Below are 57,671 nucleotides of genomic sequence, written 5' to 3' on the forward strand. Positions count from 1 at the left end.
CCTCCGCTTACTGGATTTTTTTCTATAATGATCATGTTAAGTCCAGCTCTTTTAGCATATACTGCTGCTGAAAGTCCCGCTGGTCCTGAACCTACAATAACTAAATCGTACATAGTAGCCTCCTTGTATCAAAAAACAAATTTAAATTGTGTACAATCGAATTTTAACACTAAATCGTTTTTTGTAAATAGTTTTTTTCTAAAATAAAAATTAAATGATGTTGTATTTCTCTAGAGCCTTGTATATTCCATCGTTTTCAAGGTAGTCTGTCACATCATTCGCATATTTTTTAGCATCTTCAGATGCTCTACCCATAGCAATGCCCACATTAGCTGTAATGAGCATCTCTTTGTCGTTGATACTATCTCCAAAAGCAATAGTATTCTTGATATCTTCGCCAAGAAGCTCGCAAACCTTCTCTATACCTGTCCCTTTGTTAAATCCCTTAGGAACCATCTCACAGATATTCTCAGTGTGAAGCATCACATCGTAGAGATCTTCAAGTTCCTTAAAACAGCTTTCTTTATCAGAGCCATTGGTGTCACAGGAGAGCTTGTTGATCTCCCAATTACCCCAGTTGTCCTTGATTCCCAGGCGCCTGTCACCCATTTCAGTCATGACCTTCATGCCATACATGTCGTCCTTGAAATCTTCATATTCCATATAAAGATACTTTGGTCCCTCGAGAATTGGTTTAAATCCATATCTTCCAATGGTCTCAACTGTTCTGATGCACTCATCCCTAGTAAGAAGCTTATTAAAGATAACTTCGTCTCCATACTCGATCATGCAGCCGCATGCTGACACGATTCCATCAAACCCTATGCCTAAAAGGTCTTTATGCTTGATATGAGCCCTTGCTCGTCCTGAATTGATAAAACACTTATGTCCGTTCTTTCTAGCCTTCCTGATGCCTTCTATAGTGCTCTCAGGTATGTAATTCTTGTAATCCCAAATTGTTCCGTCTACGTCAAAAAATAAAACCATTAGATCCAACCACCATCTATTCTAATAATCTGTCCTGTCATGTATGCAGGGGCATCAGCAAGCATCACAGCAAGTCTGGCAACTTCTGATGTATCCCCCATCCTTCCTGCAGGAATCTCTTCGCAGAGCTCATCCAGATCTTCCTTTGTCAGATGATCTCTGTTCATATCTGTATCTATGACACCGCAGGATATTGCATTAACCTGCACTCCGCTTGGTGCCAGCTCTTTGGCCAGTGCCTTGGTAAAAGAGTTAACGCCGCCCTTAGAGGCTGAATAGGCAACTTCGCATGATGCACCAACTTCGCCCCATACAGAAGTGATGTTGATGATCCTTCCTGAATGCTTTTTAACCATCATAGGAACCGCAAACTTGGAGGTATTAAACAGGCTGTCAAGATTAGTAGACATCATGCTATCCCAATCTTCTTTTTCCATATCTGTCAAAAGACCTATGAAAGCTACGCCTGCGTTGTTGACTACGATATCGATATCTGGAATTTCTAAAAACATCTCTTTTACCGCCGTATAGTCACCAGCATCGCATTTATAACAGTGGCAAGTTACACCGTACTCTGCAGTTAGATCCTTTGATAGTTTCCCTAGTTCTTCAATATTCTTTTTACATGTTAAAAAGAGCTCGTCTTTTTCTTTGGCAAAAGCCTCTGCGATCGCTCTTCCTATTCCTCTGGAAGCTCCAGTAATAAGGACTTTTCTGTTCACTTTTTTACCTTTCTATATGCACAAATGCACAACTATTCCTATTCTAACAAAAAAAGCCTGATATGAAACGTTAAAATTTCATATCAGGCCTAAAATTCATATAAACATATCAGCAACGTTTCATTGCATCTAAAACAGATTCTTCGATGAAAGGCTTTGAAACAAACTCGGCAGCTCCAAGCTTTAATGCCTCCATCATCTTTTCCTTCTGTCCTGCAGCTGTTATCATAACAACCTTCGCATCAGGAAAGCTCTTTTTAATGAGCTTAAGTGACTCAATGCCATCCATCTCAGGCATTGTGATATCCATTGTCACAATGTCTGGCTGGAGCTTAACATAGCTGTCAAAGCCCTCTCTGCCGTTTACAGCTTCGCCTACGATCTTGTAGCCAGCTCTTTCTAATATATCCCTCAAAACCCTTCTGGATGTTCTGGAATCATCAACTATCAGCACGTTTTTCATATTTTGTCCTCCATCAGATGTTAGTATCGCCCTTAACTGAAATAATATATTTTATCTGTGCTCCACTGATATGAACTGGAAGCACCATGATTTCCTCGCTTGTTACTTCCTGATGATTCACATAAAAATCCGGTGGTTCAAGCTCAATCTTTGCTTCCTGCTGGCTTCTGTCTGTGGCATAGAGACCATTGATACAGTTGATAAGCTCGCAGACTGCATCCAGCGCATCCTCTCTAGTATCAATAAATTCTTCCTTGGTATATGCAACTGCCATCTTCTGCACGTCGTCATACTTGCCTGCAATTGCTACAAAGGCTTTTTCATCCTGATGGAACTTCTGATATCCCAGAACTTCCTCATTTACAGCCGTGGTAAAAGAAGCTTCTCCAACATAGACATGATTATCAACCAGTCTGTAAAGGTTTTTGACTCCCATGGAGAACATCCTTATAAGCTGCTCATTTTCAGTCTTTAGGAAAATAGGAACCATCCTATCTACTTCACCAGACTTAAGAGTTGCCATATCGGTTTCCGTGAAGCCATGCTCCATCTGGTATTTGTCTTCTGCTTCATGAAGTTGTTCAACTGAAAGAAAGCCAAGATCAACAATGGCCTGCAGAAATGCAAGATAAGAATTACCCTGAAGCTCTAGCAGTCTTCCCACCTGAGTTTCAGTCAGATATCCCTTGTCAACAGCGATATCACCAAAGCGCATATCCATAGTAGCCTGCAGCATATTAACCTGCTCGGCCTGCGCTATAGACATAAGCTTCTCATTAACAGCAATGACTCCAAGCTTAGCTCTGTGAGAGTCCTGAATCTTGTACGCCTCATTTAGCTGCCCCGATGTCAGGAGCTGTTCCTTAACAAGATAATCACCTAATAGCCTGTCTAACATAATTTCTTCTCCTAGTAAAAAAGCTTGTTGCTCTTTTATGTATAAGACAAAAATACGGACAATAGCCTACTGTAATACCATTGTAGACTATTATCCGTTCATAAACAAGCTATTTGTTGCCATTCACAGTTTGGGGATGGTAACAGCTATTTAGTAAAACACAAGGTGTTGTGTGCTCTCTCGTGAGGTGCGTGAACGCTGCCTTTGTGACTTCTGGCTTCTAGCGTTGATTTTGCCCCTGACGCCTCTATACGCCGAATTTTGTCAATATTGAAACATTTCCCGCAAATCTTTACCCCTAAACTCCTGATTATGGGTAAAGATTTTTCAAAACGCCTTACTCATTGAAAATCAAGCTTGAAAAAAGGGGTTAAAACAGCCCAAAAGGGTAAAGAATAATCAAAAAAGTTCTCATATTGCCTTCATTTTAGAGTACAAAAGCCCTAACACAAAAAATAACAACTCCTGCCAAGATGGATATTCCGACTTGTAACTTCTTTTTATTTTCTTTTGACAATCTCTTTCCTGTAATCAGATCAATTATCAGTGTTATTAATAATCCTATAAATGCTGCCATTGCAGTAATATATGCAAGTGCAACAAGCACAATAGCTAAATGAAACATATATACTTCACCCCAAATCTTCTTTAGAAATTTCAATAGATGGATAATGCTCAAGTAAAGTCAGATCTTCATCCATTGGAACCTCGTATTCCATATAAAAATTATCAGGATTTGCTTCCTGAAGTTCCTCAAGTTTATTCTTCACATTCTGCTCATCTTCAGAAACATAGACGACAGAAACAACTCCTACATTCTCGCTCTGATTCTGGCTACTTGGCTCAACGCTTCCGCACAGAATCATCCTTACTTTTTTCATAATACTCCTCCTATCATTCAACAAGTTCCATCTCATCATTCATCTTCACAAAGCCATATCTCTCATATAGTGGTCTTCCCATGTCAGTAGCCTCTAGTGAAATAGCAGACACACCCTGAGCCTTTGCATCCTTCACTAATAGATCAAGCGTATTATAAGCTATACCACGCCTTCTATGATCTGGAGCAGTGTACATATTCATGATGTAAGCCTTCCTGCCAGAGGGATTATGATACGTCGGCATAACTCTAAAATAGCTCACGCCTCCAGCACCAACAAACTCTCCATCATCAAACACAAGATACGCAGTATGACTTCCATCTAAAAGAGCTTTCTCATAATAATCTCTTGATTCGCGCTCCACTTCGGACATATCAACATTGTCATCAAGCTTGTTTGCAGCGCGAAGGACCGTAATTCTCGTACCAACTAGCACATCAAGATCGTCTATAGTAGCTTTCCTGTACTCCATGCAGCTATCTCCTATTTCGTCACTCTATAAATCCCATACCACGTCTTACTGTATCAGTCTTTTCTTTACCAATAAGTCTTTCAAGTAAAGTATATGCCACATCTGGTGCAGTCTGAGGGCAGTATGAAGTCACAACATTTCCATCTACTACAACAGGCTCATTTACTACGTCAACACCGAATTCAGCAAGCTCTTTTTGTCTATAGCCCTCACTCAAGTGATAAGTGGTTGCTTTCCTTCCAGCTAATACGCCGCTTTTACCAATAGGAAGAGAACCAACGCACACGCTAGCAATATTTTTTTTGCTATCATTAAAGTCTCTAATAAGCTTCAAAAATCTCTCATCATAGGCTTCTTCAAAAAAGCCATAGAGATGATCGCCGCCAGGAATAGCCAGGGCATCATAGTCAGATGCGTTTACCTCTGAAATAAGCTTATTGGCTTTGATCTCAGTGTTCCAGAATGCACTTGGAACCTCACGTGTAAAGCCGCAAGTGTCAACTTCCACATCATAGCCATACTCACTCTTTGCCCATCCAAGAACGTCATAGAATGGAGCAAACTCCATCATTTCAAAGCCCTTACAACAAAACAATAGAACTTTCATAGCTCTCCTCCTGTAGTAAAATTATGAATTTCTGAATGTGCATTTTTATATTTAGCTTATTTTATGCTACTTCCCACAAAAAGAAAAGCCCTAGGCCGCATAGCCTAAGGCTTTTCCACTAATTATTTATAGCAAAACTCCATTTTGAGAATTTCTTACAGTTGGAATCTCAGTTTCGTCCTTATCTTCCAAATGTTCCCCTGAGTACTTCTGAGTCTCTTTTGCTATTACATCAGACAAAAGAAGCACCGCAATAATGTTAGGGATTGCCATGAGCCCATTGAAAAGGTCCGCGATATTCCAAATAAGGTTAAGCTCCACAACAGAGCCAACAAATACTGCAGCCACCCACAGACACTTGTAGATGATGATGACCTTTTCTCCAAAAAGATAAACAGCGCATCGCTCACCATAGTAGTACCAGCCAAGGATCGTAGAAAATGAAAATGTGATAAGACCTATAACAAGGATAGGCACTCCGATCACAGGAATTCTGCCAAATGCAAGAGATGTAAGCTCTGAGCCATTGCCAGAAAGTGCATCAATTCCGGGATTCTTGATGATGCTTGAAACAAGAACAAGTCCTGTCATGAGACATACAACAACCGTATCCCAGAAGGTTCCTGTCATAGAAACAAGAGCCTGTCTCTTAGGGTTTCTAGTCTGTGCTGCAGATGCCACAAGTGGAGCAGATCCCATTCCTGATTCATTAGAGAAAAGACCTCTCGCAAAACCGTATCTGCATGCAAGTGCAACTGTGCTTCCCACAAAGCCGCCGCCTGCAGCCTTGGTAGTAACTGCAGAATTTATAATAGTAAGAACTGTCTCACCAAGAACATCAGCGTTCATCACTAGGATTGCAAGACATCCAACAATGTAAAAAATAGCCATGAAAGGCACAAGTCTTTCAGAAACCTTAGTGATAGACTTGATGCCGCCAAGGATTACAAGTCCAACTACAACGCACAAGAAAATTGCTGTTCCATACATTATCATCTTGTCAGTGTGCTCATCACCAGAAAAGTTCTGTCTGATATTTGTAACTATGGCATTTGCCTGCACCATGCAGCCAATTCCAAAGGCACATACAGCTGCAAGAAAAGCAAAGATAATTCCAAGAATTTTTTGGTTAAGGCCTCTGTCAAGGGCATACATAGCTCCGCCGATCATGGAACCATCCTCACTCTTAACCCTGTATTTAACTGAGATCAAGGTCTCTGCGTACTTGGTAGCTATACCAAAGATACCAGTAAGCCACATCCAAAGCACTGCTCCAGGTCCGCCCAGGGCGATAGCTGTGCCAACACCGATGATATTACCTGTTCCAATAGTAGATGAAAGAGCTGTAGTAAGGGCTCCAAACTGTGATACATCACCTTCCACATCAGGATCTTTTGTTACAGAAAGCTTGATTGCTTTAAAAATATCTTTCTGTATAAATCCTGTTCTAAACGTCATAAAAATATGTGTTCCAAATAAAAGTATGATAAGTGGCCATCCCCATAAAAAGCCGTCTATCTTCTCGATAATTTCCGAAAAACTCAACCTAACTAATTCCTCTCTTATTTTTTTCCGCCCGAATATTCTATCACAATAATAAAAAATGAACCATGAAAAAATGAGCCCTAGGGACGGAGGTTAGGGCTCATTTTGGAAACTGGTTTATTTACTTTTTACTTGTACGAATTATCAGGAAATCCGGCTTGTGATATAGATCTGTGTAATCAGGATACTTAGCTAATATCTCATCATTTGGAAGTGGCTCCACCATCTTATCAATGACAAATCCGTCTTCAACTAATGTATTAACTATCGTCGAGAACATCCTGTGATACTTCTTTATATTATCTACAAACCAGCTACTCTCATTCTCCCTTTCGTAGCCGTAACCTTTAAGGTTGAGGTAGATCTTTTCGCCATTCTCATCTCTTGTCCATCTCTCGCCGCCGCTAAAGCAGGTACTAAATGGATGCTCCTGGGAAAAGATAAACTGGCCGCCATCAGCTAAAAGGCTATTAATAGTCTTCACTGCTCCCGAAAAGTCTTCAACATAATGGAATGCCAGTGAACTGATGACTATGTCAAACTTCTCAGTGATCTTGCCAATATCCTCGATTGGCATAAGTTCATAGGTGATCTTTGGATCGCTATTTTCTTTTCTTGCTACTTCCAGCATCTTTTCAGAAATGTCAATGCCATAAACTCTCTCAGCTCCCATACGAACATATTCCTTGCAATGCTCGCCAAATCCGCAGCCAAGGTCTAAGACTCTTTTCCCCTTCATATCTGGAAGAAGTGAGAAAAGAACTGGAATCTCAAAGAGGTCATTGGCGTTCTTCTCGCCAGCTCTAAGTTTCTTGTAACCGTCAAAAAAAGTTTCGTTGTCAAAAATATTCTGCTGTGCCATCTTTTTTCTCCTCCGTCATTTTTTCAAGCATCTGACTATAGTTACTATGATTGAGATCAAACTAACAACGGTCCCAACTATAAGCGTTAAGCCTGGAATAATGATTGATAATACTGGTATTGGATGTCCATGAGCCTCGGGATTCCAAGGTATCAAATGTAAGTCCGCATACATACCAAAAAAAATGCTACACACAAATAATGCTAACATAATAGGTATCCAGATTAGCGCCCTATATGGGCTTTTCGTTTTCTTTTCTTCTATTTGTTCCATTCCCCAACTCTCTCCTTTACAAATATGCTGTGAGCCAGCGTATGAGCCCACTTAACAACTATAACAAAAAACAGGCTAAGGATTCAAACAAATCTTAGCCCGTTTAGCACTTTTCATTTTCTTTTTTGACAAAAACGCTTCATGCAACCTTCATATCATGAAGTTTCTTCACAACTGCGTTTGCAAGATTACTATGTCCGCCTTCATCCATATGCTCGTCATCTACGCTGCTAGGCATCGCAAAATCAGATGCAGCAAGGAACTGATTACCTCTCTTAGAAGCTATGCGCTGATATTCCTCTTTAAGGCCTTTACTGGTCTCAACAGAAAAAGAGTCAAACTCAGGATCTTTTTCCGGTCTCCAAACCTCAGCACCAAGCTCGATTGGAGATACCACAAGGATATTCTCAGGATCAACATACTTTTCTAATTCGTCAAGGCAGATTTCAAGGCCTTTGCCAATGATATGTGGATTGGCGCCAAATCTCTTTTTACAGTCATTTGTACCAAGCATGATGATTGCAGCGTCCAATGGGTAATTGCTCTCAAGTGATAGTGAAAGAATCTCAGCACCCTTTCTAAAAGGTCTAAGCTGATCCTCAAACACTGTTGTCCTGCCGCAAAGCCCATCCTCGATTATTCTCGCATTATCCTTTAATTCTTCTTGCACAAGACTTGTCCATCTGGTGCCCCAGGCGTATCTCTCTGTGGTGCCAGGGATGAGTCCCCAAGTATTTGAATCTCCGAATGCAAGTATGTTAGACATAATTTTTCCCTCTCTCATAATTAACCGCAAACAATCCACATATCTTATGAATTAATCATAAGAGCTGTCAGCCTATCACACAATTAAGGAAAACTTATCGTCTTCTATTGGTTTTAATTTATGTCCACCAAAAATGAGCCCTAACCTCCGTCCCTAGGGCTCATTTTAGCTTCAGAATCGCACTTAAGATTTTCTGGGCAGCCTCGTCCTTACTCATGAGTTCCAGCTGAGTTTCGTTATCTTTTGTTAAAAGAGTTATGACATTAGTATCTACGCCAAATCCAGCTCCAGGGGTCTTTAAGTTATTTGCACAGATCATATCAAGGTTCTTTTTCTGAAGTTTCTTCCTTGAATTTTCAAGCATATCCCTTGTTTCCATAGAAAATCCGCAGAGAATCTGACCTTCCTTCTTGTGAGCGCCGAGCCAAGCAAGGATATCTTCCGTTCTCTTAAGGCTTATTGCAAGATCTGAGCCATCCTCCGATTTTTTGATCTTGTCGTTTGCACATGTTACAGGAGTATAGTCAGCAACAGCAGCTGCCTTAATTATAATATCCTGTTCTTCTGCTCTTTTTGTAACTTCCTCGAACATATCAGCAGCTGAAGTTATCCTTACAACATTTACATAAGATGGAACGTCGATATCTATTGGTCCTGCAACCAGTGTAACGTTGGCGCCTCTCTTTGCTGCTGCTTTGGCAAGTGCCACGCCCATCTTGCCTGTTGAATGATTGGTAATAAATCTTACAGGATCGATTGCTTCTCTTGTAGGGCCAGCTGTTACGAGAACGTTTAGCCCTTCCATATCTTTGTTAAAAGAAACTTCGCTTACTATAGTCTCTAAAATCTTAGCAGGTTCTTCCATTCTGCCTTTGCCAATAGTTCCGCAGGCTAGATAACCATCTCCAGGCGTTACGATCACATATCCGAGCTCTTTAAGAGTCTTGAGGTTCCTCTGAGTCACAGGATTCTCATACATCTTGGTATTCATTGCAGGCGCAATTATCTTGACGCAGTTACAGGCAAGAGCTGTAGTTGTCAGCATATCATCTGCGATTCCGCAGGCAATCTTAGCAATGCAGTTTGCTGTAGCAGGAGCTATCACAAGAGCGTCAGCTTTGTCAGCTAGAGCTATATGCTCAACTTCCCAAGGATGATTTCTGTCAAAAGTATCAGTAACGCATCTATTGTGTGTCAGTGCCTCGAATGTAAGAGGTGTAATGAACTGTGTTGCATTCTCAGTCATTATGACATCAACATTTGCATGCTGTTTTACCAGCTTAGAAGCAAGGTCCGCCGTCTTGTATGCAGCAATTCCTCCAGTTACTCCAAGTAATATATTTTTTCCTTCTAACATCCTACAATCTCCTTACTTATTTGCCACAAAGATATCTCTAAGTCCTCTTAGCAAAAGATCAGGCTCATAATGGACCTTTGCATCGCACTTTATCCATGGAATTACAAGTTTTCCAAGGCCGCCTGTTACTACTACTTTAAGATCTGGCATTTCACTTGTAAGCCTTTTTGCTAGTTCTGATAACATCAGCCCACATCCGGCTACAGCACCGGACATCATGTTTGATGATGTATCTTTCCCCAGTAGTTCTTTTACCTCAGAAGCTCTAAGTTTAGGAAGCTGAGAAGTATGCTCAGCCTCTGCATTTAGAGACAGCTGAACTCCGGGACAGATCATTCCGCCAATTATCCTGCCCTTATGATGAGCATCGCCCAGATCAGCTACAGTAATAGTGGTGCAGGTACCAAGGTCGCACACAAGAACAGGTGCTCCATACATAGTCGTAGCGGCAGTCACATCCACAATACGGTCCATACCGATGCTTCCCGGTTCATATTTAGAAAGATCAATTCCAGTATCAAGAAGAGGCCCCATTAGAAGCGGCCTCTTTCCTGTAATCTCTTTAAGCGCGTCAAGGCAAACGTCATTTATCTCAGGAACTACAGAAGACAAAATTGCCCCCTCATAGGCACATTCTGTTCCGCAAACACCATTTTCAGTAAAGGCATCAAGCAGCTCTTTTACCAAATAATCTCTTCTAGTCTGTATCCTGCCAGTCCGTTCTAGGGACTCTCCATCCCACACCCCGACAACAATATTCGAATTTCCTATATCAATTGTTAATATCTTTCCCATGAAAAGAATCTCATCCTCTGTGAAGCACCTTGGAAAGCACAACTCCAAGAGTACCAGCAAGGATACATCCAATAACGGCCTCAACTGTAGCCTGAACGCCAACCATAGCAACTACGAATGCAAATGGATTTGTAGCGTTGTATTTGGTCACCATACCCTGAACATACTCAGTATTGTAGAAAAAGAGACATAAAGTTCCCATGAAGAATACCGTGTTGAAGATTGGCATAAGAGCGCCAGTGATGTAATATGAAGCCGGCTTGAGCTTACCTCTGTGCAAAGCCTTATAAATAAAGCTAACAAGTGTAGCATCCAAAACTCTTGCTACTACTGCTGTAAAAAATGCTCCGATTGGATTAATGGAAAAAAGTGTTGAAAGCATTAAGCTAGATCCTGTAAAGGCACCAACAAAGCTGTTAAGACCAAACACTAATCCGCAGATGATACCTGCCTGTGGTCCAATAAGCATTGCTGCTAAAGCAACTGGTACAGTTACGATAGAAGCCTTCAGAATTGGTGTAGGAATTGTACCGAGAACGGTATTACCCATGATCAGAACGATTGCGATCATAAGGGCAGTCTCCACCATGAAACGTGTCTTGCTGCTAAGTCCGACTGACTCCTCTGTAGTCTTGCGGCCAAGCATTGATGTGTTATCCATATTTAATTCTCCTTTAGAAAAAAGCTACCGTTTCGGGCGTCCCGAATACAGTGCAACATAAATATAGCAATGTGTTAAATCTATGTCAATTGATTTCACAAAAAATGAGCCCTAACCTCCGTCCCTGTGGCTCATTTTTTTACAAAGTGAGCCCTAGGGACGGAGATTAGGGCTCATAAAATACATAGATCAGAGCTTACTTTTGTAATGAGCACATTTGTGCCTCCAAATAAGCTATCTTCTCTTCCAATTCCCTAATTAACTCTCGAATATTCTCTATCATAATCATAATATCTGCCAAAAACTGTTCAGTCTCTTCTTGGCTCTCCGCAGTATAACCGCACATATCAGTTCTCATTTTTTCTCCAGTCTTTTCAAGGAATCCTCTCCACTCAGCTCCACTTGTCATATCATAAGCCAAATCCAGCTCATAAACTTCATTCTGTATATTTTGATATTTTCCCTCAATAAAATCATATGCATCCTCAAGCTCAACTATATAACCCTCGTACTTAACAATCATTTGCTTAAGTTCATATATTTCCGCAAGAATATGACTCATTCTTTTCCTCCAAAGCTTATTACTTGTCCTGAAATACTACGTGCAATAATTTTATCCTGCTCTATGAGACCATCCCTTAATGATGTTAAAGCATTTGGCAATGACTCCGATGCTTCTAGTCTATACAATTGTGATAACTCATATACATGTTCTAAGATTTTGTTCATATATCGACCACATTGTAGCCCTTCCCAAGCACTAACATTCCTTAAGGGTTCATCAGATAACTCGCACATACTTGCTGTATTTCTAATTTCTTCTACTATATCGGTGAACACTTCTGTGTCCATATAGACCCCGGTTTCAGCCGCTATTTTGCCACATTTCTCCTATCGATAGTATTTTTTAACCTTAATAGAACTATCCTTCATATTTAACTAAGTCATTACCATCAACGAAATAGATTTCCACATCAGGTTGGTACCTTCTGATTGATTCAGCTACATCTCTTATGGCATAATTAGGTACATGATAATCGATAACTACCTGTTCAAGATTCTTAAATTCAGTTAGTAATTCATATCCCTTATCTCCTGGAAGAGACGAATTCTTGTAATAAAAAATTAAAACCGGAACATTTATTTCTAAATTATCCGTTACTTCCAATTCCATAGCGGCCGCATTTAAATCAATAAACATATATTGTAATTTGGCAGTAGCTTCACGTTTTAATTCCGGTATATATTTATCTATACCATAGGATATATCAGTATTATTGAAGAAAAATGTGGGAACACATTGATTTTTATGCCTATTCACAAAACATATATTCATATTATTAGGAAAATATGTTGGGTTTTCCTCAACAAATCTATTATGTCCGTTAACAATATCACATAATTCTTTATATCCCTCCAAATCATCATGATAATCAATAAACAGACATATTTTTGAGTCATCCTCTACGCCACCGTAAATATCTATGTACTCAGTTGAATTTACTCCAATTTCCTCAACCCATTCTGTATATGATGTATTAACGTTATTCTTCGATTTTGATAAATATCCAAAACAAATCACGCCTATTGCCACAATCCCAATCAGCAAAACAGCAAATATATGTATTTTTTTCATGTCTAATTCCTCACTATTTTTGTATTCGTAATACTTGAAAAAGGGCGATTTCTCAAATCATCATTCACTAAATCCTTATATTGATCATAATCTATATAGTACTTTTCTCCCCATGAAGATACTTCCACCAATCTCCTAGTTACTCCAGTAACATCTGTATCTTCGTAAATTGCTGTAGCAACAACATAATGGCTTGTAATCTCACTCTTTATTGCTGAATATGTTCCAGTTGTAGAATCATAACTATAAACTTTAACTCCTACTATGCTTACCTTGTTACTATCAGCAAATGCATTTTCCATGTCATGCATTGCCCATATAACCGGAATTCCATTGCTCAACTGTTTTTTCATATTTTCATAGTCATTTTCATAATCTTGCAAACAGTCCCAATGTGAGGAAATCTCAACTCCATTATCTGCACACATATTCGTTACATAATCCGTCATTTGCGTTGGTACTGACCCTGTAGGCCCATATAATGCCGCTATTCTTCCCATTGACACTTTTTCACGACTACCTGATAGTTGGTCTTTCGCCTCCAAAAATTCACGTACCAACTTTTTATAATCTGCTTGTGATATCTGAGTTTGTCCTGTTAAATACAAATATTGATTAACAGCTGCAATTACTCCGCATCCATTGGTCGCTATTACATCTCCATGATAAGGTTCACCTTTAAACCACTCTTGCTTTCCACCATAGCTTATAGCTGCTGTTCCGGTCGAATCTATATATTTGACCTCAACAAAAGAGTCGCTAACGGTTCCGATTCTAACCCTATTGGCATCAAGAACCGAAAAAGTGTCTGCATATGTCTTCTCAAATCTCTTACCACTAGGTGATTTAAACAGACTATAGTTATATTTTTCTTTAGCATTCTGAAATAATGTCTCTGTAAATGCCCTCCCAAGACCAACTGTAGTTATCACAAACTTTTTCACATCCATTGGCAGTGTTTCTACGTTTATCACATCTAAAGCTGCTTTTGTTTTCTGAATTCTGGTAAACAAATCAGCTATACAACTATGTATCTCAGATGAATTCAAATTTTCCACAACAAGATCATCATACTTTATAAATTTGCTAATGCATTCATCTAAAAAGCCACCATTACCGCATAATTCTTCATATGTCAATCTAGCTCTTGCATAACTTGGAGGTATTGCTCCTAGATTGAATTCTCCAAATTTAGCAACCACTTCCCGAGCCTTATTTTCTATAGCCAGTGATTCCTGCTCCAAAAGTTCACTTTGCCCTTGAAAATAACATTTTTGCTTGTTAAGTACATCCATATCTAATCTAGCATATGATGCAGAATCCACTTTCTCTCTGAATAGATTTTCAGCATCAAAATACTTCTCCATCATAATTTTATGGACTGCAATGACATCCAACATAAGCTGAGATTGTTTTTCTAACATAAATTGCTTAGAAGCATCTGCTGCTTTACCAATATAAGCACTATTCTCACTATATTTTTCACATCCTCTTACAAATAAAGCCGCAAAAGTTTTATATCTATCAACTACTGATTCTAACTCTTCATTGAATTCAGCTACGCGTTCAGCATCATACTTTAGGGGCATTTCTTCATTTCCTTATTCGAAATATTTGTAATACAATCGTAATATTTTACCATGCATTCCTTTGTCCCATCAAGCATACAACGCCAAAAATGAGCCCTAACCTCCGTCCCTAGGGCTCATTTTGTAAAAAAATGAGCCACAGGGACGGTTGTGGCTCATTTTGTAAATCACTTATTGCTATTAAGTTCTGCCATCGCCTGGTTTAGTGCACTCTTGACGATATCGTCCTCTGGGTTTCCAGAAGTTGCACCTTTAGCTGCGCCCTTGGCGCCTGCTGCCTTGGCTGCGGCCTTCATGGCTTCAACCTGCTGTCCAGCCATCTCGATAGCCATCATCCTATCCTTAGGGATCATGATGCCCTGTCCTGCAGGATTGATGCTGATTCCATCCTTGTCCTGAACAAACTTAAGGATGTCCTGATATTTAAATACTGCTGCGTTCCACTCTGGACCAGCAAGTTTCTTGGTAAATTCAATGGCGTCAGTGTAGATTGGAAGGAACTGCTTGCCATTTGGATCCTTCACGATAAGGAACTTGATCTTGGTGTCCTTACCCATCTTCATTCTGCCATCTTCTGTAGTCTCAACAGGACCTTCGTGCTGCATAGGAACAATGAAGCTTCCTGAACGAATAAGAGAGATCATTCTCATCTCTTTGGCCTTAACGATCTCAGGTCTCTTCTCATAGTTTACAGGCCACTTAACTTCCCCAAGGAAATCAAGCATAGCAAAGTTAAGAGCTGGGTTAACAGGAGAAGCATCCTTCTTGTCATTATTCCAGTCCATAGGAGAAGCTACGATCTCACTTCTCTTAAATCTTGCTCTGTAAGCGCCGTTATCAACCACAAGATTATCAATTCCAATGTAATAAAGGTAATCAAAGAATCCCCTCTTAACATTGGCTGGAAGCTGGTCATTCTCGACCTTACACTTTCTAACGACAAGTCTTCTAAACTGCTTGGCAAAAAGCTCTACTGCCTTATTTGCAATCTCCTCTTCGAGGTAAACATTTCCAAAACCATGATCAATGAAAGGATAACCTGTTGCTGCGTCGTATAGAACGTACAGATACTCTGCATCTCTGACTCTTCCAAGTACTTCATTGTAGATGTTTCTGTGGTTCTTTTCAAAGCCAGGAAGTGGAGATTTCTTGTGATACATCTCAAGCGCTGTTAAAAGAAATAGCAACTCCTGACTTGATAATGACTTAATAGTATCAGCTGAGATCTCCTCCTCGTAGATATAAGGTCCGATCTCGTCCTTGCGCTCATCTGAAACAGTCTCATCCATTAAGACTTCCTCTGTGCCCTTGGCATTTACAGGATTGATCTTCTGGATCACAGGCCATGAAAGGTCTGCATGTGCCTCTTTAATTTCCTCTATAGTTTTTTCCTTTTTTACGGCAAGCTCCTGCTCTACCTTGGCAGCGTCGTCCTCACCCTTTTTTCCACCGAATAAGTTAAAAATACCCATTTATTCCTCTTTCCTAATACTTATATTTCTCTGATCCCCAAATATCACATTCCGTAAAATGTCTGTGCAGCCTTAGCAAGATACTCTGGATCCTTGCTGCCTGCTGACTCATAAGGAGAATGCATAGCAAGCTGTGCAAGTCCGATATCTACAGTGTTTACTGCAACCTGAGTTGTTGAGATATTGCCAAGTGTTGAACCTCCAGGAATATCTGAACGGTTAGTAAATGTCTGGAAAGGCACCTTGGCCTTATTGCAGACATCCTTGAAAAATGCTGCAGATACAGCATCTGTTGTATATCTTTGATTAGCATTGTACTTAATTACAATACCCTTGTTCATTACTGGCTTGTTAACCGGATCAGCCTTCTCAGCATGATTTGGATGTACAGCGTGAGCATTGTCAGCTGAGATCATGAAGCTGTTTGCAATTGCTGTAAAATACTGCTGGTTAGTTCTTCCAAGAGCCTCATTGATCCTTGTAAGTGTATCCTTAAGGAATGTAGAAGCAGCGCCCTGCTTGGTTCCGCTTCCAACCTCTTCATTGTCAAATACGCAGTGAACAGGCACATTATCAGAATCCTTAGAATTCATAAATCCCTCAAATGTAGTGTATACGCACTCCTGATCATCAAGTCTTGAGCTGGCAAGATATTCGTTATTGGCACCCCAATACGTTGGAGCCACCCTATTATAAAGGAACAGGTCATGTCCCAGAATATCAGCTTTCTTGACCCCAGCATTCTCAGCTATCATGTCAAAAAACTTATCTTTTGAAGTTTCATCACCAAATAATGGAAGCATGTCTGTCTGAGCGTTATACTTGTATCCCTCATTAGCCTCGCGATTCATGTGAATAGCTAGTGAAGGAAGCATTACAAGGTCTCTATCCACATTTACAAGCTTAGACACAATGCCATTCTTCTTATCTTTAACAAGCACGCGGCCTGCAACAGATAATGGTCTGTCAAACCAAGGAGCACAAAGCATTCCACCGTATTTCTCAACGTTAAGCTTAACGTAAGCTCCTGAAGCCTCCATCTCAGGATTTTCCTTGATCTTAAAAGAAGGAGAATCACTGTGGCTTGCGATCATATAAAAGCCCTTGAAGTCCTTCTTAGGAATTCTAAAAGAAATAATGGAAGAATCATTTCTTGTAACAAAATACTTACCCTTCTTAAGCTTCCATTCTTTCTTTTCATCGAGCTCTTCATAGCCATTTTTAATAAGCTCTTTTTTAAGATTCTCAACTACATGAAAACATGTAGGAGATACATCTATAAATTCGAGCATTCTATCTGATATTTTTTTCATGATCATTGCCTTTCTTTTTACAACATTCATATTTCAGTAGTATATCACATGCCGTCCCATTTTTCTCGAATATGTAACAAAAAAGCCATCATCCCATTAAAGGATGATGGCTGTAAACTGATCAAAATATTTAAGCATAGAATACCCAAACAAAAAGATATCCCATAATTACTGCTGTCATTGTGAATGGAACTCCGATCTTCATGAAATCTCCAAAGGATACTTCATAACCTTCTTTTCTGAGCATTCCTACTCCGGCGATATTAGCAGATGCACCGATAGGTGTAAGGTTTCCACCAAGTGTTGCTCCAACCAAAAGTCCAAAGTAAAGAAGAAGTGGATTAACTGTCATAACAGCAGCAAGACTTGATAATACAGGGAGCATAGTTGCTACATATGGAATGTTATCAATAAATGCAGAAACCGCTACGGAGCCAAAAACTATGACAGTATAGAGAAGGAATACATTTCCCTTTCCTGCACTAGCCATTAGCTGAGCAATATCATCAATAAGTCCGACATTTGTGATACCTGCAATTACACAGAAAAGTCCTGAAAGAAGAAGCATTGTGTCATAGTCGATTGCCTTAAGGGAATGCCACATACTGTCAGTACTCTTGCTGGCAATGATCTCCCAAACGATATTGATGATACCCCATACCATACAGATAACACCATTTGTGATTTCTGGTTTGTTTGGGAAGAATGATGCCACAATAAGGAATACTACATGTCCAAGCATCGTAATTGTAGGAATATAGTCAGTTACCTCTGTATGCTCATCTGATTTCACAGGCTCTTTGTCCTTGCGGAACATAAACATCATAATAGGAACTGTAGCAAGAGCTCCAAGCTCTACTGCAAAGAACATACCAGGTTTTCCCTGCATCCAGAAGAAGTCATTGAAGTCCATCTTGGCTGCACCCGCAAGCATGATAGAAGTTGTATCACCAACAAGTGTAGCAGCCCCCTGAAGATTTGATGAAACTGCGATACAGATTATCATAGGTACAGGTGATATCTTAAGTTTCTTGCAGATAGCAAGTCCAACAGGAGCAACCATAAGAAGTGTTGCTACATTATCAATGAAAGCTGAAATAATACCTGCGAACAGTGACATAAAAATAGTCACCCACATAACATTTGGTGCTAATTCCAAAATTTTATCTGCAATCAGATTAGGCATCTTGGATTCAATGAAATAATCAACGATTACCATTGTACCAAAGAGCATCATAAGTATGTTCCAGTCAACAGCACTAAAGACCTCTGTTACAGGAAGAATACCTGTGATAACAAAAATAGCTGCTGTACAAAGAGCTACAATTGCACGCCTCTTTGGAAGTGCTATCAAAAAAACGTACATAGTGATGAAAAGAATAATTGCCAGTGTTTTCATAAAATCTCCTCTTGTTTTTTCTTATGGCAAGATCTATTAACGGCATCTGCAACCGTAAAAAAAGACCTTTACCATAGCAAAAGCTATGATAAAAGTCTTGCTGTCAGTTATAAAATACTTTAACCTTAGGCCGGACTCGGATACTGATCAGTATCGTCTTGACGGATCCGGCAGCCAGCTCACAAGCTGACCAGCTACTCCCTTTTATCAGGACACCAGTTAAGTTTACGGAATAATAATCATTTTGTCAATTGATTGCTATTTCGTTTATTGTATCACATTATACACATCATTTTATGAATAAAAACGAACTTTTAAATTACTGTTTTCTAAACAGGCATCACAGCAAAGCCTTTTGAGCGTACCCATATATTTGCCCAAACTATCAGCAGTTCCAGAAACATTATAAAAGATGATATTCCACTCCTGTAGATTTTCAGTCAGAACATCATATAATGCATCAAGATTTTTGCCGTAATAATCAGGAAGAGGCAGCTCTTTTACCAATAAATCCTGCAACTCATCAGAAGTTGTAACACCTGATAGATCAATATAAAAAACCTTCTCCATCATCACCCCACCGGCATATACAGAAGTTCAAAGGTCTCATAATGATCTTCCGTATAATAAATGTATCCATCATCAGAATAGACTATCCTCTTACTTCCACGGCTCTTTTGCCCGCGAGTATCTATGTCGCACTCATGATACGTCTTGTCCTCAGGAAGGCGTCCTTCATAGTTACCAAAGTAATCTCCGCCAATGCTCATACCAGGTGCATATTCCTCCAGAGAACCGCCTGTCCAGCCAAGCTTTTTAGCTTCCTTCTTGGTAATATAATTGGAAGGAAGTTTGCCATAAGTCTGAAGGTAACTGGCCACATCTTCTTTACTGTCATAGATTCCATCTTCAGCTATATTAGAATCCGGCAAGTCTACATCTGACTTCTCGATCCACTCTACAATGATGTCGGCAGCTTTTTGCATCTGCTCTCTGTTTGTAATAGTTGGTCTGCCATCACCTGCCTGCAATCCATAGCTTCCGAAGTACGAATGATTACCACCTTCAATAGCGTACTCCGTAGAATCCTCAGGCCATAACATTTTAGAATTCTCGTATTTATCAAAATTTAAAACTTTATCTTCTGTACCATAAAGTGATAACAGGCTCAAATCCAGGTCAGATAGGTCACTTGCAGGATATGATGCGCATAGGATAAGTCCCTTATATTCTTCTGCATGTTCTGCGATATATGAAGATGCTGCAACTCCGCCCAGTGAATGTCCCGCAAGATACCAGTCACTTTCTTCGCAGATCGCAACTTCGTCGGTATATCCTCTGGTTATTATATCTGCAGCGTCAATTCTTAAAAAAGCCAGGTTTTCTGGCATTCTAGGTAAGATACATACGATTCCGCGGCCTGCAAGTTCATACATAAAACCACTATATGCACTGTATTCAACTTTACCACCCGGATAAAAAACTATAACAGCCTTTATTTCCTGATCTTTCGGAATAAATACTGTTCCATTGTGATCGGAAAAAGAATCAACTTTGCCCTGAAACTCCTCTTCAACAGCATGGATAGTATATTTATCTTCCCTGTAACAGTTACTGCTATATACCTTAAACGCCACTGCGGCGATCAGGATAAGCACAAGAAATCCAATAGCGATCCTTCTTGTATGCTTTCTTACCTTATTCATCAAAAAACTTACCTTTCTCCATGGATCTTAGTATCCATTATATCTATTAACGCCTTGGCACTGCCAAAGTCATACTCTTTGCCATTTTCACTGCAAATGGCACGTCCCTGCCATGTGGCTTTCTGTCTAAAAGCGACCTGAACTACAAAAGTAGCAAGCTCGCCCTTTTTGTTCTGGATATTTCTGGTTCCGCATTTCTTTTGGATCTCGTCGATTGGAAGCTTGTCTGTCCGTTGAAGTTCCTCTGACCTCTTAGTTGAAGTGAACTCTCTCTGTTCAAGCCCCTTCTGTGGAAAATCCCATTGATCATAGAGATTATCCATTTTAATGACCATATCAGCCACATTTCCAAAAGCAATTGCATCATCAGAATACTGATGCCATATCTTACCCTGAAGATCCCCCTCTTCAGCTGAATCTATGCATATGCATACTAAATTTCTTGCAAAAAGAGCTTTCTTTGTCTCTCCCATTTTGTCTCCCCCGTTCAATTGCAAGTATGAATTCTAACATATATTTTATTGTATATCTAATTATTTTTCTATAAAAAGCATATCGCCTGTGGCATGCCCTTTTAACACATAGAACATCCAGCTAAATATCCTTTATGATAAAAACCTCCCGGGTAAAATTCTTACCCGGGAGGCTTAGGATTAGCTTAAACTTCTATTATTCCTGCTCTTCCTTGCGCTTTTTTGTAAATACAAGAGATGCAACTACTGCTGCTGCAATCACAATTGCAAATACTCTTGAAGTATTATCCGTTGTATCCTCTGTTCTAGCGCGTCTTGCACCAAGTACTGCCTGTCCATCTACAGGTTCCTCTCTTCTAGCACCAAGTACTGCCTGTGCAGGTGCTGGTGTAGGTGTAGGTGCTGCAGGTGTAGGATTGTCAGGTATTGGTGTAGGATCACCAGGTTCGTCTCCACCACCGCCACCAGTAATTGTTAATACGCCAGGAATGATTGTAAATGTGTAGTTTGTGTACTCCATTTCAAGTTCTTCCTTGGTCATATTTGGTGTGATTGCATATGTTCCAGGAGCCTCTCCACCTACTCTACCATATCCAAGATCAAGTGTATCATCTCCCTGAAGGCCTGTGATAACTCCTGTAAACTGAGGATCAGCAGTATTCTGTGCCTTTGTAAAGCTATTTACAGTGATAGTAACTTCAGCCTTATCGATCACAAGCTTTCCAAGCTCATACTTAATATCAAAGTTCTCAGTTACTGGTTCTTCACCTAGCATAACTTCTGGTTCGCCGATGAATTCAAATGCATATTCACCAACCTCTGTTCCAAATGCATTTACTTTTGCACCCTTAAGTACATATTCTACACCTTCGCAGGTAAATGTAACATCTCCATCCTCTGCGGATGCTGTAATTCCAAAGAAGCTTGCTATCTTATTAAGAATTGCATTGATAGTAGCCTGTACTGGATTCTCAGAATCTTCTACACCAACTCCTGCAAGGATTGTGTAGCTCTGCCTTGTTCCATTGTATGGTGTGTGTACATCATCTGACTTAAGTACTAATGAGTATGGCTTTTCACGATTTATGATCTCAAGAAGTCCATCCTCTACTTCAAACTCTACTTCGAAGTTATCGTTGCTGTTAGTAAACTGTGTCTTAGCAAGGTTCATTGGATATTCACCCTTAACAGTTCCCTTTGCAATAGCATCGTTCTTAGTATCTGCCACTCCGTCGCCATTGTAATCAAATACTATATATTCTTCTTTGTAGATCTGCTCAATGTCCTCAGCATCGCCTTCAAATGCTACTGTATAACCTGTAACATTCTGTTCACTTCCATTAAACTCCTTAACATCCTTATTACCAGTAATAGAAACTTTGACTTTAAGAGGCTCGATAGTAATCTCACCATCAGTTATTTCAAACTTAACATTATCAAAGTTATCATTTGTATTAGCAAAATGTTCTTCCAGAAGTCCCATTGCTGTTGTACCAACATCGGTTCTCTTAACTTCCTTTGGTCCAGAGAATGTAAAGTCTTCTTCTGTATAAAGATTGCTGCTAATATCTGTTACTTCATATCCTTCTACCTTCTGCTCTTTTCCATTGTATGAAAGAGTATTCTTGTTTCCAGTGATAGTAACAGTTACGCTGATAGGAGTAATCTCCTGATAACCATCTTCTACTTCAAATGTAACCTTTGCAAAGTTTTCATTAGTATTTTTAAACATGTCTGCTGCAAGGCCCATTATAGTCTTACCAGCATCTGTTCTAGCTGCAGATGGTCTGCTATCCTGATCAAGTACTACATTTGATCCTGCAGTGAAGGTGAAATCCTCATCCGTGTAAAGCTCACTACTTGATTCATATGTGTAACCAAATACAGAATGCTCATTTCCATCATATTCAGTAGTATTCTGTGCACCAGTAATCTTTACCTTAACTTCATCTACAGGTACAATTTCCTGATAACCATCTGTAACTGTAAATGTAACTACATCGAAATTGTCTGAAGTATTCTTGAAGTTATCAGCTGTAAGCTTCATATCAGTCTTTCCAGCGATCTTTCTGGTTGCGATAGGTTCGCCGTTTTCGTCAACTTTAACCTCTCCAGCCTTAACAAATTCGATATCATCTTCTGTATAAAGATCTGTGCTGATAGATTCTACTTCATATCCTGTTACTGTATGATCTGTATTATCAAACGTTGCTGTGTTCTGGGCACCTTTGATAACTACGGTTGCATTTATCTTAGTAATTTCCTGATAACCATCTTCGATCACAAATGTTACATTATCAAAGTTCTCATTTGTGTTTTCAAACATCGTGTCAGTAAGACTCATTTCTGTCTTACCGGCATCTGTTCTCTCTGCTGATGGCTCACTAGTTCCTGTAAAGTTGACATCAGTTGCTGGATCATAAAGTGAATTATCTGCTTCTGCTGTATAACCTGTTACAGAGTGTTCTTCGCCATCATATGGAGTTGAATTACGATTACCTTTGACAGTTACTGTTGTGCTGATCTTATTGATCTTAAGTTCACCGTCTTCAATTACAAATGCAATTTCTTCAAAATTATCATCTGTTGCACTGAACATGTCCTCAGTAAGACCCATAGGATATGTTCCGGCGTTAGTCTCTGATACAGATGCTGTTCCATCAAACTCAACCTTGCTAATATCAAAGAGCTCTGAATCAGCTGCCTTTTCATAGCCGCTTACTGTGTGCTTTTCACCGTTGTAATCAAATTCATCAGTATGTCCTGTGATGGTAACAGTAACCTTATCTGCCTTAGTGATATTTACATAACCATCAGTTACATTAAATTTAACTTCGCTAAAGTTCTTAGTATTTGCATTAGCAAACTGACCAGGCTTAAGACCTATAAATGTCTTACCAGCTTCTGTTCTCTTAGCTGCTGGCTCTCCGCCTACTAATGTCATTCCTTCTTCTGCTGTGTATGTAAAGTCTTCTTCTGTATAAAGAGCTGTTGATGGGCTAAATGAATAGCCAGTTGCCACATGCTCTTCTCCATCATACTTAGCATTTTCAATAGCACCAGTAATTGTTACAGTAACGCTGATAGGATTGATTGTCTGATATCCATCATGTACTTCAAATTCAACATCTTTAAAGTTATCACTGATATTCTTAAACTGAGCTACTGCAAGACCCATATTATATGTTCCTGCATCAGTTCCCTTTGCTACTGGCTCACCTTCTTCAATTTCCATGTCACTAGCAGGTGTGAATGTGAAGTCTTCTTCTGTATAAAGAGAATTGCTGATCTCTACTGAATATCCAGCTACTGAGTGCTCTTCTCCATCATAATCTGTCTCATCATTCTCACCAGTGATAGTTACTTTTACAGAGATAGGAGTGATCTCCTGGTAACCATCAGCAACTATGAATTCAACCTCTTCAAAGTTATCACTATTATTTACGAACTGTCCTACTGCAAGACCCATATTATATGTTCCTGCATCAGTTCCCTTTGCTACTGGCTTACCATTGTTATCAAGCTCCATATCTTCAGCTGGTACGAAATCGAAATCATTCTCTGTGTAAAGAGGATTGCTGATGGATACTGTGTATCCAGATACTGAATGCTCTTCTCCATCATAATCTGAGGTATCGCTATTACCAGTAATTGTAACTGTTACTTTTCCAGCTGCTGTAATAGCCTGATAACCATCTGTCACATCAAATTCAACATTTTCAAAGTTGCCAGACTTATTACTAAACTGTTCCTTTGCAAGACCCATAGGAGTTGAACCAACTTCTGTTCTTCTTGCTACTGGCTTACCTTCTTCTACATCCATGCCACTAGCAGGTGTGAATGTGAAGTCTTCTTCTGTGTAAAGAGAATTGCTGATATCTACTGTGTATCCTGATATTGAATGCTCTTCTCCATCATATGTTGTTGTATTGTTATTACCTACGATAGTAACCTTTGCACTGATCTTCTTGATGGTCTGTGAACCATCTTCAACCACGAATGTTACGTTTTCGAAGTTGTCATTTTTGCTCTTGAACATATCTGTTGTAAGACCCATAGAAGTCTTACCAGCATCTGTTCTCTTTGCTACTGGCTCTGTTCCATCAAGTTCAATATCATCGCCAGGTGTGAATTCCACATCATCTGCTGTAAACTTAGAATTTGTACTTGTTACAGTGTATCCCTTAGCAACATGTTCCTGACCATCGTAATCATTAGTCTTAACATCACCCTTAATAGTTACTTTTGTTGTGATCTTCTTGATCACAAGCTGTCCATCAGTCACTACGAAAGTAACGTCTGTAAAATCAGTGTTAGTATTTACGAAGCTGTCACTATCAAGATTCATCTTGTATGTGCCAGCATCTGTTCCAGAAGCCTTTGCCTCAACGCCTTCTGCAAGATCGAAGTCATCTTCTGTGTAACTTGTATCACTGATACTTACTACTTCATATCCAGTTACGCTCTGCTCTTCGCCAGTGTAATCCTTAGAATCAGAATTACCCTTAATAGTTACAGTTACCTTAACTGGAGGATAAACAACGTTTATAACCTGAGGTACTACATTACCATCAGCATCGTACTGCTCAACATCCATTGTGTATGGAGCATCAACCTGAGATCCATCTCCATAGCCCTTAGCTGGCTTATAAGCCTGAACGATATCATTACTAAGTGTTACATCGTCACCTACATTAGCCTGTGCAGGTGCTATATTACTTGGAATCTCGTTTGCTGTAGCAACGCTTCCCTTATAGTACTTAACAATGTATGTAGCCTTCTTCTGCTTCCATACTGCATAGAGTGTGTTAGTTGAAGGGTTACCCTCATTGTTCTCATTATCAGCTATGATATATTCTTTGCCGAGAGCAATCTTAACTTCACCCTGAGTAGCAGCAGTCTTATCAATATTCCAGCCAATTAGTTCCCAACCATTTCTCTTAAAACCGTTGCTTAATGCTTCTGCAGCTGACCAAGCTGTGATAGCCTCATTGACACGGATCTTGTGCATTGTTCCATCAGTGCCTTTAACCTCAGTAACAGTAACTGATCCGCCCTCGCCACCGTTAGCATCATAGACAACCTTTGTATAAATATCATCTATTGTTCCTGTCTCAACGTAAAGAGCTTTAAGAAGTACATAGTTGATCGTCTCTTCGCCTTCAGTCTTAGTTCTGATGTATGAATCATCAATCACAAAGCTACTATTTGGATAGAATGTAGCTACTACTGAATCATCATTCTTAAGAAGCTGCCATCCTACGAAAGTAAATCCTGTAACAGGCTTAGCTGGGGATGTAACTATTACTGTTGAATCAGAAGCATATGTTGCGCCATCACGATTTTCATCATCAAGCGTTCCTGGAGCTGCATCATAAACGATATTAACTCCACCTACTCTTCTCCACTTAGCATAGAGATTTACATTACCTGTAACTTTACCATAATCATATGGATTGTCATCTGCATAATTGAACCAACCTGCAAGTACATAGCCTTCGCGAACGAAGTTCTTCATGATAGCATCTTTGTTGGCTCCATCTGCACCATAGTATGGCTTCCAGCTTGTTCTCTGGCCATTTTTGATCTCAACTGTATCATATCCAGTTGTTGTATCTGGATTTTTATCATTATCTACGTTAAGGTCAAGGTTAAATACGAATCTATTCTTTGTCCAAACAATGTATGCTCTTGTGTTGTTGTTAGCAGGCATTGTCTGATCCCAGTTAAATGGAACTGCTCCTATAGGATCTGCCCAAAGGATTCCACCATCATCTGTTTTCTTTGCTTCATATCCATCAGGAGCTGCAACCGTCTTTGCAAAAGACTCAGAGTTATTCTTCTGGCTACTAAGTGATGCGCCATAAAGAACTGAAATATCATCCTTCTCAACATGTACAGTTGTATCATTTGGCTGATCTGTAGCAAGGTCTGTTGGCTCTAATACACTTGCAATAGTAAGCTTGTAGGAGTTTCTCTTATATCTGATATAGAGATCCTTATTATATATTTCTACCTTTCCACTTGCAGGTATATTACTCCAATGCTTTCCATCTGTTGAGTATTTATCTACTGTAAATCCATCATACTTATTAGAGAAAGTAAATGTAATATTTGTATCATCTTCTACTTTTGCTGTATTTGTAGGATTTGTAGGATAGTTAATTCCATCAGGTTCCTGCTTGTAGTGTCTATAATAATGACTACCTGTTTCATTCTCATTACTATAGAAATCCTGATCTTCCTTCAAACTAAACTCTGCAAGGAATGTCATACTACTTCCAGAAAGAACATACCTACGATTCTGATATTTTACTGTTTTTCCTTCATGCCATTCTCTTGTACTTGGCCATGTATAGCCATATTTATCAATTGTCTGACCATAGAGACCGTGCATTTCTTTACAGTCCGCATATTCAGTAATATTAGTTACAGTTCCAGCATTAAATCCATTCTGAGTGATACTACATGTATAGAACTTATAAGTAATAAGCTTTCTGTCATATCTTACATTTACAATTGTTGTTCCCTTAGGAGAAATCTCTTTCTCGCCTACTTCTGTATCTGAGTTTTCTACTTCATATGTTCTATATGTAAATCCTTCGTATGTCCTTGTAAGTGCATCACCAAGCATTGAGCTAGTGATCTCAGCACCAGCATTATAATTAGAAACTACAAAGCTTGATTCATAGTCATATGTCTTAGCATCATTAGCTGCATTTCTATCATCTTCAATAGACTGCTTCCAGATAACTACTGTGAAGCTTGCTTTGCCCTTCTTCCAACCAGCATAGAGTTCCTGATCACTATCAATTGACTGTGACCAATCAAATGGCTGCTCACATTCTGGATCAAGGAACCAACCAGTAAACTCGTGTCCTGATCTTGTTGGATTCTTTGGCTGTGTAGCCTTGTAGTTTGTCTTAGATGTTACAAATATAGGTGGTGTATAAGATGCACCGCCTCCTGTTCCACCATCATTTTCATGGAAATGGATCCAGTATGCATCAACAACCTGTGCTGTAAGTGTACGGTTGTTCTCATTCTTTGCATCAACCTCTGCACCGTAATCATAAGTAACATCAGCCTTATTCTTCCATCCTACAAAGGCCTGTGTATCTTTTTTAGGTGTAACAGAAACGTTAAGATTGATCATCGCTTCTGCATCATTTTCTACTGTCTTATGAAGAACCTGAACTACTTCTTCATCAACACCAATGAGGGTTACATAATATGTTGACTGGATCTTAGCTTTTACAACTATTTCTCTTGTACTTGTAATGTCATTCTTAAGGTCAAATACCGGCTGGTCTTCTGTACCTTCAATGTACCATCCAAAGAACTCCTGGTTCTCACCAAGTGTAGGAATACCAGGGTTGTTCAATGTCTCACCGTTCTTAACAGACTGCTCATTTACTACTTCCCAGCTATCTGTTTCGCTGTTGTATACCTTGAAGATATAAGTCTCAACCATACGAAGTAACTCTTCTTCGTTATCTTCAGAAGCAATGATATAAACTGAGAATGAATCTGCTACAAATGATCCACCGTCAGAAGAAGCTCCAGCAACCTTCTCTGCACTTCCATCATCATCTTTATGAACTACGCTGAAAACATCACCTTCAAGTTCTGTATTGAGCTTGATAGTAACGTGTACTTTTCCTGCGTCAGCTGGTTCAATCTCATTACCATCTTTATCCTTGAATGTAATATTAACACCCTTAGCCTGCTTAACTTTATCACCAAGAGCATCAATTGCTGCATCCATAGCTTCATCATCAGAGATAGCAGAAACTGTCATAGATGTTTCTTCTGGGAATGCTCCTTCATCAGCTTCTACTGAAACTCTCAAGCCACCATCACTGTCATAGAAGCTCTGTGCAGGCATGTTAACTTCTTCTTTTACAACTACTTCTTCACTGGAAGATGCACTTGCTGCTGCAACAGCCTCTTCCTCTGTAGAAGCACTTGTAGCTGCATCTGCTGCGTCTTCTGCTCCTTCAGATGGAGTTTCATCTAATGGTGTCTCTCCATTATTAGTTGCATCAGTGTTTGCCTCATCCCCGGCACCCTCTGATGCAGCATCTGATTTATCATCTGATTCATCGCTTGATTCATCATCTGATGGTGCATCGTAATCATCGTCAGATGGCTCATCATAATTGTCATCTCCATCTGACTCATTATCGATGTCATCCCATTCAAGTTCCTGAACATCATCACCTGATTCATCTATGTTCTCATCAAGTTCTGATGCGTCTCCAATGGCATAAACCTTTGCGCTTGCGTAGTCACTACTAAATGTAGTTGTAACAAGTGCGAATGCCAGTATGAATGCTAACATTCTGTTCCATTTTCTCAACATAAAAATCCCTCCTCATAAGAAAACCGTTAGTGAAAAAATGTATTTCCAATCATGAAACGAAATGGTCCGCCCCCATCTCGTCCATGTTTTGACTTTGGTTAACTGCTTCATCCATTAGCTTTATAAGTTCCAGCATGCTTCGAAATCTCTGAGTCTTATTTTCATCTGCCCAAGTGACCTTCCCCTGCCACGAGTTATTCTGACAATGCTCAACTTTTACTATGAATGTTCCTTGTTGTTTGTTTGAATTTAAATTTTTTTTCATGTCTATCTCCCTTTGTAGAGATTAATTTAACAAAACCATCATCATACGAATCATCATAATTAAATTTTTTTTTGCAAATTCGATTAAAAAATCTGTGAGGATTATAAAAAAAATCTAAACTCACCAATACCAGAATCCCAAAAAGTGCAGAAATAAGCGCAAAAAAGCGGCTGGAATAAACCAGCCGCTAAAATAAGCAGATCATATTTTTTAATCTATATACATATTTTCTTTGAGCTCTTCTCTTGGAAGGAATGGAGCAAGATCTTCAAGAGGAGGACTTGTAAGAGTTCCGTCAGGTTCTCTTCTTGCTGAGCTTTTTGGAGCCCAAACCTGAGTTGTATCTGTAAATACCTCGCAGAAGACAGGTGCATCTGCTGAAATTACTTCTTTTACCTTGGATTCAAGCTCATCTCCAGTCTTAATTGCCACATAAGGATAGCCAAATGCCTTGGCAATAAGCTCAAATGAAGGGAACGCCAGGTCTCCGCTCTCAGGACCGATACCAACCTTGGAATAATCACTAAAGAGGTTATTCTGAGTAAGTCTGATGGAGTGATAACCATCGTTGTTAATAAGGAACACCTTAACAGGAAGCTTATTGGTAATGATAGTCTGTAGCTCCTGAAGATTCATCATGATACTGCCATCTCCTTCAAGACAGATGGTCTCTTTTTGGCCTGATGCAATACAAAGACCTATTGCTGCAGGAAGGCCGTAACCCATGCTGGCTACTGCGTTGTTTATGATAAATCTGCTGCCTTTTTTGACATCCCACGCCTGATGGCCAGCAACACAGCAAGCTCCGTTACTAACAGCGCAAAGGCTGGCATCCTTGGCATTTTCTGATAAAGTCCTGATAAAGCCATATACATTTACAAGGTCTGAGCCTGTATGACGCTGCTCATCAGATACTACCGGATACTTAGTCTTCCAGGTCTGGCACTGTTTTCTCCAATCATCACCCTCAAATATATAGGAAGATGCCTTATTGTCTTCTGCATCAATTGCGCGGTCCATTGCTTCCAAAAATGTCTTGGCATCAGCACAGATCTTCATATCAAGGTGAAGTGTTGGTTTTTCCATTTCAGCAGGATCAATATCTACCATGATGACCTTGGCAGCTCTTGCCCATGTCTTCCAGGTATAACCAACCTGTCTGATTGAAAGCCTAGATCCAATAACTACGCAAAGGTCTGAGTTCTGTATTGCAAAGTTACCTGCTCTGTCACCCATATTGCCGCCTCTGCCACAATACAATGGATGCTCATCTTCTATAAGGTCAATAGAATTCCAATATGTGCAAACTGGAACTCCAAGCTTATCTACTACTTTTCTAAATGCATCAAAGCCGCCAGAGATACGAACGCCGCCTCCAGCATAGATAACTGGGCGCTTAGCTTTTTTGATCTCTTCTATGACTTCCTTGGCTGCGCGGCCAAAGGTAGTCTCTCCGCCTTCATATCTGGAACCATCAGCCTTTATTACTGAACATGTCTTCTTGGAATCATCAAAAACTCCTGGTTCAAAGCCAATGAGCTCATTTGGATCAATCTCTGCTGCCTGGAAATTTACTGGAACATCGATCCACACAGGACCTGGTCTGCCATCATTCATGAGGTGCCAAGCCTTCTCCATATGATACCTGATGTCCTTAGGATCTTCTAACATCACTGCGTACTTGCAGATATTTTCTGTCATTTTGGTGATGTCGTACTCCTGGTCACCGATGGCACGGGGAAGTCTAGGATTTACCGCATTTGGAGACTCTTTTGTCAAAAGATCTTCCATATACCTTACAGTTGTATCATAGCGAACCTGACCACTTACCACGAACATTGGAAGTGAATCAAGCCAGCCTCCTAGTACACCAGTTATAGCGTTTGTTCCGCCAGGACCGGATGTAACGCAAAGAGCTGCTACCTTATTCTCATATCTTGAATAGCTCTCAGCCGCAATAGCTGCTCCCTGCTCATGATGAAAGTGTGTGCAGTGCATACCCTCTGTATGACCAAAGGAGTTGTTAAGATACATGGCTCCTCCGCCTACAACAGTAAAGCAGTCTGTGACACCTTTTTTAACTAAAAAATCTACTATATAATCTGAAACTCTCATATTCTCTTACCACTTGATCCAAGGAGCTCTTCCTGTGTCAATTAGTTCTGAAAGCTCATCCCTTTCACGGGCTGTGTCCATGCACTTCCAGAAACCGTCATACTTGTAAGCGGCCATCTGTCCGTCTTTTACCAGATTGTGCATAGGCTCTTTTTCAAAGAAAGTAGCGTCGCCCTCGATGTAATCAAATACACCCGGCTCAAGAACCATGTAACCGCCGTTGATTCTGGCACCGTCCATGCTTGCCTTTTCTCTGAAATCTCTAACAACTGAGTTGTCGTCCTTATCAATATCAAATACACCAAAACGCTGACCAGCAAGAATAGCAGTAACTGTAGCGATCTTGCCGTGCTTCTGATGGAACTTAAGGAGCTCGTTCATATCGATATCGCAAACGCCATCACCGTATGTCATGAAGAAGGCTTCGTTACCAACATGCTCTCTGATTCTCTTGATACGTCCACCAGTCATGGTGCTATATCCTGTATCAACTACAGTAACCTTCCAAGGCTCAGCCTTCTGTGAATGGAATGTGGTCATGTTCTGATTTGCAAAGTCGAATGTTACATCGCAGTTGTGGAGGTAATAGTTTGCAAAGTACTCCTTGATAACCTCCTGCTTGTAACCTGCGCAAATGATAAACTCATTAAATCCATAATGAGAATACTCTTTCATGATATGCCAAAGAATTGGCTTACCGCCGATCTCGATCATTGGCTTTGGTCTTAAGTGGCTCTCTTCACTGATTCTGGTTCCGAAACCACCAGCTAAAATTACAACTTTCATTTGTATTTCCTTCCTAAAAAAAACTAACCTCTAAAATACACCCTTAAGTGGATAAAAGCAAATTTATCCTATCTTCGTATCTAAAGCTCTCTCTGATCCTGGCTACTCCTGCTGCCGCTATTTCTTTTCTCAGGTCATCATGCTGCAGATAGTACTCTGCCTTGGCAATGGCATCCTCTATAGAAGAATACATCACACATTCCTGCCCATCTACAAAGTATTCATAGAGCTCAGGCTGATAGGCTGACAGCAAAAAGCCTCCGCTTCCCATGATATCAAGGGCTCTTAATGGGATTCCCGTTTTATTTGCCTTAAGTACAGGACAAAGGTTGATCTTGCTTGCTCTAAAAACCTGTGGCATCTCTTTTAAATAATTGACAGAGCCGCAGTAATCTACATTTGATAAGAGTCTCTTTTCGTCATCAGAAAGATCATAGGTATAGAGCTTCACCTGATGCCTCTTGGACAAAATACTAAGAAGCGTCATCCTCTCAAGGTGTGTTATGTAAGAAGCCACCATCCATGCAAGTTCCTTTTGGCTTACCTGAATAGCATTTTCATTAAGGCTCTTAAATCTCTGCCTTACGCTTTCTGTGAACTCTTCTGTGATCACATCATCCACCAGATATTCGCCATAGATCTGCATCTGTACCTTAACAAGTGCCTCTATGTATCCTTTCTGGTATTCATCCATATGGGCCATGAAGCTTGGAAGCATGGACTCATACAGCTTTCCAACAAAAGATATCTCGCTTTCATACTTGCAATAATCAGTCTGAATGGCACTTAATCTATCCACGTTTACAGCAAGTGGCAGATAGTATACGTTATCAAGTCCTAGATCCTTGTAGTGCTCATAGTCTCCACGGGCAAAGAAGAAAATCTTATTGCATGGATAGTCCATACATTCAGTAGAAACAAGATTGGGCGGACTATCAAAAAACCATGAAACGTACTTGATATCATGTTTGTTGCATACCTTGGATACTACCGGCCAAAAGTTCGTTGTAAGAACAAGGTCGTAGGTTCCTTCTGAAAGGTCTTTTTCCATCTGAGCTGTAAAAACAGGGTCTTCGTACTTATCAACTTCCTTGTCATAAGAAACGTTGTTACACTTGTGGCCCGCTTTGATCAAATAGTACACAAGATCATATTGAATATATGAATTTAGAAAGTCATATAAAAGAATGTTCATCTTTTATCCAAACATATCCTTTCAGAAAAGTACTGTCCGATCCTAACGATCATGTGCAGTACGTCATCTTTTAATTCCTCTGGGAAACAGTCCAGTATTGGCGCAGTTTCAAAGCTAAGTACTCCATCAAAAGAGATTTCTTTTAGTCCTTGGAGCACTCCATCCCAGTCAAGAACGCTGGTGTTTTCCCTGGTTCTAGTAAAGGTAAAAGGCATCTGATGAAGATCGCCGATACCATCGTTCTCATGCATATGAAGGACCTTGAGCCTCTTTCCAAGAATAGTAATAAACTTGTAAGGATCGATTCCCACAAGGTTTCCGTGACCTGTGTCATAGCAAAAGCCCAGAACCTCGGCTCCATACTTGTCGTTAAGTGCGTCTATTCTATCAGCCGCCTTGTAAGCACTACAGCCAGGGCCCTCTTCCATGTGAGCCCCATATCCGTTATAAAGGTTTTCCATGCACATAGTGATGCCATATTCCTTGGCAAGAGGTGCCAGGAACTCAAAAAACTCCTGAGTTTTGTTCCACTCTGCCTCTTCACTTCCATAATACCTTGTGAGCTTAAATCCATGTATTACTATGTTGTGGCATCCTAGAAATCTGCATATTTCCATGCTCTTTGGTCCTACCTGATTCCACAGATAATCATTTAGCTCAGTCTTTTCCCCGGGAACAAATGTAGGATAAGGCATATGCATCTGATTGATTCTGATTCCTGCTGCCTCTGCGCCCTTTTTATGTGGGGTAAAAAACTCTTCAAGTTCATTTATTGATTTATCAAAAAATCTGTTATTAACTCCCTGATAGAGGTCCGTATTTTTCTGATAGTTGTTCAAAGAAAAGTCAGTACAGGAAAAGCCAGCCTTTTTAAGTCTCATGAACCCTTCTGCAGGGTTCTCATCATAGACTACATTCTTACTCTGAACTCCAATTTCAAGGCTCATGACTTCCCTCCTTTCGCAGCGTTTGGATCTGCTGCCATATCAAGTCTATCCATATAGAAGGTGTCACAATACTCATCGCTGAACCATTCGATTGGATTTTTAAGTCCCATCTCTTTTAACTGGGCACTGATCTCTTTGTAATACACATTGCAGATATAAATTGCTGTATCAGGAGACAGCTCTTTTAACTTCTCAGGACTCTCTATAGTAAGCCCACAGAACTCCTCGCCCCATCTTGCGCTATTATTGTCACAGGTAAAAAGAGGCTTGTACTCCTTACCATAATCCTTCATATAGGCACGGCACATATTACCGGCACCAAACAAAACTCTTTTGTCATGCTTCTTAACAAGCTTGTCCATTCCGATGTGCCATGCAAAATGCTCAGCAATCTCATGAGCAAGTGACAGTATAGATGGTCTTATCATATCTGTCATGTTGCCGTAAGTATCTGCAAAATCCATGATAAATGCGCCGTCAAAGTGGATCTGCCTAAGTCCTCTTATCATAGAAAGCCAGTTGGTCTGCTGTCCCTTAAAGCATGCAGTATAAGGAAGAAGCGCAGCATCATGAACGCCGTCAAGGTCTCTGACTATAACTGCCTGGAGTCTATCTCCTATTGGAACTATTATTTCCTTAATGTCCTGTCCGCACAAAGTGGCATTTCCAACATCAAAGCAGAATCCGAAGCGGTCTTTTTGGCCTGCTTTTGCATTAAGTTCATCTATCCACTTAACTGCCTCTTCTGCCTCAGCGCATATTCCTCTTACAAAATGGCCGTTTATGTCCTTTGTCATGTTCTTTAGAAGAATCTTGATATCACTTCCTGCGTCATCAGCTATCTTAGATAATTCCTGGTAAAAAGAACTGTTAACTTCCCATTCTTCCTTTGGAGAAAGTCCAAGAAAGATAGGCGGAACAATGATAGACTCGCATTTTTCTGCTATTGCCAGCTTAAGCGTTTCTTTTGCTAATAGCTTAAGGGTATCGTTGACTTTACCAATGTCAGTTTTTTTACTGTGTATAGATTCTGCAGCAACTGTAGGCGCCATTGCTACTGGAAGGTGCAGGCCCAGTTCTTTTGCAGAAGTCGCAAATGCCTTGTTCATCTCCTCTGAAAGCTTTTCAGGATTCTCTGATAAATAGACTTTTCCCTTCTCCCTCTTATAATTGTTGATCCCAAGATTTTTGAACTCCTGAGGCGAACACAGAACTGCCGCATCCAGCATAGAATACTCAAAGCCTGCCGCAAGTATGTCTTTGATATTTTGTTTTGGTCTTAAGTTTCCAATAATGCCTGCAGATCTGCATATTATCTTCATGATATAGGTCACCTCTATAGTTTGCGTGTCAGCAATTACTTTATAACAATTTCTTTTCGATGAGTTCCTTTAGCTTGGTTGAGCTTGTGGACTGAGTATATGGGAAAAACTCCAGTGTGGCGCCATGTTTTTCAAGGAATTCCTTGAATGAAGCAAATCCCGGATCATTGACATAATCTGTTCCAGAAAACTGCACATCAAAATGATGCATCTTCCAGGCATCCTCTGTTCCATTGAACATATATGGAATTTCTACAGCTTCATCAACATATCTGCAGGACTTCACCATCTCAATTCGCTCGTCAAATGGCACGAACGGCTCAGTTCCCTTGAATCTGCGAACGCCTTCATCAGATACAACGCCCACTATCAGGTAGTCGCACATCTCTTTTGCCCGCCTGAACATATTGAGATGTCCAATGTGATAAAGGTCGAATACTCCGGCAATATATCCCACATGATATTTCTTACCACCTTTTTTACCTACCGTGCTATTCTCGTAGTTTCTTACTGAATCATCACAGATAGGATGACGTTTTCTAGGATATGCCTTACCCGGATCAAATATGCTGTATTCATGGATTCCCATCGCGTCAAGCTGCTTCATTACTGAAAGATAGTTCTTGATGCAGATGATGATCTTGTATTCACCGTGCTTTAGCTTCTTTAACGTCTCAGGAGACCCTATCTCTACACCCTTGAACTTACCATCTGATGGCTGGTAGCCCTCTGGATAGAGCTTGTCCCCCCATCTCTTCTCATTATTATCAAGAACAGCGCTAACTTCATAGTCCTCACCGTATAGTGCAAGGAATCTCCTTGCAAACACGCCGCTTCCAAATAGGATGAGCTTTCTAGTGTCAGCCTGGTCAAAGATATCAACGAACAATCGCTGGTAGTCGTCAACAGAGTAATTCATACGCTGGCGGTTGGCTGCAATTATCTCGCCATTTGCTCGAACATTTTTGTAGTATTCATCAAGTTCGCCGCGGTTCATAACTCTGTTAAAAAAGTCGAACTCTATATTTAAATATTTGCTTCCACCTTGCGTTGTATATGGATTTTGTATGTTATATCTTTTGTACAAAACATCAGGGTCCATGTACTTTCTAAGATCAGCGCTACCGCAAAAGAAAGTAAATACTAATCGGCTCACAAGTACGTCAGCTGGCAGATCTTTTACGCAGAATTCCTGATCAAAGAAAACAAACTTGCCATTAACATACAGACTGTTAAGAGGCACCATATCGATAAAGCCTTCTTTTAAAAGAGGTATCTTCTGACCTCCCCAGTCTTCCTTTTCCTTCTTTAGTCTGCTTCGTTTCTGCTTATCTGTTTCTTTTGGCGGAGCTATAGTCTTGTATTCTCCCAAATGGATTTCAGAAGATTTCATAATGATATCTCTGAATTCATCCATCTTTTCTAAAAACTTTTCTTTATCTGATCTAAGAAGCTGCTCTAAGTAGACTTGTCCTGTAGGTGCGTCAATATAAGGAGTAATGTAGGTTCCTTTCACTATCTTTGCATCTACAACGTCAATTCCCTGTCCTGCAAGCTTCTTACCATTTTCAATAAGATTCTTTAATCTGTTTTCCCCCTCTTTATAAGGAGCTTTTTTACAAACCCTTCCGCTCTCATAAATCGTGGTGATTATGGCGTTTTCTTTTCCCCTGTCTAAGGAACTGGTTATCTGCAGTGCGTCGCAGGGCTTTCCCTTTAAAGGACATTCAACCAGGAATGCATTGGCCATCTGATGGAACATTCCGTTATCCAAAAGACCCTTGTATAAAGCCCTTTCTTCCAAAAAGAGCGATGAAATTGAGTTATATATAGGAAAATGCCTGTTAGACATATCTTCATTAGGAATAAATCCCTCTGAAAACATAAACGTAGGGTTTTCAAGCCCTGAAAAAACTGAATAAAACTTTGGGGTCTTAAATCCAGCACTCTGAAGTTTCGTAGTTATCTGAGACTTGTCATAGGTTCTACCAGCGAATGTGTCCTCAGCCTTACTATAGGCTCTGAAATAATCATCTATTCCGTCCATGACCTGGCCAGTGTAGACGTCTTTATCACCGCAGAAATATCTAATTCCAAGACGATTGTTCATTCCAAGAAGGAGCGTTCCTTTTGGCGATAACTTTTCTCTACATTTGCAAAAGAACTCCTGAATATCCTGTTGCATTTCCAAATATCCAATGCACACGATATAATCAGGCTTTTCGCCGTTCTTTAGACCTTTTAGCCCCTTTAATGATACCTGACTAACTTTTTCTCCATAGCAATCGGAAAGCATTTTAAAAATGGCATCCTTATTACCAACGTACAGGATCTTAGAATTCTCTTTAAATGGATACCATCTGATGATTGCGGTTGGAAGGTCTTTTATTATGTTTTTCGCCTTGGTGCTAATATTCAATCTACAGTTCCTCCAAAACTAATCTATCTTTTTTACATATAACAGATCAGTAAATGCCGTCTTGAATCTTTCCTTGTTGTGCATTACATACATCGCTGTAAGGTTCTCCATAAGGTAACCAGCATAGCGATCTTCTCTGACAATGCCCTGACTATCATAAAAATCCGTAACATCCTTCATAACAGTAAAGGCAAAGTCTGCATATTCATCAAATACACTCTTTTTCATGATCATGAGGTTTGCCCCTGGATAACAAAACGCGTGGCCATACTCTATTAGTGTATCGGCATATTCAGGAAAATGCCTTATAAGTGCCTTTTCCATTAGTTCCCAGTCCTGTTTTGGAATATATCTTGGGCAAAAGAAATCTTTGATAGGCGCCCCTACAAGCATTGGAGTGGTAACTACTATATCTATTCCATTAGTTTCTATCTTTTGCAGGTCTTTTTCATCAATATCCATATATCTGGCATAGTGGTAAAGCCCCACATAGTCTGCGTCATGGGCATTCTTCCACATCCAGTAAAGAGCTGTGCCTTCAGAGAAATCACGATTTAGCTTGGAAATATTTTCTCCCGTATCGTCTCTATATTCACAGATTTGATTGCTTGTCAGGGCTGCACCAACCTGAATATCATCTACAAATGCAGGCTTATCTAATAAAAGAGGCGCTACATCTGATGAGCAGCGTGCTCTAAAGATCTTAATCTTTGAAAGATCAGCATCACCTGATGCTTTCTCATCTTTAAGAAGTCTTATTTTTCCATATGAATGCTCAAAGCTTTCTTTTAACTTATCCTTTTCAAAAAAAGGATATCTTATGGTTACTTCATTTTTTAAGACCATATAGTAAAAGCGATAATTCATGCCTTCTCTTGTCAGATGGCAAAAGCCATATTCGTCATATGGCATCTTCTCAACTTTTACTTCCTTATCCAGGCTTTCAAAATATCTCTTAGCTTTTATGTACTCATATAAAAGCCTGTCTTCGCTTGAAAGTGGAATAATGTTTGAAAAATGTTGCTCAAGCAGGCCCTTTTGTGCTTCCTGAATGTAATCTTTCTTGGCTAATGCCAATATTACAGGTGCATTCTTATCTAAAGAATCATCACTAAGTGAAAATACTGGTATCTGCTCTATATTTTTGTCATTTTCATTTATATTTTTGACAATAAAGCCCTTAACAAGGTCTTTATAGCCGCATTTATCTATAAGTGCCAGCATTTCTCTACCTCTTTTGCCTGCACCATACAAATAAAACTCTATTCCGCGTGAAAATAAGTTATCGAATGACATGATCATTGGTTTGCCCTCTATAACAATTGTATATACATTTTGGGTGTTTTTCAAAATGTTTTATGCAACAGGGTTGCTTTTTGGGTTGCTTTTAGGGTTGCCTCTTGCATTATATCGCTACAGCGATATAATGATATTAGAGGAAATAATATTATGAAGGAAATCATTTATCACGGATCAGATCACATTATAGAAAAGCCCGAATATGGCCTTGGTGCAACGACTAACGACTATGGTCGTGGATTTTATTGCACCAAAAGTCTTGAACTTGCTAAAGAATGGGCATGTGGAAAAGGTTCTGATGGCTTTGCAAACAAATATGAACTAGACTTGGATGAATTAAAAGTAATCAATCTAAATCAAGAACCATACAACATATTAAATTGGCTAGCTGTGCTGACTAAGCACCGTACATATTGGCAAAACAGCAGCATATCAGCTGAAGCTAAGGCATATTTGCAAGAGCATTTCTATGTAGACATATCTGATTATGATGTTGTCATCGGATATAGAGCGGATGATTCTTATTTTTCCTTTGCTCAAGATTTTGTTTCCGGAACTATATCACTTCAAAAGTTGCAAAGAGCAATGCACTTGGGAGAACTTGGCGAACAAATTGTGCTCATAAGCAAAAAAGCTTTCTCTCATATTAAATACTTAGGAAATGAGTCTGCAGAATCATCTATATACTACAATCAAAAAAATGACCGAGATAAACGTGCAAAACAAGCATACAGATCAGAAAAGAACATAACTGCCAATCTAGATGAGCTTTTCATTCTTGATATCATGAGAGGAAATATTCAAAATGGAGATCCACGCCTACAGTGAACTTTATATTGAATCTGCCCAAAACATCTTGGGACATATGTTTGATTACGCCATAAATGAAGTAGGTCTTGAACCAAATGAATTTGCCAACCGCTTTGTTGTCTCACCTATTTCAAAAGAATTTGAGAAAGGTAATCCTACTTATGTTGCAGGCAAAACAGGGCCTGAAATAGCCAAATTAGTTCTTACTGGTAGTGGTTATTCGAAAAGATTTCCAGATGAAGTAATGTACATAGATAGAAGTCCGGAGTACTGGGCTGGCTGGTCTCTTGCCTACTATCAGTGGCTTAGGAACTACCATTTTATGCACATTCTCAAAGCTGCACCTTTTTCAAAAATACTCGAAATGTATTCCATCTATCACGAAATGGATATCAATCAATTTGTAGATAGATTGGATGATATCTTAAACACTTTCTATCCTCAGACACCTCTCAGGAGGTATAGAGAAATAGCTGGATTATCACAAAGTGAGCTTTCATCCATATCCGGAGTCCCGCTTAGACAGATACAGCTTTTTGAACAAAGACAAAGAGACATAAGAAAAGCACAGTCAATAACTGTGCTTATGCTTAGCAAGGCTCTTGGATGTAGTATGGAAGATTTGATGTAGCTAGTCAAAAATCAAGCGAATCGCAGCATTTATCACCGTTTCCGAGATTGCTTTACATTTTTATGAGCGAATATTCTACTACTCATTACACTTTTATGAGGGAAGAATTGCAACGTAAAATAAGAACTGAGCGTTGATTTATAATTTTTTTAACAGAACCAATCTGTGTTTTCGCAAACAAAAGTTGAATAGCTTCTAGAAAAGTAGTCTTTCCGCTATTATTGTCACCCACTATAAGATTTATATTTGAAAAGCCAGTAATCTCTAGCTGTTTAATCCCTCTAAAACTATTTATTTCTATTGATTCAATATGTCCCATTATTCATCTCCTCCCATTTTCTCAAAGCTAACAACCAATTTTGTATTTGTTGAAGCAGCAATTTTTTGCAATGTATCAAGTCGTGGTGCTACTTTACCATTCAAAATTTTACTGATATTAGACTGGGACATTCCGGTTATCCTGCACAGATCTTCTTGTGTAAGCTTATTTTCGTCCAAAATTCTTTGTATTTCAGCTGACACTCCATTAAGCATCTCACTTAACGCTCCATTGGAATTATTAACATGCGCATTTTTAGAGTGAGAAGCTGGTTTTTTCAAGTTGTTTATCTGTTGAAATATTGCATCAATATCATTGTTACCCATAATAACATCCTCCATTTATGTTAAGTATAACATAATTAAGAGAACAAGAACATAAAATTGTTTTTTATAACAAAGAAGCTTTAAAATATGTCATTAATGACATATTTTGATTTTCAAAGCATAACTCAATCTAATCTCATTGGTTACAATATCTGTCATTTCCACGGCAAAAATTCACTTTCTGTAATAATCTTTTTCGCTAATGTTTTCTTTGGCATAGACTCCATCAAAAAAGGACGCACTCATTCTACCAATGATGTCGGCAAAATGCTCGCTGATGAATTTGGGATTTGATGTAATAAGTCATAAAACCTAATGTTGCAAAGCAAATATCCCCTCTTTCACAAATTATGAAGATTTATGAAAGAAATATTAAATTATGAAGAATTATGAAAACAATATTGAATTATGAAGAATTATGAAAGTATAATAGTTTTATGAAAGATTATGAAAAACCACGAAAGGATGTTGGTATATGAAAAAAGGTAATCCATTTACACTCACCTTCGGAAAACAGCCAAATGAGTATATTTCAAGATATGAAAATACTGATACCATACTAAGTACTTTTGAAGCTGATAATCCGGTAAGTCAAGCCTATCTCATCGAAGGTATACGAGGCAGTGGAAAGACAGTTCTAATGACATCCATCGCAAACGAGCTCAAAAAAAACACCGACTGGATAGTCATAGATCTTAACTCAACACAGAGCCTCATAGATGACTGTGCAATGAGACTAGTAGATTCCTGTAAAAAATTCCCTGATCTTTTAAAACAGGGATTCAATATTTCTGTTGCCGGATTTGGAATAGGCGTAAACGGAAATGAAACGCCCAAAGACAGTATCAGCATAATAGACGATATACTGTCATCGTTGAAAAAGCACCACAAAAAGGTAGTGATAACAATTGATGAGGTACTGCATGATGACAACATGCGTCATTTTGCCAGCCAATTCCAGATATTTGTAAGAAAAGATTATCCTGTATTTCTCATCATGACAGGTCTGTATGAAAACATTTATGCAATACAGAATGATCCTGCTCTTACATTTTTATTAAGAACACCCAAAATACATCTTGAGCCCCTTAGCATGCTCCAGATAACCAAACAATACGCAGAAATTTTTCAATTGGACCAGGATAAGGCAAAAAATCTCGCACAGATAACAAAAGGATATGCTTTTGCATTTCAAGCACTAGGTCTTCTTTATTATGAACATCGTGAGGAAATGGAACTTAATGAAATTCTCTCAAAGCTAGATGATATGCTAGATGACTTTGTTTATAAGAAGATATGGGATAGTCTTTCAAGACAGGATAAAGATGTTGTCCTGACAATAAAGAAAGAAAATACTAAAGTCAGTGATATTTGCAAAAAGCTTAACATGACATCCAGTGTTTTTTCCAAGTACCGTGAGCGTCTCATGAAACGTGGAATAATAACATCTCCACAGCATGGATATGTTTCTCTGGCTTTGCCACGATTTGAATCAATAGCCAAGAACTATGAATAAGAATCCGCCTTTTTATAAGCTATATTTTTATCAAGTTAGTAAAGAAAGCAATGCCCCAAGTGGTGCATCGCTTTCTTTGCTATTTTATTTATTAAATTTCTTCTTTTTTGAAATAGTATTTTCCACCGTCTTCACGATAAGCAAAAACCGTCTTTATATCCAATTCCTCCATTAGCTTATACGTAAATGGTCGTTTTCCTTCATTTCTCATTTCACAGAATTCGTCCATCTGTCTGTTTTTACAATATATCAATGGTGCAGCTACTACTTCTTTTATTTGATCATTAAGACCAAAATCGTCAATTATTTTTTTCACATTAACTTGCTTTGAGTATGTATATGCCTCTAAAACACACCTTAACAAATTCTCTGTACTATTCTCCTGCTTCAACTCAAGAATATATAAGGTAGTATCCTTTACTGATAGCAGGTCTATTGCAGGTACATGTCCATCTTGCAATGGTGTCTGATAATCTATTATCTTTCCAATAAATTCATAATCTATATCGAGCTTATTGCAATTATTAAATAATTTAACCGCCACTCTTTCTTCTTTTCTATTTGAATTTTCTCTTTCAAGCACGCCGCTATGGCCTGCATTATATGATCCTGTTCTTTCCAGCTCCTTTATATTCCTAAAATCCTCTATATGGCTTAAAACAAACTCAGCTACAACATCCGAGCTATACTCTTCAGACTGTTTTATTGTTCCGACCCAATTCTTATACTTTGAATCATAAAAGCCACTTGCAGTCTTGACTTCCAACCATTCTTTACATAAACCTTCAACTTCTACTCTTGTATAAGCCATATTCCCTCCTTTAAATCCAGATTTCTTTATCTTCTCATTCACCTGCTCCAAATCAATATATTCGCATCTTTCACCCCCTTTTCACTTAACTGCTTTTTCATCATTTCATAATGATTCTTATTAGCCACAATAAACGTAGTGTCATCCAAATCACTTATATCTTCAGGCTTAACTACTGGTATCCCTGCAAACTCATTAATAGTCCCAGCATTATTATCAATAAAACTATCCACCTTAATACCGTTTGAATCCAGATATACAAGGCATTCTCTGCCATAATTACCGGCGCCAAAAATAATAGCCCTTTTGTTCCCGTGCTCTTTACACGCTTCGACCAGTTCCATTCGCGGGCGTTCTGATTGCGCCAATTCATCAGCTAAGCCTTCTGCATTATTACATATTCTCTCGTAACCTTCCCACACCCAAGGGAATACATCATCTTTTGTAATAACGCCCTTTGATACAGCTTCATCTATCTTATCCTTAAGCCATTTGTATGAAGGATACACATCCTCATCAAATATTCTTTTCCCTTTTAAAAGAAATATGATATTACCTACAAATGACTGGAACATGTATAGATAAACGCCTTTTACATGTGGTAATCTATCCTTCCATTCATCAAATAAGTTTTCAAATTCGTCCTTGGAAAAAATGATAGCCTTTCCAGAATTCATAGATGCTGTCGGTCTGTCGGTTCTATAGCAATAAAGCGTATCTTTTATATACATTGCCCTATCAGCACATGAAATAACCTTTTCAACAAAACCTATATCCTGAAAAGCTGCTCCTGGAGTCTCACGAAGCATAATTCCATTTTCTTTTAAGAAAGATGTTTTATATATACCTCGCCAGATAAGATAATCACATTTGTAGACGTCATCTATAAATGTTGGGTCGATGACATGATCATAAATCTTCTCATTATGTAAAAATGTGTTATCAGGTTTAAGTAATTCATATCCATTAAGCATGGTACTAAACCTGTAAAAATCACTTTTTACATAGTCCAAATTATTATCTTTAGCTATCTTATACAGAGTCTCATACATGTTATCCATAACAAAATCATCTGTTTCCAAAATAGCTATATATGATCCTTTAGCCATTGAAATTCCCAAATTCACCTGATAACCATAGCTCTTTTTTTCAGATATGATCACATGCATGTTTGAGTATTCTTTTTCATAGGCATAAAGACGCTCCAATGTACCATCAGTCGAACCAGCATCAATGAGTAGCACCTCAAGTTCTGAAAATACACTTTGAGAAATAAGACTGTTAATACATTTATCTATATATGGATATACATTTAAGCTTGGTAAAATCACTGTAAGAATTGGATTCAAACTTTTATCCTCTGCTGTTACCATTCACAAATAATTTCGGATCAATGTATTCATAATAATCTGTCATAGTTCTAATCTGATCATTAGCGTACACACACTCAGTAAAAAGATTGTTTTTATCATGACCAAGAAAATAGGATGAAAGTACCTGAAACATATTGTAAAAGCCTAAACAGAAAATAATTCCGTAATCATCATCTAATATGGCACCTTGCTCATAAGCACAAATATCAATTCCATCCAAATTTTCTTCATGTACATTATTAGAAACAAACACTGATTCCACGTTTATTCCATTCTGCCTTAAGACTTCTATGCGTCGTTTAGCTATCTTGCCGGCTCCATATACATATATTTTTTTATATTTCTTAGAAAAAGAAATCATATGCTCACAGATTTCTTCTTCCTTTAATTTACTTATTTTTTCCCTTGGATCATACAGTTTAGTCAAACCTTTTATAGGAATAATTGCAGTTTTAAACAATTCCATCCTAGGCACTGCGGTACATATCTTCCACCGAAAAAAATACTTAAAAAACTGTCTAATGCCGTACGTACCTGCACTACGCATTTGTTTTAACGCTTGAAGATTTATAAAGTGAGTATAATACTCATACATTCCAATTACCTTTGTCTTATTTTTATAACAACTCGGTAAATCTCTGATAGTATTAACCCACTGTCCAAGCAAAACATTAAAAAAGTCTGTACTTCTCCAATGGTTATTAGATTCAAGCCCACTAGAAATAGTCGCATAATCAATAACGCAACATAAATTTAGCACATTTATCTCTTCCATTTGGCTCAATCTCTCAAAATATACGCCTAACTGAGAGAAACCAATATGGCGATCATCACAATACTTTTTCCTAATGTATTCCCAATCCACACCTTTCAAAAAAGTGTCTGTCTTTAATATACATGCCCCATATAAAGTAAGGTAGTGCGCACATTTTTCAAATACTACTTGCTTATCATGTAAGACTACTGTTCCCAAAGTTGAATGATCATATGTGTCGGTAATTATTAACGGATAATTATTATCAAGTTCAGCACAAACACGTCTATATACTTGTTCACTCCATCTAAGCGAATCCCCCATCATCCATACATAATCGTAGCCATTTAAAATAGTCTCATCCGACCATATGTTTAGGATTTTTACATTCGAAGGAACAGACGATTCAACTTTAACTATAAATAAATTGTTATGATTTACCCTAAACTCCTCAACTACATTTTCAGTTTCATCATCATCACTTGAGTCATAGATATAAACATCAATTGCTAATTTCTCAAGAACAACCAACGACATCTCTAAATATTCTTTGATATGTGCAGGCCTCTTAAATGTAGGTATACAAATTGCTAATTTCTTCATACTATTCACCCACTACACAATAATCTATATTTCTTTTATACCCATACGATTCAACTATTCTTTTTACATCATCTGCATCTTTCAATGCCACAATTATAAAAGTGTTTTCCTGTTGGTTCTTCAAAGTCTCTGGGTCATTGTAATAACCCTTAAGTTTTCCGCCATCATAGCACTCTACTTCAATAGAGAGATTCTCCGCTTTGCATAATTCCATGTAAACACTTTTGCCATAATGCCCCATACCCCAGATAGCAATTTTCCTACCCTCCAATGTATTCTTGGCATTTCTAATTGTATCCCGAAAAATAGAATTACGTTGATAAACACTCTCATATAATTTAATCATTCTTTTTTCTGCTATCTCATTTATTGCAAAATCTTCCGGATAGTATTCAACGGGTGTATCTAGCAGCGTCATATTTCCGTTTAGAGCATCTAACATGGCATCTTGGCAATTAGTTCCTGACTCATCATAGATAGTCATCGATAATGGCTTTTTTGAATACAAAACTAATCCATTATTTTGAACAATAGTGACATACCAATATGCGGCCCAAGAATCTAAAGTGCCATCATAGTTTGCAATAATCTGCTTCCACAAATCAAACCCAGCTTTATTGTATCTGTACACCTCATTTCGAGGAGTATCCTTAAAGAGAGTTTGAGGATTTCTTTTATATAACGCCCAGCTTTCTTTCCAAGTTGCCCATCCATAACAATCAGAAAAGCCTGAAAAAAAAGAATCCGGAAGGTCATTCGTGCAAATGTCTATCATACTTCCACAAATCTGCATAACTCTAGAATCATCACAGTACTTATCAAGAGCCTTATTCATGTAATCCAGAAAAAATGGAGAAAGCACCAGATCATCTTCTAAAACTATTACTCGACCGTACTTTTCTACTACTGTTGTTACGCCATCGATAATATTGCGCCTAAGTCCCCAGTTTTTTTCGCGCTCAATGATTGTCTTACTTTTGAAGCCTTTTATGCTCTGCAGATACTTCCTTACTTCATTCACTGCATCTTGTTTTTCTACATTTGCTGCGGCATCTGAATAAACAAAAAGATCAGAATGCTTAGATTCATCATTCTGCAAAAGTGTTTCTATTAATTTTTTCAGATGGTCGACTCTGTTATACGCAAATATAACTATAGGTGCAAACTTCTCCAAAATAGACTAATTCCTTTCCTCAACATCAACCCCAAATTGCCCATGTTCTATTTATCTGCCTATCAAGTTCCTCGGCATTCCAGTTTCTAACAATATTCCTTGGTATCTGGTATTCATTTATTCCTTCTCTCCACAATCCCTGCTTTACAATACCAGCTTTTTTGATTTTTTCTTCTTTTAAAATCTCGCATGTATTATCTGTGTAATCAGCCTTTGTCCCAAATGGGTATGAAAAAACCGTTATCTCTTTACCAATGATATCTTCTAATCTTTTCTTTGACTCTCTAATTTCCCATCTTTGCTTCTCTTCGCTTTCACAAGCAAGTGAGCTATGAGTCACAGTATGAGCACCAATAGTTATGTATTTTGACTCAGCAAGCTTTCGCAGTTCTTCTTGATCAACTAATCTAAAATCTGCCCTAGGAAAATCATTAGGTTTTATTATCCTGGCTAATCTTCTTATCTCTTTCTCACGATTTTCAGAACTCATCGCTTTCATTATTCGATGAGCACATAAGTAACTTTTATATCTATTATCTTCACTGTCAAATGCTAGTTCCTCTGTTCCTACTACTATTTTTTCAGGCAACTGACTAGGTAATAGCAATAAAGACTCAAGAGCATCCCACCACATCTCATTGGCTGTTCCCAAATTTCCAGAGCTGACAAATATAGTAGCGGGCACTTCATATTTCTCGAGTATAGGAAGTGCATTCCAATAATTATCCGCATAGCCATCATCAAAAGTAAGTACGATAGATTTATCCTTTAAACAAGTCCAATCATCCTCAAATCTTACAACGTTATAGTTTTCCTTAATATATCTAACTTGCTCCTCAAAATTCTCAACACTAACTGCCAGTTGCTGTGGATCAGTAGACAAATTGATAACGCGATGATAAAACAAGACATTCACAAAACTATCGGAAATATATAAACCACTATATCTACTTTCAGACTTTACCTTTTCGACATCACCATCGCTAAAAATAGAATAATTGTTAATACCTCTCTTTTCTAATTCTGCAGTCATCTGGATAGCGTTCTTTGAATTAGCTGCTATAACAAAAGCTGAGCCAGATTTTTCATCTATTTCAGCTATAGTTTTTACAAGCTTCCCAAATATCTCACTTTTATCTTTTTCTTTAGTAACAATGAAATTACAAAAATCCAGTCCGTGTTCCTTTAGCCATATAGCCAATTCTTTGCCATATATACCTGCACCATATATATTTATTTTGCCATTATTCTTCTCGCAAAACTCACGCCAATCCTGTGTCATCAGAATTCCTTTCTGGCAGTTATTCCTATTACAATTGGATAGTCCTTATCTTGAACATCCAGCATGTTCTTTTCGTCCAAATCTTCAACAGAAACTCCTTGTACAAAAGCTGTTGCAGACAATGCATTGCCAAAAGATGAAACTTTGATATTCTCTGATTCAAACTTTTCTTCCAGAAGCTTCTTGATTGATAACGCAGTGAATCCCCAATAGTGCCCCCATCTGTCCATATCAAATCTTGAAATAGGTGAAATAGTTCCAGCTACTGTAGCTAGCAAATATCCTCCTGGTTTTAGCAAATAATAAGCGCCTTCAATAGCTTTTTTTACATCGTAAATAAAATTAAATGTCTGAGTACAAATGAAGACATCATACTTTTCTTTTGGTAATGTATCTGTATTAGTCAGATCCATTCCTTTTGCATAGTCCAAAATATCAAAATGTGTCTCTTCATTACGAGTTGAGCTAAAGTACTTCTTACTATAGCTGTCTGCCCCTACTTCAATAATATTACTAGGTTTAACTCCACTATCTATTACTTCATGAGATGCTTCTTCTAAATAGTTCTCGATATAGTATCTGTCAATCGGCGTTCCACGATCTAATCCAAACACTCTGCTTACAGGATCTAATCCATGTAATAGTCTTCTGTCTTTTACATCATCAGTCTCCCTGATATATTCAGCAACACTATTCTGATCAATGCAGATAAAATTATGAAAATCATTTGATTCCAATTCTTTAACAACGTCACATCTGTTTTTGTTTGAAACTGCAACTATTATGCCTGTGTTCCTAGCATCAATTTGACTTGATTTAAAAAAATCACCTACGCCTAATATTTCAATATCATCATAAATTTTATCTTTACCTGTTATTTGAGTAACTATTATTCCGTCTATTGTTTGACTAACACGAATTGTAGCTTCAATCAAGGATTTGGCTAAAAGGCCATTTCCATAAACATAATTTCTCTGATTTTCTTTTACAAAATCTGCAATTAAGCCCAACTGTTTTCCCCCGTACACTTAACTCTCATTAGACACTTTTTTATATATTTCGCTAATCTGAGAATAAATCCCCTCTCTACTATATCTATCATTAGCTACTTTTCTCTCACATTCCGACATTTCTTGAGAAAAAGTATCATTATCCACTATTTTTCTAAAGCATTCCACAAACATATATGGAGCATCCATTTGATACATTACCCCTGTTCTTTCATGCTCTATAAGGTCTGGAGTACCACCAGTGTATGAGGCAATCACGGGAACCCCAAGCATTTGAGCTTCTCCAATAGAATTTGAAGAATTTTCAATAGTAGAGCAATTCACAAACACATGAGCTTTCAGATATTGTTCAACCATTTCTTCTGATGTCAAAGCCTTAATGAAATCAACTATATCAAGCAATCCATATTCACTTAATATATTAAGCAAAAATCTATCATGCGGCTTCTCTTTATCTTTTATTCCGTTAGCAATTCCATTTCCTCCTGCGATAGTCACATGTATATCTGGATAATCTTCTCTCAGCATCGCTATAGCTGGCAAAATCAAATGAAGTCCCTTAAGTGCATAATCAGCCTGACTAATGAAAATGCTATATCTATTGCAATTTTTAACACTCCAAAAGCTATCTGTGTTATAGAATTCTTTTCTTAGTACCTCTCCACATTCCAAATAATTAGCACTTTTACAAATATACTTTACATACGAATGGTCCCAATTAGTCCTACCTAGAATATATGTTGCCTTACTTATCGTCTCTATTTCATCCTTACCTTTTTCAACGAACATAAGCTGATTTTCACGCATACTTTTATATCCGTTGCAACGATAATCAAGCCATTTATCATCAACCCCGAAATTGAAATAAGGCACAATTGCAGATACAAGTCCCTGAATGTGAATCAGAACTTTATTACCATATCCACTCCTTTCAGCAGCAATCGCAGCCACCAATGAATGTCTGTATTCTGTTCCCCAAATATGTATGGCATCTGGATTAAATCTTTGATATATATCTTCAAACTCTGAAATATATTTAGAGGTTATTCCTTCGTCATTCATACTTGCATGGAATGAATAGCATTGTAATTCTCCAAATATACCGTTCTTCATCCTGCTTTCATCTCTAATTGGAAAACAGCATGCAATTGAATAATTTCCATTCTTCAATAATAGAGAAAGTAAACTACTCATCCAGCCTTCTAAAACGTATTTTCTTACACCGTATATCTCAGCATATTCAGGTAAAATCAAATTACATATCCACAATATTCGCATACCGTCTCACCTATCTGCCAACACTTTATCTAGTTCTCTACAAGTAGGGCAAAACAATTCTTCAAATGCAATTACATCACATCCATAATTGCCATTTTTACTTATCTGATCATATATTTCTTCTTCATATTTTGGGCTTGAAATAACTATCAATCCTTTGGTATATAGCTTATGCGGGCCAGAAATTTTAATTCCTTTTATCTCTTGTCCCCATCTGATTGAATTATTATCCCACATATGTATTCTCTTCTTATCAATCATAGATAGCTTGTCAGCTATGCTTTCGCCTTCTTTGCCACTACCAAAAATGATAATCTCTTCGTACAAGTCAATAATTTGCTCATATGTAAATAATTCCTTATCAGTATGCTTAACTAATTCATTCAGACACTGCTTTAATGAATCCATATCCCGCCTAAACAGCTTTTTTAGCACCATTTTTGAAAAAGGAATTCCATGCTTTGAAGAACAACATGGAAAGACATAAAAATCCTTCCTATGAATTAAACTAATCTGTTCTGCCTGTATTTTATCTCCTTCATTTAGGGCTGGATAAAAATATATAAATATCCCTCGATAGTCTTGTAAACTTTCCGAAATATCAAACCACTTGTTTCTGTCACTAGTCCAATATTTCCCAATATATGGCCATACTTTTTGATCCAATAGTCGTAAATTGAAATATCCAGAAAAGCAGATAATAGCTTTTGCATTTAATGTCATTCCCGCCACAGTAGCCATATATGCTCCAGCAGACGATCCAACAGTTATTATTTCATACCCACTAGTTAGCTGTTTTAGTAAGTCTATGAGTTTATCAATAGAATCAACTTCATCATTTATTCCTGTAATATAAAACTGCTTAGCCACATCCCTCACAAAAATATGCTTTGATGCTATAAATAATCTGTTATCAAACCATTCATATTTATCATTTATAATGAAAGAATTAATGAATTGCTCTTCAGTATTAGGAAAATATATACCAGAACTAGAGAAATAGATAGCACAAATATCACCCTGTTTCTCTGAATCTTCAATCAAGTAATTATTCTTTGCATAGACTTTTTCAAAGTTTTTCCCAGACAATATTGATATTTTGCTAGAATCACTCATTTTATTTCCCCGCCACTAAATCTTTAAGCGCTATCACCCGAATATCATGAAACTTATTCAATATTTTCTTTCTTATATCCTCATAATCATCAATCACAGTTACAATCACGGCATCCACATCGCTACTCATTTCATCCATAGATATTGACTCCATCCCCCACAACTTCTTGCCCTGTTTCCTATCTATTATTTCCTTAATTTCAACCTTGCTGTCATTCAAATGTTTAAATAGTAATGATCCCAACTGGCCTGCACCATATATAGAAATTGTAGTAATTCCCCGATTAAGCAAACTCTTACTTATTTCACAGCCATCCATTTGACTAATCATCCAATTGTAAATGAGGGCATATTTTTTATTCGTATCATCTCCTTTTAATTCAGTGCTATCTTTGGAAGATAATATATTACTCATCTCTGAGAATTCGTTGTATGAAAGTTCTTTATTAAATAGCGTTTTTAATAAAGCTCCTTCCAACCAGTAATTACTCTTATCATATGAAGATGTTCCATTCGTATCAAAAACAGCAATCGTTCTATTTATAATTCTGTGACTTACATTGAAATATGCCAACCGCAAGAAAAGATCAAGATCCATACGATTTTTTAGTATTAAATTGTATCCACCAATTTCATCATATGTTTTTCGAGATAAGACTAATCCTTGGTGCGCCTGTAATCCTTCTCGCCAGTATTCTTCATTTTTGCAATGCATTACTATCCCATCCTTACGCATAACTGCATAGCAAAAAGCATCCACTTGATTATCTTTACAATCACTAACAATATCGCCTACAACATTTTCATCGAAAAAATAGTCACCTGCATTAAGACAAATAATATATTCTCCGGATGACATTTTTATTCCTTTGTTAAAGGCGTCTGATCTGCCTTTATCCGGTTCACTTTTCCATACCACTTTGGAATTTGAAAGTGACCTTAGATACTCTTTTGTCCCATCTTCTGAACCACCATCAATGATGACATGTTCATATTCATGACAATTCTGACTAATAACGGATTCACAAGTTTTTTTCAATCCAGCTATATCATTAAAACAAATAGTAATAATAGAAATAATCATTTTTCTTTGTCCTTACTGAATATCCCAAGAGCTTCATAAAAATTCCCCTTAAAGATCTTACTAATATTTTGTCATTTCACTCTCTTTCTTCGCCATAAACTACTACTTTTATATTTTTATCCATTCCCTCGGATAAATATCCAAATAATCATATGTATTTATCCATTTCCTAGGAGCTATTACTATCTTATCTTGGTTTTGATTAAGCCATGCTCCCCACCAGCTAAAAGTACTATTAGCAATTATGTTATGTTTGCATTTGCTCATAAGAAACATGTCATACCAATCTTCATATTTTGAGAACATATTTTCCTCAATATATGTAGCATCTTTAATCTCAAAATAATTTTTTACATACTCTATGTCATCAGAAAAAATATAAAATCTAGGATTATCTACTCTTTCCCTAATATATTTGATAGCCTGATCATAATAGGATTCTGTGCAAATATCTCCATAAACATACCTATTTGCATCTGTTAAATAGTCTCCTCTCCGAATGTGAATCGACACCGAATTATCTGACATAGTATCTACTAATCTTTTAACATATTCGTCATTATTGATTCGAAAAGTAAAATCGCTTAACAACTCATTTCTTTTTAAATCAGGAAAAAAACACGTCTGATGGATTCCACGAATAATACCACCATCATTCTGTAACAACGTTTTGTCAGCTTGTTTAACCGCTCCGTAAACCATATTTTCATTGTAGATTATAAATTTACCACTCACATTGCTATTTAAAGCCTTTTCTGCCATTCTAATTTCTTGATTAGAAGAAATTATGTTCAATTCTGGAATTTCAAATACTTCGGGTAAACGGAACAATACCCTTCCTGGCATATTGCATTCAGATATATTGGCATAAACATCTTTTCCAGATGTCTTCAATGCCTTAAATAAAGCATATTGAAACATTTGATTGCCTAATCCACCTGAAAAATGTACACTAATACCTTTCTCTACCTCTGTATCATTAGATACATTTAAATCAATAATACTTACATCGAATAAAAATATTCTTCCTTTGTATTTACTCTTTAATTCCTTTGATATCGATTTCGCTCCATGGCGCACAGCAATTATCAAGTCGCATGATTCGCCATCTAACGCTTCCACACCTTGAACTTTGACGCCATTAATTAATTCTTTTTGCTTTTTAGTATCTTTATCAATTAGAAACTTCACATTTGCAAATTGTGAGTAATACTCTAGCGCCGTTCTTCCTATTTTACCTGCGCCATAGATTATAATATCTGTCATTTGCTCATCCTCATTACTTTGCTTAAGCCGTTCCTTTTTCTTTTGCTTCCAATATGAGCCTTCCAAATTCATAATCCCATTTTTCAGGAACGAAATGTTTCATTCCTCCCCAAGAAGTCATGGTTAATTCCCCAAACAATATGCGATTATCTGGCATTTCATATAAATCCACTCTTACATGAGAAAGCCCTTGGCTCAATTTTTCGGCCACTACAAGCATATCCCCTAGCCTTTTGGGCTTTTGCTGAATTTCTTCATCAATAGGGTACCCAAAACTAAAATCCATTTTATTCCACTCAGTATCATAAAATGCTGCTTTACATTCCGGTCTATGACTCCCACGCACGCACCAGATATACCTTGGCTTTCCACCAAAGCAGAAGAACTGATATTCACTGATTCCTTCGGCAATATCATCAAGATATTCTTCACAGATGATCTTAGGTTTAATACCTTTATATTGCGTTTCTAACAATATTTTCCAATAATCAGATGTCATCCATTTCTTCAATTTTTCTTTAGCACTATTTATATCTAATTCATTCTTGTCTGTGACTAATATATTTCTACTTGAACCATTGTTGGTTTTTAAGACAAATCTGTCTGGAAGTAGCGAAAAATCGATTTCATCCACATCATCCCATGCTCCATAGTATTTTGTGAGATAATCATCACCTATCAACTGCTTGACGTATTCTCTGACTTTGTATTTGTCTGCAAACATATTTTTTATTGGATTATTATCATAAACCTTCTCAACATTGACTATTTCAGTATAGGTCGTAGGATTATCCCAATTGATTCTACGTTCAAATCGCTCATAATACATATCATCCAAAGCTTTTTTCATAGCCTCTTTGTCATTGCAATCGATATCTGTAATTCTCTTGGTGTGTGGATATCTAACAATGTGTTCAGATGATATTCCAATACTAATCAACTGGTTTTTCATTGATTCAGCTACTGTATCATCGATTACATCTATAATATAGAGCGTACCTTCCTCCAATTTATGAAAAGAATTCACTTGTACTCCGTCGAAAACCATTCCTTCCAAATTTGTATTATTATCTAAGATCTCATGAACAGTTATCCCAGAATTTCTAAGAATAGCCATCAAATTCGTAAGCGTTTTTCCAGCACCAATAACTACTACTTTATTCGCCTTATTTGCTTTCTCAATCATACTTCTAAGTTTTTCTGCAATCATTGTCATGTCCTCCTTAAATATGTCTGCCAATCCACAGAAAATCTTTATTTTTACGCATATCTTCACCTAAAGTGCCAATTTTTTCTATATCTATTCCTTGCTTCCATAAACAATATGTAAGTGAAAGTTGATCCCTTTTTGATCTATATAATACTTCCTTCCACCAATTTTCCATAAGTTCTCTACATATTGGATTACAGTTTTCTCTGACAAGAATTGCATTATGTAGCATTCCGTAATGCCTTGGCATGCCTTCTTTTCTATATGCTCCCATCTGTTTTTTGACTATATATTCATCATCTTTACCGTTAATAATCACTCGAACTGCTTCTGAATAAATGCAATCTTCGTAAGCATGCATATGACTCATAAACCCAAATTCATTCATATTGCCTACATATCTTGAAATATCACCAACTATTTTTACGTTTCCATCCACATATATCGAGTAGTCATAGTCTGCAAAAATATGGCTTCCCATTATTTTGCAATATCTGTTTCGTCGCGTATCATCCATCAAATCTTTAGGAATTATTTCACCAGCATCTATACTAGTTATATCATTCAAAGATTCGGCTTTATTATCGCAAATAACATAGTAATCTGCTATTTCGCTTTTGTCTGCTGAAAGCTGTATCTCATCATATCCTCCGGTAATACACGTATATACAGCTATTTGTTTATTATGTCGATTTGGAATCTTAAAATTAGATAACTCCATCTTTTCTAGCGATTTATTTGATGTTCCTTGCAATACATCGTCACAAGCTAAAACACCTTCTATAACACTATCTAAAGCAATAAGATCATCATATGTCATTATATATTTAATGTTGGAATATGTTTTCAATTCACGAAGAACCGATTCTCTATAATATAATCCCACTAAAGCAAAGCAGAATACTTCCCCCTTCTTTGCTAACGCTTCTGGAGAAATGCACTTTATCCCAGGTATTACCTCTTTTCCCCATTTATCTGCGTTTTTATCACAAAAGAAATCAATTCTCAATCCAAAAATTGACTGCAAATGAAGTGCCATATTTTCACCTACAATTCCAGCGCCATAAATACACACCTCATATTCATCATTAATTTTACTTATTTCCTGTTGGCTTAAATCATGTTTATTATTCATCTTCGCCTTTTATTACATATTTACTATGTATATTATCCAGTTCTTTTTTCTCTTTTTCACTTAATCCAGCCGATGGTATAACTCCTCGTTTCACGTCAATGTACTCATTTCTATAACCAGAAACATTATTTACGTCATATATGTCACAAGATATCTGTTGCATCTCATGATAAATTGCAAGCGCTATTCTATGCACTCCATCCAAGATTTCATATTTTTTTGTGATCTGTGGTCTATCATCATTACAAAAACCATTTTTTTCCCAATTATCAATTAGTAAAATAAATCTTTCCAAACGCATACGTGCCGTATGTTTGTCACAATGCAGCTGTTGAGCCTTAGTATATATCGAATATCCACAATCATTCTCTCCATAGTACTGC

General features: G+C 38.0%; 52 protein-coding genes (2 of these 52 cut by a window edge). 3 read left to right on the forward strand and 49 right to left on the reverse strand.

Annotated elements, in window-relative coordinates; genetic code table 11:
* The 34 genes from trxB to BUA02_RS03170 all read right to left on the reverse strand — a co-directional run.
* Positions 1-113, reverse strand: the start of a protein-coding gene (trxB, locus tag BUA02_RS02995; RefSeq protein ID WP_072700815.1) for a thioredoxin-disulfide reductase. It extends 826 nt beyond the left edge of the window; 113 of the gene's 939 nt are visible here — the first part of the coding sequence; the start codon lies at positions 111-113; its stop codon lies beyond the left edge, outside the window.
* A 97-nt stretch (positions 114-210) separates the two neighbouring features.
* On the reverse strand, positions 211-987 hold the full coding sequence (locus BUA02_RS03000) for an HAD family hydrolase (protein ID WP_072700817.1): 777 nt from the start codon (positions 985-987) through the stop codon (positions 211-213).
* Entirely contained in the window at positions 987-1,709 is a 723-nt protein-coding gene (gene ymfI, locus BUA02_RS03005; protein WP_072700819.1) for an elongation factor P 5-aminopentanone reductase, read from the reverse strand. The genes BUA02_RS03000 and ymfI overlap by 1 nt, the downstream gene beginning before the upstream one ends.
* 109 nt (positions 1,710-1,818) lie before the next feature.
* Positions 1,819-2,172 (reverse strand): response regulator, encoded by a 354-nt coding sequence (locus BUA02_RS03010; protein WP_071176890.1) that lies wholly within the window; start codon positions 2,170-2,172, stop codon positions 1,819-1,821.
* A 13-nt stretch (positions 2,173-2,185) separates the two neighbouring features.
* The gene (locus BUA02_RS03015) at positions 2,186-3,070 is read right to left on the reverse strand and encodes a chemotaxis protein CheX (protein WP_072700821.1); all 885 of its coding nucleotides are present in this window, start codon (positions 3,068-3,070) and stop codon (positions 2,186-2,188) included.
* A gap of 427 nt (positions 3,071-3,497) precedes the next feature.
* On the reverse strand, positions 3,498-3,695 hold the full coding sequence (locus tag BUA02_RS03020; RefSeq protein WP_072700823.1) for a hypothetical protein: 198 nt from the start codon (positions 3,693-3,695) through the stop codon (positions 3,498-3,500).
* 7 nt (positions 3,696-3,702) lie between these two features.
* Positions 3,703-3,951 carry a hypothetical protein gene (locus BUA02_RS03025; RefSeq protein ID WP_072700825.1) on the reverse strand — a complete coding sequence of 83 codons (249 nt, stop codon included), beginning with the start codon at positions 3,949-3,951 and terminating at the stop codon, positions 3,703-3,705.
* A gap of 13 nt (positions 3,952-3,964) precedes the next feature.
* Positions 3,965-4,423, reverse strand: coding sequence for a GNAT family N-acetyltransferase (locus BUA02_RS03030; protein WP_072700826.1), 459 nt, complete (start codon positions 4,421-4,423; stop codon positions 3,965-3,967).
* 19 nt (positions 4,424-4,442) lie between these two features.
* Positions 4,443-5,030 (reverse strand): DJ-1/PfpI family protein, encoded by a 588-nt coding sequence (locus BUA02_RS03035; protein WP_072700828.1) that lies wholly within the window; start codon positions 5,028-5,030, stop codon positions 4,443-4,445.
* A gap of 126 nt (positions 5,031-5,156) precedes the next feature.
* Positions 5,157-6,575, reverse strand: coding sequence for an alanine/glycine:cation symporter family protein (locus BUA02_RS03040; RefSeq protein WP_242946460.1), 1,419 nt, complete (start codon positions 6,573-6,575; stop codon positions 5,157-5,159).
* Between the two features lie 121 nt (positions 6,576-6,696).
* Positions 6,697-7,437, reverse strand: coding sequence for a class I SAM-dependent methyltransferase (locus BUA02_RS03045; protein WP_072700832.1), 741 nt, complete (start codon positions 7,435-7,437; stop codon positions 6,697-6,699).
* A gap of 412 nt (positions 7,438-7,849) precedes the next feature.
* The gene (locus BUA02_RS03055) at positions 7,850-8,476 is read right to left on the reverse strand and encodes a GDSL-type esterase/lipase family protein (protein WP_072700835.1); all 627 of its coding nucleotides are present in this window, start codon (positions 8,474-8,476) and stop codon (positions 7,850-7,852) included.
* A gap of 160 nt (positions 8,477-8,636) precedes the next feature.
* Positions 8,637-9,833, reverse strand: a complete 1,197-nt coding sequence (coaBC, locus tag BUA02_RS03060) for a bifunctional phosphopantothenoylcysteine decarboxylase/phosphopantothenate--cysteine ligase CoaBC (RefSeq protein ID WP_072700837.1) — start codon at positions 9,831-9,833, stop codon at positions 8,637-8,639.
* 12 nt (positions 9,834-9,845) lie between these two features.
* Positions 9,846-10,628 carry a type III pantothenate kinase gene (locus BUA02_RS03065; protein WP_072700839.1) on the reverse strand — a complete coding sequence of 261 codons (783 nt, stop codon included), beginning with the start codon at positions 10,626-10,628 and terminating at the stop codon, positions 9,846-9,848.
* 10 nt (positions 10,629-10,638) lie between these two features.
* Positions 10,639-11,289, reverse strand: a complete 651-nt coding sequence (locus BUA02_RS03070) for an ECF transporter S component (RefSeq protein ID WP_242946461.1) — start codon at positions 11,287-11,289, stop codon at positions 10,639-10,641.
* 196 nt (positions 11,290-11,485) lie between these two features.
* Positions 11,486-11,851 carry a DUF5082 family protein gene (locus BUA02_RS03075; RefSeq protein ID WP_072700841.1) on the reverse strand — a complete coding sequence of 122 codons (366 nt, stop codon included), beginning with the start codon at positions 11,849-11,851 and terminating at the stop codon, positions 11,486-11,488.
* Positions 11,848-12,141 carry a hypothetical protein gene (locus tag BUA02_RS03080; protein ID WP_072700843.1) on the reverse strand — a complete coding sequence of 98 codons (294 nt, stop codon included), beginning with the start codon at positions 12,139-12,141 and terminating at the stop codon, positions 11,848-11,850. Before BUA02_RS03080 ends, BUA02_RS03075 begins: the two co-directional genes overlap by 4 nt.
* Positions 12,142-12,211: 70 nt before the next feature.
* Positions 12,212-12,925, reverse strand: a complete 714-nt coding sequence (locus BUA02_RS03085) for a hypothetical protein (RefSeq protein WP_072700845.1) — start codon at positions 12,923-12,925, stop codon at positions 12,212-12,214.
* A 2-nt stretch (positions 12,926-12,927) separates the two neighbouring features.
* Complete coding sequence (locus tag BUA02_RS03090; RefSeq protein WP_072700847.1) at positions 12,928-14,514, reverse strand: hypothetical protein; 1,587 nt, start codon at positions 14,512-14,514, stop codon at positions 12,928-12,930.
* A gap of 167 nt (positions 14,515-14,681) precedes the next feature.
* On the reverse strand, positions 14,682-15,986 hold the full coding sequence (locus BUA02_RS03095) for an SseB family protein (RefSeq protein ID WP_072700849.1): 1,305 nt from the start codon (positions 15,984-15,986) through the stop codon (positions 14,682-14,684).
* A 44-nt stretch (positions 15,987-16,030) separates the two neighbouring features.
* Positions 16,031-17,302, reverse strand: coding sequence for a M18 family aminopeptidase (locus BUA02_RS03100; protein WP_072701223.1), 1,272 nt, complete (start codon positions 17,300-17,302; stop codon positions 16,031-16,033).
* Between the two features lie 127 nt (positions 17,303-17,429).
* Positions 17,430-18,698, reverse strand: a complete 1,269-nt coding sequence (locus tag BUA02_RS03105) for an ArsB/NhaD family transporter (RefSeq protein ID WP_072700851.1) — start codon at positions 18,696-18,698, stop codon at positions 17,430-17,432.
* Between the two features lie 294 nt (positions 18,699-18,992).
* Entirely contained in the window at positions 18,993-19,271 is a 279-nt protein-coding gene (locus BUA02_RS03110) for a barstar family protein (RefSeq protein WP_083385971.1), read from the reverse strand.
* On the reverse strand, positions 19,271-20,404 hold the full coding sequence (locus BUA02_RS16040) for an alpha/beta hydrolase (protein WP_083572620.1): 1,134 nt from the start codon (positions 20,402-20,404) through the stop codon (positions 19,271-19,273). Before BUA02_RS16040 ends, BUA02_RS03110 begins: the two co-directional genes overlap by 1 nt.
* Positions 20,405-20,412: 8 nt before the next feature.
* A complete protein-coding gene (locus BUA02_RS03125; RefSeq protein ID WP_072700853.1) occupies positions 20,413-20,877 on the reverse strand; it encodes a hypothetical protein in 465 nt (154 codons plus the stop codon).
* 196 nt (positions 20,878-21,073) lie between these two features.
* Positions 21,074-29,242, reverse strand: coding sequence for an InlB B-repeat-containing protein (locus tag BUA02_RS03130; RefSeq protein ID WP_072700855.1), 8,169 nt, complete (start codon positions 29,240-29,242; stop codon positions 21,074-21,076).
* A 49-nt stretch (positions 29,243-29,291) separates the two neighbouring features.
* Positions 29,292-29,507, reverse strand: a complete 216-nt coding sequence (locus BUA02_RS03135) for a hypothetical protein (protein ID WP_072700857.1) — start codon at positions 29,505-29,507, stop codon at positions 29,292-29,294.
* Positions 29,508-29,717: 210 nt separating this feature from the next.
* Positions 29,718-31,622 (reverse strand): thiamine pyrophosphate-binding protein, encoded by a 1,905-nt coding sequence (locus BUA02_RS03140; protein ID WP_072700859.1) that lies wholly within the window; start codon positions 31,620-31,622, stop codon positions 29,718-29,720.
* Between the two features lie 6 nt (positions 31,623-31,628).
* Positions 31,629-32,408: a glucose-1-phosphate cytidylyltransferase gene (rfbF, locus tag BUA02_RS03145; RefSeq protein ID WP_071176913.1), complete on the reverse strand. Its 780-nt coding sequence runs from the start codon at positions 32,406-32,408 to the stop codon at positions 31,629-31,631.
* Between the two features lie 43 nt (positions 32,409-32,451).
* Complete coding sequence (locus BUA02_RS03150) at positions 32,452-33,603, reverse strand: CgeB family protein (RefSeq protein WP_072700861.1); 1,152 nt, start codon at positions 33,601-33,603, stop codon at positions 32,452-32,454.
* Entirely contained in the window at positions 33,600-34,550 is a 951-nt protein-coding gene (locus BUA02_RS03155; RefSeq protein ID WP_072700863.1) for a sugar phosphate isomerase/epimerase family protein, read from the reverse strand. The genes BUA02_RS03150 and BUA02_RS03155 overlap by 4 nt, the downstream gene beginning before the upstream one ends.
* On the reverse strand, positions 34,547-35,872 hold the full coding sequence (locus BUA02_RS03160) for a sugar phosphate isomerase/epimerase family protein (RefSeq protein WP_072700865.1): 1,326 nt from the start codon (positions 35,870-35,872) through the stop codon (positions 34,547-34,549). The genes BUA02_RS03155 and BUA02_RS03160 overlap by 4 nt, the downstream gene beginning before the upstream one ends.
* A gap of 40 nt (positions 35,873-35,912) precedes the next feature.
* A complete protein-coding gene (locus BUA02_RS16045) occupies positions 35,913-38,291 on the reverse strand; it encodes an FAD synthase family protein (protein ID WP_242946462.1) in 2,379 nt (792 codons plus the stop codon).
* 18 nt (positions 38,292-38,309) lie between these two features.
* A complete protein-coding gene (locus tag BUA02_RS03170) occupies positions 38,310-39,593 on the reverse strand; it encodes a DUF4422 domain-containing protein (protein ID WP_072700867.1) in 1,284 nt (427 codons plus the stop codon).
* Between the two features lie 147 nt (positions 39,594-39,740).
* Between BUA02_RS03170 and BUA02_RS03175 the strand changes: the two genes are divergently transcribed.
* Together BUA02_RS03175 and BUA02_RS03180 are read left to right on the forward strand one after the other, a co-directional pair.
* Positions 39,741-40,418 (forward strand): DUF3990 domain-containing protein, encoded by a 678-nt coding sequence (locus BUA02_RS03175; protein ID WP_072700869.1) that lies wholly within the window; start codon positions 39,741-39,743, stop codon positions 40,416-40,418.
* Positions 40,396-41,031 (forward strand): helix-turn-helix domain-containing protein, encoded by a 636-nt coding sequence (locus tag BUA02_RS03180; protein WP_072700871.1) that lies wholly within the window; start codon positions 40,396-40,398, stop codon positions 41,029-41,031. The genes BUA02_RS03175 and BUA02_RS03180 overlap by 23 nt, the downstream gene beginning before the upstream one ends.
* Before the next feature lie 85 nt (positions 41,032-41,116).
* On the opposite strand, the gene BUA02_RS03185 is transcribed toward BUA02_RS03180, so the two are convergent.
* Both BUA02_RS03185 and BUA02_RS15660 read right to left on the reverse strand, forming a co-directional pair.
* A complete protein-coding gene (locus BUA02_RS03185; RefSeq protein ID WP_072700873.1) occupies positions 41,117-41,350 on the reverse strand; it encodes an AAA family ATPase in 234 nt (77 codons plus the stop codon).
* The gene (locus BUA02_RS15660) at positions 41,350-41,676 is read right to left on the reverse strand and encodes a helix-turn-helix domain-containing protein (RefSeq protein WP_072700876.1); all 327 of its coding nucleotides are present in this window, start codon (positions 41,674-41,676) and stop codon (positions 41,350-41,352) included. Before BUA02_RS15660 ends, BUA02_RS03185 begins: the two co-directional genes overlap by 1 nt.
* 475 nt (positions 41,677-42,151) lie before the next feature.
* Here BUA02_RS15660 and BUA02_RS03195 point away from each other — a divergent pair, with 475 nt between their 5' ends.
* Complete coding sequence (locus BUA02_RS03195; protein ID WP_072700878.1) at positions 42,152-43,192, forward strand: ATP-binding protein; 1,041 nt, start codon at positions 42,152-42,154, stop codon at positions 43,190-43,192.
* 91 nt (positions 43,193-43,283) lie between these two features.
* Here BUA02_RS03195 and BUA02_RS03200 read toward each other — a convergent pair whose 3' ends face one another.
* The 13 genes from BUA02_RS03200 to BUA02_RS03260 all read right to left on the reverse strand — a co-directional run.
* Positions 43,284-44,003, reverse strand: coding sequence for a hypothetical protein (locus tag BUA02_RS03200; protein ID WP_072700879.1), 720 nt, complete (start codon positions 44,001-44,003; stop codon positions 43,284-43,286).
* A gap of 38 nt (positions 44,004-44,041) precedes the next feature.
* Complete coding sequence (locus BUA02_RS03205; RefSeq protein ID WP_072700881.1) at positions 44,042-45,352, reverse strand: glycosyltransferase; 1,311 nt, start codon at positions 45,350-45,352, stop codon at positions 44,042-44,044.
* Positions 45,353-45,356: 4 nt separating this feature from the next.
* Positions 45,357-46,733 carry a glycosyltransferase family 2 protein gene (locus BUA02_RS03210; RefSeq protein ID WP_072700883.1) on the reverse strand — a complete coding sequence of 459 codons (1,377 nt, stop codon included), beginning with the start codon at positions 46,731-46,733 and terminating at the stop codon, positions 45,357-45,359.
* 1 nt (position 46,734) lies between these two features.
* Complete coding sequence (locus BUA02_RS03215) at positions 46,735-47,907, reverse strand: glycosyltransferase (protein ID WP_072700885.1); 1,173 nt, start codon at positions 47,905-47,907, stop codon at positions 46,735-46,737.
* A 25-nt stretch (positions 47,908-47,932) separates the two neighbouring features.
* On the reverse strand, positions 47,933-49,189 hold the full coding sequence (locus BUA02_RS03220; RefSeq protein WP_072700887.1) for a polysaccharide deacetylase family protein: 1,257 nt from the start codon (positions 49,187-49,189) through the stop codon (positions 47,933-47,935).
* Complete coding sequence (locus BUA02_RS03225) at positions 49,189-50,217, reverse strand: methyltransferase domain-containing protein (protein ID WP_143147363.1); 1,029 nt, start codon at positions 50,215-50,217, stop codon at positions 49,189-49,191. The genes BUA02_RS03220 and BUA02_RS03225 overlap by 1 nt, the downstream gene beginning before the upstream one ends.
* Entirely contained in the window at positions 50,218-51,453 is a 1,236-nt protein-coding gene (locus BUA02_RS03230) for a glycosyltransferase family 4 protein (protein WP_178297595.1), read from the reverse strand. It abuts the gene before it with no gap.
* Between the two features lie 30 nt (positions 51,454-51,483).
* Positions 51,484-52,593 (reverse strand): hypothetical protein, encoded by a 1,110-nt coding sequence (locus BUA02_RS03235; protein ID WP_072700894.1) that lies wholly within the window; start codon positions 52,591-52,593, stop codon positions 51,484-51,486.
* A gap of 1 nt (position 52,594) precedes the next feature.
* Positions 52,595-53,677 (reverse strand): glycosyltransferase, encoded by a 1,083-nt coding sequence (locus tag BUA02_RS03240; RefSeq protein WP_072700896.1) that lies wholly within the window; start codon positions 53,675-53,677, stop codon positions 52,595-52,597.
* Positions 53,678-53,785: 108 nt separating this feature from the next.
* Entirely contained in the window at positions 53,786-54,943 is a 1,158-nt protein-coding gene (locus BUA02_RS03245; protein WP_207647701.1) for an alpha-1,2-fucosyltransferase, read from the reverse strand.
* Between the two features lie 22 nt (positions 54,944-54,965).
* Positions 54,966-56,153, reverse strand: a complete 1,188-nt coding sequence (locus BUA02_RS03250; protein WP_072700900.1) for an ATP-grasp fold amidoligase family protein — start codon at positions 56,151-56,153, stop codon at positions 54,966-54,968.
* Between the two features lie 13 nt (positions 56,154-56,166).
* Positions 56,167-57,288: a glycosyltransferase domain-containing protein gene (locus BUA02_RS03255; protein WP_072700902.1), complete on the reverse strand. Its 1,122-nt coding sequence runs from the start codon at positions 57,286-57,288 to the stop codon at positions 56,167-56,169.
* A protein-coding gene (locus BUA02_RS03260) for a hypothetical protein (protein WP_072700904.1) crosses the window boundary here: on the reverse strand, positions 57,281-57,671 show its 3' end. Its footprint extends 437 nt past the window's final position; the window shows 391 of its 828 coding nt (coding positions 438-828); its start codon lies off the right edge, out of view; the stop codon is at positions 57,281-57,283. Before BUA02_RS03260 ends, BUA02_RS03255 begins: the two co-directional genes overlap by 8 nt.

Origin of the sequence: Butyrivibrio hungatei DSM 14810 (assembly GCF_900143205.1) — a bacterium.
Classification (GTDB): Bacteria; Bacillota; Clostridia; order Lachnospirales; family Lachnospiraceae; genus Butyrivibrio; species Butyrivibrio hungatei.

Coding starts and splice junctions, on each gene's coding strand:
- BUA02_RS03095 (WP_072700849.1), bottom strand. CDS start 15,986: ATGGGTATTTTTAACTTATTCGGTGGAAAAAAGGGTGAGGACGACGCT.
- BUA02_RS03250 (WP_072700900.1), bottom strand. CDS start 56,153: ATGATTGCAGAAAAACTTAGAAGTATGATTGAGAAAGCAAATAAGGCG.
- BUA02_RS03065 (WP_072700839.1), bottom strand. CDS start 10,628: ATGGGAAAGATATTAACAATTGATATAGGAAATTCGAATATTGTTGTC.
- coaBC (WP_072700837.1), bottom strand. CDS start 9,833: ATGTTAGAAGGAAAAAATATATTACTTGGAGTAACTGGAGGAATTGCT.
- BUA02_RS03150 (WP_072700861.1), bottom strand. CDS start 33,603: ATGAACATTCTTTTATATGACTTTCTAAATTCATATATTCAATATGAT.
- BUA02_RS16040 (WP_083572620.1), bottom strand. CDS start 20,404: ATGAATAAGGTAAGAAAGCATACAAGAAGGATCGCTATTGGATTTCTT.
- BUA02_RS03200 (WP_072700879.1), bottom strand. CDS start 44,003: ATGGCTTATACAAGAGTAGAAGTTGAAGGTTTATGTAAAGAATGGTTG.
- BUA02_RS03170 (WP_072700867.1), bottom strand. CDS start 39,593: ATGATCATGTCATTCGATAACTTATTTTCACGCGGAATAGAGTTTTAT.
- BUA02_RS03010 (WP_071176890.1), bottom strand. CDS start 2,172: ATGAAAAACGTGCTGATAGTTGATGATTCCAGAACATCCAGAAGGGTT.
- BUA02_RS03155 (WP_072700863.1), bottom strand. CDS start 34,550: ATGAGCCTTGAAATTGGAGTTCAGAGTAAGAATGTAGTCTATGATGAG.
- BUA02_RS03195 (WP_072700878.1), top strand. CDS start 42,152: ATGAAAAAAGGTAATCCATTTACACTCACCTTCGGAAAACAGCCAAAT.
- BUA02_RS03080 (WP_072700843.1), bottom strand. CDS start 12,141: ATGGACACAGAAGTGTTCACCGATATAGTAGAAGAAATTAGAAATACA.
- BUA02_RS03030 (WP_072700826.1), bottom strand. CDS start 4,423: ATGGAGTACAGGAAAGCTACTATAGACGATCTTGATGTGCTAGTTGGT.
- BUA02_RS03025 (WP_072700825.1), bottom strand. CDS start 3,951: ATGAAAAAAGTAAGGATGATTCTGTGCGGAAGCGTTGAGCCAAGTAGC.
- BUA02_RS03110 (WP_083385971.1), bottom strand. CDS start 19,271: ATGATGGAGAAGGTTTTTTATATTGATCTATCAGGTGTTACAACTTCT.
- BUA02_RS03055 (WP_072700835.1), bottom strand. CDS start 8,476: ATGTCTAACATACTTGCATTCGGAGATTCAAATACTTGGGGACTCATC.
- BUA02_RS03125 (WP_072700853.1), bottom strand. CDS start 20,877: ATGGGAGAGACAAAGAAAGCTCTTTTTGCAAGAAATTTAGTATGCATA.
- BUA02_RS15660 (WP_072700876.1), bottom strand. CDS start 41,676: ATGGGTAACAATGATATTGATGCAATATTTCAACAGATAAACAACTTG.
- BUA02_RS03070 (WP_242946461.1), bottom strand. CDS start 11,289: ATGGATAACACATCAATGCTTGGCCGCAAGACTACAGAGGAGTCAGTC.
- BUA02_RS03045 (WP_072700832.1), bottom strand. CDS start 7,437: ATGGCACAGCAGAATATTTTTGACAACGAAACTTTTTTTGACGGTTAC.
- BUA02_RS03090 (WP_072700847.1), bottom strand. CDS start 14,514: ATGCCCCTAAAGTATGATGCTGAACGCGTAGCTGAATTCAATGAAGAG.
- BUA02_RS03180 (WP_072700871.1), top strand. CDS start 40,396: ATGGAGATCCACGCCTACAGTGAACTTTATATTGAATCTGCCCAAAAC.
- BUA02_RS03240 (WP_072700896.1), bottom strand. CDS start 53,677: ATGATTATTTCTATTATTACTATTTGTTTTAATGATATAGCTGGATTG.
- BUA02_RS03175 (WP_072700869.1), top strand. CDS start 39,741: ATGAAGGAAATCATTTATCACGGATCAGATCACATTATAGAAAAGCCC.
- BUA02_RS03035 (WP_072700828.1), bottom strand. CDS start 5,030: ATGAAAGTTCTATTGTTTTGTTGTAAGGGCTTTGAAATGATGGAGTTT.
- BUA02_RS03085 (WP_072700845.1), bottom strand. CDS start 12,925: ATGAAAAAAATACATATATTTGCTGTTTTGCTGATTGGGATTGTGGCA.
- BUA02_RS03075 (WP_072700841.1), bottom strand. CDS start 11,851: ATGAGTCATATTCTTGCGGAAATATATGAACTTAAGCAAATGATTGTT.
- BUA02_RS03245 (WP_207647701.1), bottom strand. CDS start 54,943: ATGACAGATATTATAATCTATGGCGCAGGTAAAATAGGAAGAACGGCG.
- BUA02_RS03160 (WP_072700865.1), bottom strand. CDS start 35,872: ATGAAGATAATATGCAGATCTGCAGGCATTATTGGAAACTTAAGACCA.
- BUA02_RS03255 (WP_072700902.1), bottom strand. CDS start 57,288: ATGAATAATAAACATGATTTAAGCCAACAGGAAATAAGTAAAATTAAT.
- rfbF (WP_071176913.1), bottom strand. CDS start 32,408: ATGAAAGTTGTAATTTTAGCTGGTGGTTTCGGAACCAGAATCAGTGAA.
- BUA02_RS03105 (WP_072700851.1), bottom strand. CDS start 18,698: ATGAAAACACTGGCAATTATTCTTTTCATCACTATGTACGTTTTTTTG.
- BUA02_RS03130 (WP_072700855.1), bottom strand. CDS start 29,242: ATGTTGAGAAAATGGAACAGAATGTTAGCATTCATACTGGCATTCGCA.
- BUA02_RS03220 (WP_072700887.1), bottom strand. CDS start 49,189: ATGACACAGGATTGGCGTGAGTTTTGCGAGAAGAATAATGGCAAAATA.
- BUA02_RS03185 (WP_072700873.1), bottom strand. CDS start 41,350: ATGGGACATATTGAATCAATAGAAATAAATAGTTTTAGAGGGATTAAA.
- BUA02_RS03235 (WP_072700894.1), bottom strand. CDS start 52,593: ATGAGTGATTCTAGCAAAATATCAATATTGTCTGGGAAAAACTTTGAA.
- BUA02_RS03140 (WP_072700859.1), bottom strand. CDS start 31,622: ATGAGAGTTTCAGATTATATAGTAGATTTTTTAGTTAAAAAAGGTGTC.
- BUA02_RS03000 (WP_072700817.1), bottom strand. CDS start 987: ATGGTTTTATTTTTTGACGTAGACGGAACAATTTGGGATTACAAGAAT.
- BUA02_RS03210 (WP_072700883.1), bottom strand. CDS start 46,733: ATGAAGAAATTAGCAATTTGTATACCTACATTTAAGAGGCCTGCACAT.
- BUA02_RS03015 (WP_072700821.1), bottom strand. CDS start 3,070: ATGTTAGACAGGCTATTAGGTGATTATCTTGTTAAGGAACAGCTCCTG.
- BUA02_RS03135 (WP_072700857.1), bottom strand. CDS start 29,507: ATGAAAAAAAATTTAAATTCAAACAAACAACAAGGAACATTCATAGTA.
- BUA02_RS03020 (WP_072700823.1), bottom strand. CDS start 3,695: ATGTTTCATTTAGCTATTGTGCTTGTTGCACTTGCATATATTACTGCA.